Origin of the sequence: Streptomyces sp. NPDC052109, from assembly GCF_040680195.1 — a bacterium.
Taxonomy (GTDB): domain Bacteria; phylum Actinomycetota; class Actinomycetes; order Streptomycetales; family Streptomycetaceae; genus Streptomyces.
Genome location: NZ_JBFAWF010000001.1, coordinates 900,640 through 957,695, shown reverse-complemented (window position 1 = coordinate 957,695; position 57,056 = coordinate 900,640). Strand labels below are relative to the sequence as shown.

Here is a 57,056-nt window from a genome sequence, read left to right as displayed (position 1 = left end):
AGGCTCAGCAGGGTGAAGGCGAGCGGGAAGGCACTGCCGGTCGCGAGTCCGAGGAAGGCGATCCAGAGCCATCCGGCCCGCGGGGCGAGGAGGATGCCGAACAGGGCCACCGCCTTCGTGACGGCGATGCCGGTGATCAGCGGCCGTTGGGTGGGCAGCCGCGTCGCGAGCACGGGGACGGCGAAGCCCAGCGGAATGCTGATGATCTGTATGACCGAGACCATCATTCCGGCCTCCGTCGGGGCGAACCCGTCGTCGTGCATGATCTCCGGCAGCCACGCCATGAGCGCGTAGAACAGCAGCGACACCATGCCGAGGAAGCCCGCGACCGCCCAGGCGAGCGGCGAGCGCAGCAGCGAGTCGCCACGGGCCGCGGCGGTGTGGGAGACGTGGGGGTGTGCTCGGCGCCCGCGTGCCGCGAGCGGTCCCCACGTCAGCGCGGCGATGAGGGAGGGGACCGCCCACACGGCGAGGGCGCTGCGCCATCCGGCGGCGTCGTGGAGCGGGATGGCGAGCCCGGCGGCCAGGGCTCCGCTGCCCGCCATCAGCATCATCGCCAGCCCGGTGAGGGACCCCACCCGGGCCGCGAAGTGGCGTTTGACGACCACGGGCAGGAGTACGTTGCCCACGGCGATGCCCGCGCCGGCCAGCACGGTGCCGGTGAAGAGCAGCACGGTGGAGGGGAAGGCCCGCAGCAGGATGCCCGTCGTGAGCAGGGTGAGCGCGCCCACGATGGTGGTTTCGGTGCCGACGCGGTGGGCCATCGGCGCGGCGAGCGAGGCGAAGCCGCCGAGGCACAGCACGGGCAGGGTGGCCAGGCAGCTGACTTCGACGCCGCTGAGCTGGAACGTCGCCTGCAGGTCGCCCATCATGGGCGAGATACCGGTGATCGCCGCGCGTAGGTTGAGTGCGAGGAGCATGAGGCCGGTCAGCGCCCACAGTCTGCCCGCACGGTTGATGACGGATGAAGGTTTCACGTTCCCCCCGGAGAAATGCCGAAGGCTTCCCCGCCGTGGGGAAGCCTTCGCTTGCACGAGACGTCCGGCGCACCGGACCGGCGGCACTCAGACGACTGACGCAGTGGCCGCCGACCTGTTGTGGAACGGGCAGACGATCTGGTTGACCTGGCCCTTGGTGAGGGCGCCGGCGGCATGGGCGCCGGTGCCGCCGTCGCCGAGAAGCCGGAGGATCTCGGTGGAGAGCAGATCCTGCCGGCCCTTGAGGGCGTCGGCGGTGGTCTGGTCCGTGGCGAACACCATTTCGGCGGCGATGTTGTCCTGCACGATGCGGGCGAGGTTGTCCAGCGCGACGTGGACGGGGTCGCCCGGGGTCTGGGCGGTCATCAGGTCGATCAGATGGGTGCCGGCCTTGCCCTGGTTCAGGAAGTTCTTGATGATGATGCTGTTCTGGTTCAGCTCGTACGTGGTCCACAGGGACAGCACCACCACGTAGAGGTTGCTCCAGGCGTCGTCCCCGACCTGCTTCTTCCAGCGCGTCAGGAGGTTGCTGACGCCCTGGATCTGCACCTTGGACGACCAGTACATGTTGGTGCGGATGCTCGGGTAGACCGCGCCGGAGAAGTCCTCGAAGGACCTCATGTCGAACTCCCGGGTGCGGAGGGTGTCCGCGATGTACTCGTGCGCGTGGTCGAGGATGAACGCGCAGGAGTCGTGCAGGTCCGCGGGGAGCCTGGCCTCCTCCAGCTGCCGGCGGGCGGTGTCCAGGGTGGTGGAGAAGGCCTGCAGCGGGGTGGTCCAGCTGGTGTCCTTGGGCCCGGTGAACGCGACCGTCGCGAGGTCGTGCGGGTCGATGTACGCGGCCTGCGAGGGCGGGATGTCCCTGGGGTCCAGGTAGGGCGCGCAGATGGAGTAGATGCCCAGCGGGGTGTGCGCGACGGACTTGGCCAGTTCGAAGATCTCGTCGACGGGCTGGATCTGTTCCACGACCTTGCCGTCGTCGACGAGGTAGTAGGTGCCGCCCTGCATGTCGTTGTTGACGACGACGACGGGGCCGAGGTGGTTGATCAGGTTGGCGCGGAGGGTGTCGTAGTTGGTGCGCATGCCGGTGTCGACGGCTCGGATGCTGTCACGGGCGGCCTTCTGCCGGTCGGCGTCGGTGTCGGCGTGGGCGGTGCCGGTGGTGGTGAGGTTGGTCAGGGCAGCGGTGGCGCCGACGGCAGCGGCGGCACCCAGAACGGTTCTTCGAGTAGGCACTTTCTCAATTCCCCCCTGGGAAGAACGCGCAGCCCCCAGCTGCGCGCACGGAATTCGGAATTGTCAGTTCCGGAGTTTTCCGGTCCGTCGGTCAGCTGAGAGACGAGACGGACGGGACGACGACGCCGTACAGATCGGCGATCGTCGCCAGCGCACTGTGGTGAAGCTGCTCGGCCGACACCTCCGCCACGTCGGTCTTCAGGGAGCGGGTGGCGGTGGCGTCGGCCACCACCGTGGGCCGGTTGCCGCGCAGGAACGCGCCCTGGGCGGTGAAGGTGACACACATGTGGGTCATGAAGCCGGCCAGCACGAGGTCGTCGTTTCCGGCCTCGTCCACCAGCTCGCCCAGGTTCGTGCCGTGGAAGGCGTCGGGCGCCTGCTTGGTGACCACCGGTTCCCCGTCCACCGGGGTCACCTTCTCGTGGATCCGGCCGACTTCGGCGTTCAGGTCGTACGGGCTGCCCGCGCCGGCGTCGTGCTGAACATGGATGATCTTCGCGCCCGCCGTACGGGCCTCGGCCAGCAGTTCGGCCGCGCGGTCGAGGGCGGTCTCCCAGCCCTCCAGCTCCATGACGCCCCGGGTGTAGGTGTTCTGGACGTCGATCAGGATCAGCGTCGCCCGCGCGAGCGATGCCGGGGTCGGGTCCAGGGAGCTGAGGTCACGCAGGGTATTCGAAGGCACTGCCGTCCCTTTCCGGGCTGTTCATCGGGAATTCCGGGCCATTCGCGGTGGCCGGAAATCACGCTACGATCCGCCCCATATCGCGGCAATGACGCGAAGTTTGCAGATACGGACATGCCGCGCGGGGGGAATGAGAATGAGCAGCATCGAGCGTTTTGTCGTCATCATGCTTTTCGACGGCGTGGACCTGGTCGACGTCACCGGACCACCGGAGGTGTTCACTCTCCTGGAGCGGGAGATGGACGGCGAGACGGGCTATCGCGTCGTGCTGGCGGCCGAGACGACGGACCCCGTCACCACCTCCGCCAGGGTCCGCGTCCTGCCCGACACGACGTTCGAGGAGGTCGCGCGACGACGCATCGACACCCTGATCGTGCCCGGCTCCGTCGACGTCGACGCCGAGCGCCGTGTGCACGCCCGCGTCGATCCCGCTGTGGTCGCCTGGGTGAAGACGCTCGCCGCCCGGACCCGGCGGCTCGCCTCCGTCTGCGTCGGCGCGCACCTCCTCGCGGCGGCCGGCCTGCTGGACGGGAAGCGTGCCACCACCCACTGGTCGACCGCGCAGCAGCTCGCCGCGGACCATCCGTCGGTCGAGGTCGACGCGGATCCGATCTTCGTCCGGGACGGCGGGGTGTGGACCGGTGCGGGTATCACCGCCTGCCTGGATCTGTCCCTCGCTCTCGTGGCCGAGGACTTCGGCGAACCCGCCGCCATGAGCGTCGCCCGTCAGCTGGTGATGTACCTGAAGCGCCCCGGCGGCCAGAGCCAGTTCAGCGTTCCGACCCAGGTCGCCTCGACCACCCGGCGCATGGACGACGTACGCCACTTCATCACGCAGAACATCGCGGGGCGCCTCACCCTCGCCGATGTCGCCGCCCGCGCCCACGTCAGCGAGCGCCACCTCACCAGGATGTTCAGGGAACAGCTCGGCACCACCCCGGCGTCCTACATCGAGTCCACGCGCGTCGAAGTGGCACGGAACCGGCTCGAGACCACGGACGACACCCTGGAGCGCGTGGCCACCGTCTCCGGCTTCAACACCGTCGACACCCTCATTCGCGCGTTCCGGCGGAAGCTCAACACGACGCCCACGGAGTACCGCAACCGGTTCCGGCACCGCGCCGGCTGAGAGCACCCGGATGTCCGGATCTGCAAGTTGCCTGACATTGCCGCCACGCCGGCGCCGCTCCTAGCGTGATGACCATGGCTACGACGACTCTGCGTGACCTCAACGGCTTCGATCAGACCCCGGCCTCGCTCGCCGGCTCGACGCTGATCCTCATCGACTACCAGAACACCTACACCCGGGGCGTCATGGAACTGGCGGGCTGGCAGGCCGCGCTCGACGCCGGCGCCGAGCTGCTGGCCCGGGCGCGGAGCGCGGGGGCGCCGGTCGTCCACGTCGTCAACGACGGCGGCGTGGGCACGCCCTACGACATCCGCGAGGAGATCGGGCGGATCCACCCGAGGGTCGCGCCGGCCGAGGGCGAGGCGGTGGTCGTCAAGCAGGTGCCCAACGCCTTCCACGACACCGATCTGGCCACGCACGTGGACGCCACCGGGCACAAGGACCTGATCATCGCGGGTTTCATGACCCACATGTGCGTGGCCTTCACCGCGCAGGGCGCCTTCCTGCGCGGCAACCGGCCCACCGTCGTGGCCGACGCCTGCGCGACCCGCCCGCTGCGCACCGCCGTGGCCGAGGTGGCCGCCGAGCAGCTTCACCACGGCGCACTCGCGACGATCGCGGACCTGTACGGCGTCGTCGTCCCGTCGGCCGCGTCGCTCGGCTGAATCCGCCGCCCCCGCGTCGCAGGGCAACCATTCCGGCTTCCCAGGCTTCCTACTTTCAGGGGATCGCCCCTCCTGACCCTGACGGACGAGAGAGGTTGCACGGGGATGCCGGAACAGGACGACTGGGAGCGGGAGTTCGACCATCGGTGGGCCAGTTCCGCCGAGCACAAGGAGCCCTCGGCCCGGGCCCGGATGCTCGCCGCGCGCTGGAGGGAGAGCCCGCCGGATCCGGCGCCGTTCCGCGCCGACCCGGAGCCGGCGCCGCGCCGGACCTCGTGGGCGTCGACGGCCATGGTCTTCGGCTGTGTGATGGCCGTCGTGGTGCTGATCGGGCTGGTGCAGTTCGGCTCGTCGTACTAGGGCGGGTCGTACTCGGCGCGCGGGAGGCGCCCGGCGACGGCCGGCCGACCCACAGGTACGTTTTGCCGCACCTAGGGGCGTTCGGAACCACTTCATGGGATTCTGCAGGTGCACACTGGACATCGGGACGAGTGCCTGACTGCGGGGTGATGCAAGATGCAGAGCCGCTTCCGGAGCGACCGACGGCTGACCGTGCGCATGGGGCTGACGATGTTCCTGCTCGGTCTGCTGTACGTGGGCTTCGTCGCCGCGCTGATCGCGCTGCTGAAGTCCTGGGTGCTGGTCGTCGTGGTGGTCGGAGCGATGTTCGTGGCGCAATTCTGGTTCTCCGACCGGATCGCCATGTTCGCGATGCACGGCCGGGTCGTGGAGCGCGAGGAGTATCCCGAGCTGCACACGGTGATCGACCGGCTGTGCGCGATCGCGGACATGCCCAAACCGGTGGTCGCCGTGTCCGACATGGACATGCCGAATGCGTTCGCGACCGGCCGCAATCCCGATCACGCCGTGGTCTGCGTGACCACGGGCCTGCTGCGCCGGCTCGAGCCGGCCGAGCTGGAGGGCGTGCTGGCGCACGAGCTCTCGCACGTGGCGCACAAGGACGTCGCCGTGATCACCATCGCGTCCTTCCTCGGCGTGCTGGCGGGCCTGATCGTACGGTTCGCCTTCTACTCGCAGGTCTTCGGCGGGGGCCGCAGGGACCAGAACACGGCCGCCGTGTTCGCCGCCATCATGGGCGTCTCCGCGGCGGTGTACGCGATCAGCTTCCTGCTGATCCGGGCGCTGTCCCGGTACCGCGAGCTGGCGGCGGACCGCGCGGCAGCGCATCTCACCGGCCGCCCGTCGGCCCTCGCCTCGGCGCTCACGAAGGTCTCCGGGGACATCGCCCGGATCCCGACCAAGGACCTGCGCACCGCCCAGGCGTTCAACGCCTTCTACTTCACCCCGGCCACCGGCAAGGAGCCCGGCATCGAGCGGTTCTTCTCCACGCACCCCTCCCTGGAACAGCGGCTGGAGCAGCTGGGACGGATCTCGGCGGAGCTCGGTGAGGCCGCCACCCCGGGGAAGGCGGGCTGAGCATTGGGGCTGCTGGACATCCTGCTGGGCCGTACGAAACCGGTGGCGCCCGATCTCGACCAGCTCTTCGCGCTGCCCTCGGCGGCCGTGACCCTGCAGGCCGCGGTCGGCTTCACGCCGACCGGGACCGGCGCGGTGTGCTTCGCCACGGTGGAGGGCGCGGCCTTCGAGCAGACCCACCGGGAGGTACAGGCGCTGCTGGACGCGGACTCCGACCGGTGGAGGTCACCCCGCTCGAGCGAAGGCGAGAGTGGGGCGGGTCGGCCGGTGGAGCTGCGCCGGGACGACTACGGCTATTCCTGGCTGGTCTCCCCGCGCAGCCCCGAGCAGCTGCCGGAGCTGGTCAACGATCTGCACGCGGTGAACAGCGCAATGGAGATCAACGGCTTCGGCCCGCAGCTGCTGTGCTCGCTGGCCGCCTTCGCGGACGAGGGCGGCCGCAGGCTGGCGCTGGTGTATCTCTACAAGCGGGGCACCTTCTACCCGTTCGCGCCCCTGCCCGGCGCCGCCGAGCGGCGGGACAACGCGCTGGAGCTCCAGGTGAAGGCGGCACTCGCGAACGATCTGCGGATCGAGCAGGATCTGAGCCGCTGGTTCCCGGTGTGGGGCGCCCCCGGGCTGTGACCGGGGACGCCGTCGCTCACCTGCTCTTCTCCCGCTCCTGCCGGCGGGCCTCGAAGGGCCGCTCACGGCGGTAGCGGCGCTCCCACCGGGCCTGCCGGTCCCGGCGTTCACGGTAGGCGCGGTAGCTCTCCGGCGGGGGCGGGGTGCCCGCGCCGGCCGGTGGCGTGCCGGGGGAACCACGGCGTTGCGTCGCGTACACATACAGCAGCGCGACGGCGGCGAGCCACCACAGATGGTTTCCGGTTCCGAGGATCACCAGGACGACGGTCCCGGACGCGACGATGCCACGCATGACGGACCTCCGCGGGGTGAGTGTGGCGGGGAGTGGGGTGTGTCGGCTTCGTGCCGTTTGTTCAGAGTAGGGACGGCGCCGCCGCAGCCGCATCCCGTTTTCCGCCCGCCGGGCACCCGCCGTGAGTGAATGACCCCATGAGCGAACTCTCCGGTTTCACCCATGACTTCGACGGCGAACGCCTCAGCGGCCTGACCGCCGGCCCACCGGGGCGGGCTACCGCGGTGCTGCTGCACGGCGCGGGCAACGGCAGCAAGCAGCGCCTCCTGCCGCTGGTCACCGAGTTCGCCGGGCGCGGCTGTCACGCCCTGGCGTTCGACTTCTCGGGGCACGGCGAGAGCACGGGATCGCTCGCGGAGCTGAGCCTGCGCCGCCGGTTCGAGCAGGCGGTGGCCGTGCTCGACGCGCATGCTCCGGCGGACGATCCGCTGGTCCTGGTGGGCTTCAGCATGAGCGGCCAGACGGTCGCCGATCTCGTACCGCACTACGGTCCCCGGGTGGCGGCCGTCGGGCTGTGCTCCCCCGCCGTCTACGCCCCCGAGGCCTGGGAGGTGCCGTTCGGGAACCGCCGGGGCCGGTTCAGCGAGATCATCCGCACCCCGGACAGCTGGCGGTCCTCGCCGGCACTGGAGGCGTTGCGGGCCTACACGGGCCGGGCGGTGCTGGCGGTTCCGGGCACCGACGCGGTCATCCCGCCGGCCGTGACCGAGGCCGTAGAGGGCGCGCTGTCGGCGCGCGCCGAGTACACCCGCTTCGAACTCCCCGAGGCGGAGCACCGGTTGGGACTCTGGTTCCATGACCACGCGGAGGACCGGCGGGCCTTCGCGACCCGGCTGCTGGCGGGGTCGGCGGAGCGCAGGGCGGTGGCGGCCGTGTCGACCTAGGGGTGCTGTTCCGACAGGTTGGTGACGCGGGGCAGGCGGGAGTTCGACAGGGCCCAGGGGCGGCGCGCGCCGGGTGCTCCGGGAACGCGGGGCACCCGGCGCAGTGGACAGGTGTCAGCGGCTGTAGCGCATGAACGCCCGGACCATGTGGCACGTGGTGTCGGACGGCGGGCGCATGCCGATCTCCTCCGCCGTGCTGCGGATCTTCTCGTCGCGGGCCTGGGCCGGCTGGTGGACGCCCGAGTCGAGCAGGGCTATGGCCAGGCGCATGGCCTTCAGGCGGCGGTTGTGCGTTACGTACCACTCGCGCGGCCGTCCGGCGGGCAACGGCCGTTTCGCCACGGGCTCGTAGGGCGAGTCGAACAGCACGGGGTGCTGGGCGGTGGACTGGGTGGGCAACGGCTTCGGCTTCAGGGCGGCAGCGGGCACGGGCATCCTCCTGTCGCGGTCAGGGTGTCGGCCGGACAGTCCGGCGACACCCTCGAACACTGCTTCCATTCTACTGCGGGGCACTGACAATCGGCGGCCTGCACGGGCGCGCAAATCTCCAGGTGGAAGCGGGAATTGGCGTCGCGTCACACCAGATCCTGACGAGGTGGGTGAGGCGGCTGGAATTCGAACAACGCCGTACGGGCCGACCACCCAGTACCGTGTGCCGCATGGAAATCTGGATCAACCCGGCCTGCTCCAAGTGCCGTAGCGCGATCAGCCTGCTCGACGCCGAGGGGGCCGACTACACCGTCCGCCGCTATCTGGAGGACGTGCCGAGCGCGGACGAGATCAGGACCGTGCTGGCGCGGCTGAACCTGGAGCCCTGGGACATCACCCGCACCCAGGAGGCGGACGCCAAGGAGCTGGGGCTCAAGGACTGGGCACGGGACGAGGAGTCCCGGGAGCGGTGGATCGCGGCCCTGGCCGAGCACCCCCGGCTCATCCAGCGGCCGATCATCACCGCCGACGACGGTACGGCCCTGGTCGCCCGCTCCGAGGAGGCGGTACGGGAGGCCCTGTCGCACAGCAGGAGCTGAGTGCCGCTCAACTCCGCTGTGACAGAGGCCACTTCACCGACTCCTGCGACCGCTGAGCAACCCCGTTCGGTATCTCGTACATAGCGGCGTACGCTCCCCCTACCTCTTCAGGAGGCGCGCATGTCGCGCAGGAGAACTCTCGGCACGAAGAAGAAGATCGCGCTGCTCGTCAGTGCCGCGGCGGTGGCGGGCGGCGGAGCCTTCGCGCTGGCGACCACGTCCAACGCGGCCCAGCCGGCCACGAACGCGAAGACGCTCTCGGCCGCGGACTCGACCGTCTGCCAGGGGCTCGCCACCGCCCACGGCAACAACGACAAGTTCATCGCGGACCAGAAAGCGCACCCGGACGCGCAGTCGGCGGCCCGGATCGCCAACCGCGAGGCGGTCATCAAGCAGATCGAGGTCCAGCAGAAGGCGGCCGGTTGCACGGTTGGGGAGTCGGCTCAGGGCTCCCAGACCGGACAGCAGGCGCAGACCGGCCAGCAGGGCGGCGGCCGGCAGAGCGCGCAGCCCTCGCAGTCCGCCGCCACGGGGAACAACGGCGGTGGCGCGGCCGCGGCCTCCGGACAGCAGGTGTGCCAGGGCTCCACCGTCACCCTCTCCGGCGAGGGCGGCGCCCCGGCCGCGTCCAGCAACCAGTTCCCGGCGGGCACGACCCTCAAGGTCACGAACCTGGACAACAACAAGTCCACGACGGTGAAGGTGACCTCGGTCTCCGGCAGCTGTGTGCTGCTCAACAACGCGGCGTTCGAACAGGTCAGGGAGCCCGGCAAGTTCCTCATCCGCCACGCCCGGATCGAGAAGGTGGGGTGAGGCTCAGGGACCGGTCAGGAAGGCGGTGAGGTGGCGGGCCAGGCCCGCGGGTGCCGCCTGCGGCAGCGCGTGGTGCGAGACGCCGGGCAGTACGGCGGTCTCCACGTGCGGCAGCAGCGCACCGGCCCTGCTCGTCACCTCATGGGGGTCATGGGTCCTGCTGTTCGCGGCCACGAGCAGCAGGACCCGCGCGTCCAGGGCCCGCAGCGCGCCGGGCGCCGGGCGGGGACGCGTCACCGGCTTCGCGGCCGGGAAGCCCGCGGCCGCCTCCTGCAGGGCGAGCCAGTCCGGTTCCAGGGGCAGGCCCCCCGTCTCCCACTCCAGGAAGGCGCGGACCCGGCGGGGCGTGGGCCGCAGCAGCATCGGCAGGGCGCGGAGCAGGTAGGCCGCCTTGTACCCGGCGAAGCACTGGGTCGGGTCCAGGAGGAACAGGCGGCGTACCCGGGCGGGGTCGCGCAGGGCGTGGTGCAGGGCGAGCCAGCCGCCGTACGAGTGCCCGCCCACGTCGGCCGACGCGGCGCCCAGACCGTCCAGCAGCGCGTTCAGCCAACAGACCAGGTCGGCGACCGTACGGGGGTGACGGTCGCCGACCCTGGCGCTCAGACCTGCGGCGCCGATCAGGTCGGCCGCGTAGACCCGGCGGACCCGGGCCAGTTCGGGAATCTGGGCGTACCAGGAGGCGGAGGTCGCTCCGCCGCCGCCCGGCAGCAGGAGCAGCGGGGGCGCGTCGCGCGGACCGCAGGCGTTGACGCGGGTGTCGCCGAAGGGCGTGCGGACACGCACCGCCTCGCGGTCCGCGGGCCACTTCGCCAGGACCTTGCCGTACGCAACCCGGAAGGCCTCGCTGTCGTATCCGGCGTACTCGGTCACGGAACCGCCCCCTATTATCTCGTTCAGCGAGATATTCGCTCAACGAGATAATAACTTGGAGGCCCCACGTGCAGCCCGAGATGGAGATCGTCCACCTGCTGCGTGCCGTCGCCGTCGAACTCGGGCTGCACAGCGCCCGGTTCGCGCACGCCAACGGCATGCACCCCACGGACGTACGCGCCCTGATCGCGCTGATGGACGCGCGGCGGGCCGGCGAGGAGCTGAGCGCCGGGCGGCTCGGGACCGCGCTCGGGCTCAACCCGGCGGGCACGACGGCACTGCTCGACCGGCTCGAGCGGGCCGGCCAGGTGCGGCGCGTGCGCGGGGCGGGCGATCGGCGGAAGGTCGTCGTAGAGGTGACGGAAGGCGCCGTGGAGTTCGGCCGGTCCTTCTTCGGGCCGCTGATCGAGCGGTCGGTGGAGCTGCTGCACGGCTACGACGACCACCAGCGGGGCGCCATCCGGGACTTCCTCGAGGGGGTGCGGCAGGCCGCGGCGGAGCCCGCCCATACCTCGCCGGACGACACCTCACAAGGTGAGCCGTGACACAGAACCGCCAGGTAACACGGGGTTCACACAAGAGCAACGGACGGGAAATCGCCCGTTGACAGGCTGCCCGGCAGATCGAGCGGCGCCTCGGTGCCGCAGCGCCGCAGCACCCGCACCGAGTGCGCCCGACCACCCCGAAGGATGTGGCCCCCGTGACCTTCAAGGCCGAGTACATCTGGATCGACGGCACCGCGCCGACGGCCAAGCTCCGTTCCAAGACGAAGGTCATCGCGGGTTCCCCGGCCGGCCTCGACGCGCTGCCGATCTGGGGCTTCGACGGCTCCTCCACCAACCAGGCCGAGGGCCACTCCTCGGACCGCGTGCTCAGGCCGGTCTTCACCTGCCCGGACCCGATCCGCGGCGGCGACGACATCCTGGTGCTGTGCGAGGTCCTCGACATCGACATGACGCCGCACCGGTCCAACACGCGGGCCGCGCTGGCCGAGGTCGCCGAGCGGTTCGGCGCCCAGGAGCCGATCTTCGGCATCGAGCAGGAGTACACCTTCTTCGAGGGTTCCCGCCCGCTGGGCTTCCCCGAGAACGGCTTCCCGGCCCCGCAGGGCGGCTACTACTGCGGAGTCGGCGCCGACGAGATCTTCGGCCGCGAGATCGTCGAGGCCCACCTGGACAACTGCCTGAAGGCGGGTCTCGCCATCTCGGGCATCAACGCCGAGGTCATGCCCGGCCAGTGGGAGTTCCAGGTCGGCCCGGTCTCCCCGCTGGAGGTCTCCGACCAGCTGTGGGTGGCCCGCTGGCTGCTGTACCGCACCGCCGAGGACTTCGGCATCTCCGCGACCCTGGACCCCAAGCCGGTCAAGGGCGACTGGAACGGCGCGGGCGCGCACACCAACTTCTCCACCAAGGCCATGCGCGAGGGCTACGACGCCGTCATCACCGCGTGCGAGTCGCTCGGCGAGGGCTCCAAGCCGCTGGACCACGTCAAGAACTACGGCGCCGGCATCGACGAGCGCCTGACCGGCCTGCACGAGACCGCCCCGTGGGACCAGTACTCCTACGGCGTCTCCGACCGCGGTGCCTCCGTCCGTATCCCGTGGCAGGTCGAGAAGGACGGCAAGGGCTACATCGAGGACCGCCGCCCGAACGCGAACGTCGACCCGTACGTGGTGACCCGCCTGCTGGTGGACACCTGCTGCTCCGCGCTGGAGAAGGCCGGCCAGGTCTGATCCGTCCCGCCTCCCGCAGGGGCGCCCACCGTCACGGTGGGCGCCCCTGCTGCGTACCCGGAGGCGGCCCTGCGGACCCTCGCCCAGGGCGTGCCGCTCGCCGACGACATCACGAGACGCGGCGGGACCGCGAGGCGGACGTGCTGCCGTGGCTGCCGGCGGAACCGGTCGGCGCGGCCCGGGAGTGCGCCCCGCCGGTGGACTTGCCACGTCAACTTCACCCCAAGGAGGCGTCCACGCAGTGAGAGAAGGGTCCTCTCCGGCGCCGGTGTCTGCTTCAATGGGCACATGGCCAGCTTCCAGAAGCACACCGCGACGGGTCGCCATGACCTCGAGCCCTTCTGGCCTTCCCGTCAGCACCACGACTTCGACCGGGTGTGTTGCCGCGCGGTGAACGCGCGGGCCCTCTAAAGCCGTACCCCGGCCTTCGGCCAGCGCGGAACGACGTACGTCCCCTGGCGCGCCCGACCACGAGTCGCGGCCGTCGCACCCACCGACGAACCTCTCGCGCGAAAGAGCTGACCTCTCATGGCGACCACTCGTTCCCTTTCCTCCGCCTCCACTCTGACCTCCCCCGCCCGGCACCGGCTGCGTGCCGTCGACCGGGACGAGGTGGTCGACGTCGCGGACTTCCTGCCGCCGGGCGCCACCTGGCTGCCCGCGCCGCAGCACACCCTGCCCACCCTGCCCGGCCGGCCACCGATGGTCGGCTACCTGGTGCTGGTCCCCGCCGACCAGCGGCCGCCGTTCCTGCCGGCCGCGGTCCCGGACCAGCCGGAGGCGGCCCCCGGCACGGGCACCGACCCGCTGGTGCGGATCGACCCCGTCCAGCGCACCGCCAGCGTCGACGGCCGTGAACTCGACCTCACCTACCTGGAGTTCGAGCTGCTCACGCATCTGGTGGCGCACCCGCACCGGGTGCACACCCGCGACCAGCTGGTCACCACCGTGTGGGGGTACGGCCACGTCGGGGACGGCCGCACCGTCGACGTGCACATCGCCCGGCTGCGCCGCAAGCTGGGTGCCGAGCACCGCCGGACGATCCAGACCGTGCGCCGGGTCGGCTACAAGTACACCCCGCCGACCGGCCGCTGACCCTCCCCCGCCCCGGCTTCACTCGAGCCTGGGGGACGGGACTGCCGGCTCTGCCCTCGGCAGAGTCCCGTTCCACCGTCCGTGCCGAGCGGGCACGATCACCGGTATGAGACTTCTGGTGCTGGGCGGTACGGAGTTCGTGGGGCGGGCCGTCGTCACGTCCGCGCTGGGGCGGGGCTGGGAGGTGACCGTCTTCCACCGCGGACGGCACCAACCCCCGCCCGGGGTGCGGTCCTTGCACGGCGGACGCACCGCCCCGGACGGCCTCGCCGCGCTCGCCGCCGCCCCCGGCACCTGGGACGCCGTGATCGACACCTGGTCGGGCGAGTCCCGGGCCGTGCACGCGGCGGCACGGCTGCTGCGGGGCCGTGCCGCGCGATACGTGTACGTCTCCAGCCGGTCCGTGTACGCCTGGCCCTGGCCCTCGCTGGACGGGCCCGCCGCGGCGGGGGCGCTGGTCGAGGGCGCCGCCGCCGACGCCGGTCCGGCCGGCTACGCACGCGACAAGCGGGGCGGCGAGCTGGCCGCCGTAGAGGCCTTCGGCGCCGAGGCCTCGCTGCTGGTGCGGGCCGGGCTGATCCTCGGCCCGCACGAGAACGTGGGCCGGCTGCCCTGGTGGCTGACCCGGATCGCCCGCGGCGGCCCGGTGGCGGCCCCCGGGCCGCGGGGGCTCCCGGTGCAGTTCGTCGACGCCCGCGACCTGGCAGGCTGGCTCCTCGGAGCCGTCGAGCAGTCGCTGAGCGGGCCGTACGACCTGATCGGCCCGCCGGGCCACAGCACCATGGGCGAACTGCTCGACCTGTGTGTCCGGGTCACCGGCGCCGACGCCGAACTGCGCTGGATCGAGCCGGAGGTGATCCTGGCCGCCGGGATCGAGCCGTGGACCGAGCTGCCGGTGTGGGTGCCGCCGGGCAGCGAGCTGTACTCCTGCGTCCACCGCACCGACGTCTCACGCGCCCTGGCCACCGGGCTGGCGTGCCGGCCGGCCGCGGAGACCGTCGCGGACACCTGGCACTGGCTGACGGAGATCGGCGGCGAGGCGCCACTGCGGCCGGACCGGACGGCTCCGGGTGTCGCCCCGGAGGTGGAGGCGAAGCTGCTGGCACAGGGCGGGGGTGTACCTGGCACCACCCCGGCGAACGGGGCCTCGGACGACTGACCGGCGCGAAGTCGTCCGCGAGACTGGCGGCATGAAGACCGACACGAAGACGGACGGTTTCCGCGCCAAGGCCCGGGAGGTGCTGCTCGCGGCCGTGCAGGGACTGGTGCTGGCCATCGTGGTGCTCCCCTGCGGGGTGGCCTTCCTCCTCCTGACCCTGATCTCCGTCGCGCTCGTCCCGCTCGGGGTCGGGCTCGTCACGACCCCGGCGGTACTCACCGGCGTACGGGCGCTGGCGGACGCCCGCAGAGGACTCGCGGCGCAGTGGTGCGGGATCCGGATCCCGGCGGTGTACCAGCCGCTCCCCCGGGGCGCCAACCCCTGGACGCGCACCTTCGCGCTGCTGCGGGACCCGCAGGTACGGCGGGACGTGCTCTGGTTGCCGGTGGACATCACCGCGGGCTTCGTCACCGCGCTCCTGTCGGCCGTGGTGCTGTTCTACCCCGTCCAGGGAATCCTGCTGGCGGCCGGGCTGTGGCGGGCGTACGTACCGGCCACGGGCGGCCCCTACTGGTACCTCTTCGTTCCGGTCTCCGGCCAGGCGACCGCCTTCGGCGCGGCCGCGCTGGGCGCCGTGCTCCTCGCCGTCGCCTGGCGCCTCTCCCCGCGCCTGCTGACCGCGCACTTCCGGCTCACCCGCGCCGTACTCGGCGGTGACGCGGAACTCGCCGAACGCGTCCGGGTGCTGACCGAGACCCGGCGCGACGCCGTGGACACCTCGGCCGCCGAACTGCGCCGCATCGAGCGGGACCTGCACGACGGGGCACAGGCCCGGCTGGTCGCCATGGGCATGGACCTCGGCACCATCGAGATGCTGGTGGAGCACGATCCGGCGCAGGCGAAGAGGCTGATCGCCGAGGCCCGCCGGAACTCCGCCGAGGCCCTGGAGGAGCTGCGCGACCTGGTCCGCGGCATCCACCCGCCGGTCCTCGCCGAACGCGGACTCGGCGACGCCGTACGGGCGCTGGCGCTGCGGCTGCCGCTGCCCACGGAGGTGACCGTGGAGCTGCCGGGCCGGGCGGACGCGCCGGTCGAGTCGGCGGCCTACTTCGCGGTCAGCGAGGTGCTCACCAACGCCGTCAAGCACGCGGGTGCCGACCGGGTGTGGGTCGACGTGCACCACGCCGCCGGCCGGCTGCGGATCACGGTCACGGACAACGGCAAGGGCGGCGCGGCGGTCGGCGCCGGGTCGGGCCTGGCCGGGGTCGAGCGCCGGCTCGGTACATTCGACGGCGTCCTGGCCCTCAGCAGCCCCGCCGGCGGCCCCACCCTGGTGACCATGGAGATCCCGTGCGCGTTGTCCTAGCCGAAGACCTCTTCCTGCTGCGCGACGGGCTGGTCCGGATGCTCCAGGCCTTCGGCTTCGAGATCGCCGCCGCCGTCGAGTCGGGGCCCGAACTCGCCCGTGCGCTGGCCGAGTCGGAGCCTGACGTGGCCGTGGTCGACGTACGGCTGCCGCCCACGCACACCGACGAGGGCCTGCAGTGCGCGCTCGCGGCCCGCAAGGCGCGGCCCGGGCTGCCCGTGCTGGTGCTCTCCCAGCACGTGGAGCGGCTGTATGCGCGCGAGCTGCTCGCCGACGGAACCGGCGGGGTCGGCTACCTACTGAAGGACCGGGTGTTCGACGCCGAGCAGTTCATCGACGCCGTACGGCGGGTGGCGGCCGGCGGTACGGCGATGGACCCGCAGGTGATCCAGCAGCTGCTGTCCCGGCGGGCCGTCGACGACCGGCCGCTCGCAGGCCTGACCCCGCGCGAGCTGGAGGTGCTGGAGCTGATGGCGCAGGGCCGGTCGAACGCGGGGATCGCGGCCCAGCTGGTGGTGACGGAACGGGCCATCGCCAAGCACACCTCGAACATCTTCGCCAAGCTGGGCCTGGAGGTGTCGGACGACGACAACCGGCGGGTGCTGGCGGTCCTCGCCTATCTGGACCGTGACCGCTGACCTGCCAACTCCCGTGTTCATGCGAGGAATTTGTGAGACCGGTGAACACCTCTGGGACGACGTCCGTATGGAAGGGCGCCGCTTCACTCCTGTCGGGCGCCTCGATGCTGCCCCGCAAGGAAGTCAGAGGAGTTCCATGGGACGCAACACACGAAAACGCCGTACGCCGCTGGCCACCAAGGCCATAGCCGCATCGGCGGCCCTAGCGCTCGGTGGGGGCGGGCTGATATGGGCGAACTTCTACGCCTCGGCGCACGAGTCGAACAACCAGACGTGGGGAGGCAACCAGACGAAGGCCGCCACGGCGCAGGTCGCGACGATCTCCTGTCCGGACGTCCAGCAGAAGCTGACGAACGTGCCCTGGCGGGCCCGTCAGGGCGTGGCGACGGAGCTGGCCAACCTGGACAAGCAGATCACCGAGGCCTACACCCGGCTCGCCTCCACCCGGGACGCGCAGGCCAAGGACCCGAGCTTCGTGCAGAACGCGATCGTCGGCCCCCTCAAGGAGAAGCGGGCGGCGACGATCGACCGGATCCGGATCGACATCCAGCGCGTCGGTGGCCGGTTCGACAGCTCGCTGGCCCAGCTCGCCGCCTGCACCACGCAGAACGCCAACCAGACCACCGCTGGGGGGAACAACGGTGGCCAGCAGCAGAACAACGGCGGTCAGCAGCAGAACAGCGGTGGCCAGCAGCAGAACAACAACGGCGGCCAGCAGCAGGGCAACGGCGGTCAGCAGCAGGGCAACAACGGTGGCCAGGCCGGTGACGGCCCTGCAGCGGCGGACTTCGTGGACATCACCAAGGTCGCCCCGAACGTCCAGGGCAAGCCGAACAAACTGCAGAACGCCTCGACGGGCACGTTCACCACGCGCTGCGGCGTGAACGCGAACCAGAACCACAACAGCGACAACGTGATCGTCGCGCCCGGTGTGACCAACGGTGCCCACCACGTGCACGACTACGTCGGCAACCAGAAGGTCAACGCCTTCTCCAGCAACCAGACGTTCCTGCAGGGCGGCACCAGCTGCCAGAACCGCAACGACCTGTCGGCGTACTACTGGCCGGTCATCCGCGAGCAGGACGGCACCCAGGAGAAGGACGCGAACGCGGACGGCGGGGGCAAGGACCTCAACGTCGGCAAGGTCCTGGTCGCCCAGCAGGCGCAGATCAAGTACGTCGGCAGCCCGGCCGGCAAGGTCGTCGCGATGCCGCAGTTCCTGCGGATCATCACCGGTGACGCCAAGGCCTTCGTCAACGGCCCGGCCAACGCCAACGCGCACTGGAGCTGCACCGGCTTCGAGAACAAGGTGCAGCTGACGGACAAGTACCCGATCTGTCCGCAGGGCAGCCAGGTGGTGCGCTCGTTCGCCTTCCAGAGCTGCTGGGACGGCGTGAACATCGACAGCGCCAACCACCGTACCCACGTGGCCTTCGCGGACCCGGCGAGCGGGGTCTGCCCGAACGGCTTCAAGGCCATCCCGCAGCTGACGATGCGCCTGGTGTACAACGTGCCGCAGCCGGTCATCCAGGCGGACGGCACGGTGAAGAACGCCTACGCGGTGGACGGCTTCCCGGAGGAGCTGCACAAGCCGATCACCGACCACGACGACTTCATCAGCGTCACGACCGGCGGTCTGGCCAACAGGATCGCCAACTGCATCAACAGCGGCCGCAACTGCGCCTGATCAGCTGACGCGGGCCACGAGACGAGGCCGGTGACGGAACCCCCTCCCGTCACCGGCCTTTCCCGTGTGCGCGCCCGGTGTCATCCACCGTGCGCGGAGTGCTCGGCATGGTTCGTGCCGATCTCCACGTCCCCGCCGAGCGTGCCGCGCAGCGCCTTGACGACCCCGTCGTCGCCGACGGCGACCCACTTGCGGCCGACGAGGTAGTAACCGCCGTAGTCCTTCGCGTCGTTGATCCACTCGCGCTGCCCGCGATCGGTGGCGAACGTGGCGAGGATGAACCTGCCGTCGCCGTTCTTGCAGATGGCCTGGCGAAGCTCGTCGGCGTCGGTCTGCATGTTGGGCGTGCACTTCACCTGGGCGGCCAGGCTCTCCAGGCTGCCGGTCGCGGTGGGCGGGACCGCCTTGGTGTCACCGCTCGAGCCGCAGCCCGCCAGCGCCAGTACGGCCGCGGCGGCCGGCAGCAGTCGTGTCACCCTCATCTGTTCCTCCGGTCCTGTGGGCCAAGCATGCCTCAGCTCCTTCGGATACGTCCCTCGACCGCCGTCTGCTCAAATCCGCTGACCGGCCGCGCACGGGTGTGCGAAAGTGCCCCGGTGAACCAGAACTGGGAAGACCGTGTGGCCGCCGCGTGGGCCACCTTCGACGACTATCCGGAAGAGCGCGCGCACGAGTTCCGCGCGATGATCGACGCGCTGGTCGCCGAGCTGCCGCACGACAGCCCGCTGGGCGCCTTCGAGCAGGCCTGCGCCTGGGACTCGACCGGACACTCGGACAAGGCGGTGCCGCTGTACCGGGAGGCGCTGGCGCGCGGGCTGAGCGAGGCGAGCCAGTACAAGGGCCGCCGGGCCAAGATCCAGCTGTCCAGCTCGCTTCGGAACATCGGCGAGGCGGAGGAGGGCGTCAAGCTCCTCACGCCCGAACTGGACTCGCCCTCGGACGAGTTGGACGACGCGGTACGGGCCTGTCTCGCCCTGTGCCTGTCCAGCCTCGGCCGTGACCGCGAGGGCCTGTCCCTCGTCCTCGGCGCCCTCGCCCCGCATCTGCCGCGCTACCAGCGGTCGATGGCCAACTATGCCCGCGCGCTGGTCGAACCGGAGGAATGAGGCCGGGCGGCATCACCCATCCGGGGGTGACCAACCCACGACTCGCTCGTTCTCCATGACGTGCAGTCACAGGATGTAGCCCAGCGTCACGCACCCGCCTCCGCCGGCGCCTCCGGACCGGTCGACGTCGAGCAGGCCGAGGCCGTGCTCGTCGAGCACTATCCACGGCTGGTGCGGATCGCCTATCTGGTGCTGCCGCCGGGCCTCGGCCGCAGCCGCCGGGTGTTGACCGCACACGCCCTCGCCCAGCGCGCCCTGCCCCGGGGCCGGGGGCAGCGGCCGGCGATCCCGGCCCAGACCGCGGGCCGCGAGGGCGACCCCGGGTACGCCTTCCTGCGCGAGCGCGTCCTGTGCGCGGCCCTGGAGGCGGCCCGGCCCCGCAAGGGCCTGCCCCGGCTGTCCCAGCTGCCTCCGCTGCTGCCCCAGGTGTGGGGCCTCAGGCTCTTCCCGCGCTCGGGCGGCGCCGACGAACTCACCCTCGACCAGCGGCTGTCGGCCCTGTCCGGCCCCGCCCGCGCCGCCTATGTGCTGCACGGCCTGGAGAAGCTGTCCGACACCGAGATCCGGGGGCTGCTCACGACCGCCGGGGTCGACGACCCGGGCGGCGCGCTGGCCGCGGCCAACGGCGTGCCCACCCAGCCCGCGCTGCTCTCCTCCCCCGAGTTCGACCCCTGCCTGCTCCAGGCCCGGCCCACCGACCTGATGCGCCGCCGCCAGCACACCAAGGCCGCCCTCGCCGCCGCCGCGGCGCTCGCGGTGTGCGGGGCGCTGGTCGCCCTGCCCTCGGGCGGCTGGGGCCCGGACGGCGCCGCCGCTCCCGCCTACGCCGGGAACCCCGCCGCCGAGGCCGCCCTCGACCCCGCCCGGCTGGTCCGGGTCTCCCCCGCCGACTGGAAGTCCGCCGCGCGCACCGACTTCTCGGTGTGGCCCGCCCGCGGCCCGCTCACCGGCGACACGGGCCTGCTGCGCCGTGCCCTCGCCGTCTGGGCCCGCCCCGGTGCCACGGTCCGGGTCTCGGCGACCCCGGGCACCCAGACCGGCGGCCCGGCCGGGCCGCCCCAGCTGCTGTACGCGGGCCAGGTCGACAACGCCCGTGTGGTGATGTTCTACGACGGCCTGCGCATCGCCCGGTACGCCGAGCCGGTCGACGGCACCCAGGGCGCGGCCCTGGACCTCGCCCGGGTCGACGGCGCGTCCGGCGCCGAGGCGAGCGCGCTGGTGCTGGGCCGCGCCGACGGCAACGTCCGCTACCTGACGGCCCCTTGGGTGCGGAAGGCGGCTTCGCGGGACCTGATGAAGCCGGACTCGGCCGCGACCCCGCTGAGGCTCACCGACGGCATCACCGCGCCGCTGGCCAGCCCCGCGCTGCAGCCCGGCAGCTGCACCTCCTGGACCGTGCTCCAGCTGACCGACGCCTCCGGCACCCGGCTCGCCACCGACCTGGGCGAGTTGGTCCCGGCCCACCTCACCGCCGGCCGGCCCGGCTCGGACGGCGAGGCGTCCGGCGCGGACGGCCTCAGGGCCTGGGCGCCGTTCGCCTGCTCGCTTCAGGTGGAGCGCTCGGCGGGGGTGAGCAGTGTCAACGCCTGGACCTTCGCGGGCCAGCCGCTGCCCGACGGCACCGGGGCGGCCGAGTGGGTGTGCACCAGGGCCGAGACCTGGCGCGGCGACGGCACGGGCGCGCTGGCCCAGTTCCGGACTCCGGGCGGGCCGGTGGGGGCGGTGGTCGCCAAGGGCACGGACGCGCGGGCCTGTGGACCACGCGACCCCCATGTGCTCGCCGGGGTGCTGTGGAAGTCCGCGGCCGGGCACTGGTATCTGCTGGCCGCGGGCGACAAGGACACGGCGTCCATCCAGGCGGGGGGCGGGGTCACCGCCGCCGGGCAGGGGCAGTTCCTGGTGGCCCGTGCCAAGCAGGGGGCTCGGGCCTCCCTGAAGGGCGCGCTGGTGGACGGGACGGAGATCAGCGGGTTGCGGTAGCGCCCTTTATTGACAGTGGCGTAAACAAGCCCGGCCGCAGGGGGTTCCCAGCCCGCCTACCCGTCAGTACATTGACGCCATGTCTAACACGCATGCCCGGGTGCCCCTCACGGCGCGCAAGGTGTCCTTCTCCTGGGACGGCACACCGTTGCACTGGGTGCCGGGGGATCCGTTCACCACGCACACCATCAACGTGCTGCACCTGCTGCTGCCCGCCGGCGAGCGGTGGTTCGTGCACGTCTACAAGCAGGTGCTGCCGTACGTTCGCGACGAGCGGCTCCGCGAGGACGTCATCGGGTTCATCGGCCAGGAGGCGATGCACTCCCAGGCCCACGACGAGGTGCTGCCGCACCTGCGCGAGCAGGGGCTCGACCCGACGCCGTACACCGCGCAGGTCGACTGGTTCTTCGAGAAGCTGCTCGGCGACCGGACGCTGCCGCCGGGCAGGCCGCGCCGGTGGTGGCTGATGGAGCGGGTCGCGCTCATCGCGGCCATCGAGCACTACACCGCGTTCCTCGGCAACTGGGTGCTCAACGCCGCGGAGCTCGACCGGCGCGGCGCCGACCCGACCATGCTGGACCTGCTGCGCTGGCACGGCGCGGAGGAGGTCGAGCACCGCTCCGTCGCCTTCGAGCTGTTCATGCACGTCGACGGCAGCTATCGCCGGCGTGTACGGACCTGGGCCACGGCCTTCTCGGCGCTGGTGTTCCTGTGGCAGCGCGGGGCGCGGTTCTTCATGGAGAACGACCCGACACTCATCGACGGCAGGGCCTCCTTCAAGGACTTCTACGTCCGCGGCAGGCGGGGCCTGCTCCCCGGGACCGGGGACATGCTCAGGTCCATCCCCCGCTATCTGAGCCGCGGCTACCACCCCTCGCTGGAGGGCGACACCGAGCAGGCCGTCGCCTACCTGGCCTCCTCCCCCGCGGCCACGGCGGCGGAGAAGAGGGCCGCCTGATGCCGAAGCCGCGCAACCTCGCGCTCGTCGCGGGCGCCGCCCTGCTGGCCCGGCGGGCCCTGCGCCGCCGTATCAAGGTCTCACCGCTGTGGCCGATGCCCGCGCTGGAGGAGCCCACCTCGGGCCGACCGCGCTCACGGGCCCTGCGGCTGTCGGTGACCTCGCACGAGACCGTGGCCGAGGGTGTTGTCCGGCTCCGCCTGGAGGGGCGCGACTTGCCGCGCTGGGAGCCCGGTGCGCATCTCGACCTCGTCCTGCCGTCAGGACTCGTGCGGCAGTACTCGCTGTGCGGCGACCCCGAGGACACCTCCTCGTACACCATCGCGGCCCGGCTGGCCGAGAACGGACGGGGCGGCTCGCGCGAGGTGCACGAGCGGGTGACGGAGGGCATGCAACTTCAGGCGCGGGGACCTCGGAACCGCTTCCCGCTGATCGAGGCGCCGTCGTACGTCTTCGTCGCCGGAGGGATCGGGATCACCCCGCTGCTGGCGATGGTGCGGGCCCTTCCGGAGAACGCCGAGTGGCGGTTGCTGTACGCGGGGCGCGACAGGGCTTCGATGCCGTTCCTGGAGGAGGTCGAGGAGCTGGGCCGCATGGGGGTCCCCCCGGGCGAGCGAGGCCGGGCCCCGGGGAGGGTGACCGTCGTGGAAGGAAGGCCGGACCTCGACGCTCTCGAGGTGAGCGAGGGGACTGCCGTCTACTGCTGCGGGCCCGAGGGACTCATGACGGCCGTCGCGGCACGCTTCCCTGACGTCCGCCTCGAACGGTTCGCCCCGCGCACCGACGCCGTCGGCAACACGGAGTTCGAGGTCGAACTGAGGCGCAGCGGCCGAACGTTGACCGTGCCGGCCGACTCCACCGTGCTGGCGGCCGTACGCCGGGAACTGCCGGACACCGCGTACTCCTGTGAGCAGGGGTTCTGCGGGACCTGTCAACAGCGGGTACTGGAGGGGGAGATCGACCACCGGGACGAGCTGCTGACGGACGACGAGCGCGCCGACTCGATGCTGATCTGCGTCTCGCGCGCCCGGAGCGATCGTTTGGTGCTCGACATGTGACCGCCTGCGGCCGGATCCGATCGGTAAGGTGGGCGCATGAGTACCGGGGTTCGCCGCAGGATGGGCGTCGAGGAGCGGCGGCAGCAGCTGATCGGCGTCGCCCTCGACCTGTTCAGCCGACGCTCGCCGGACGACGTCTCCATCGACGAGATAGCGACGGCGGCGGGCATCTCACGGCCCCTCGTGTACCACTACTTCCCCGGCAAACTCAGCCTCTACGAGGCCGCGTTGAAGCGCGCCTCGGAGGATCTCGCGAGCCGCTTCGCCGAGCCGCACGAGGGCCCGCTCGGCGCCCGGCTGCTGCGGGTGATGGGCCGCTTCTTCGACTTCGTGGACGAACACGGGCCGGGCTTCTCGGCACTGATGCGGGGCGGCCCGGCCGTAGGCTCTTCGGCCACCAACGCACTCATCGACTCCGTGCGCCAGGCCGCGTACGAACAGATCGTGTCCCACCTCGGCGTCACGGACACGCCCCCGCGCCTGGAGCTGGTCGTCCGCTCCTGGATCTCCCTCGCCGAGTCCACGGCGCTGATCTGGCTGGACGGCCGGCGCATCCCGCGCGCCGAGCTGGAGGTCCAGCTGGTGCACGACTTCGCCGCCCTGGCCGCCGTCAGCGCCGCCTACGACGAGGACATGGCGACGCTGCTGAAGAGCATGGTCAAGGACGAGCCGGCCGACGGCCCCTTCGCGGAGCTCGTCGGCCGGCTGATCGCCCTGGGTTCCTAGGCCTGGACCGTCACCGGTCGAACTTCCGGTACGACGCATCGAGGTCGCGGACCTCGGCGGAGGCGTGCAGCAGCGGGAACGCCACGTCCGCCACATGCCCGCGCAGGAGCTCCAGCGCCCTGTCCGCCAGCCTCGCCTTGGTCTCGTCGCTGCGGCCGGCGAGGAGCCCGATGGTCACGTGCACGATGGCGTGCCCACGCACCCCCGGGTCCTCGTACCCGTACGCCGTGTGCGTGCTCGACCGGAACTGCGTCTTGCATGCCTCCGGCTTCGCCGCCGCGATCTCCACGGTCGCCTCGTGCAGTGCCCGCGCGAAGCCCTCGCGGTCGAAGGCGTTCTCCATGGTGTCGGAGTAGTCGACGGTGATCTGCGGCATGGCGCACTCCTGTTCTACGGCAACGGCCCCGACCCTACTTCGCCGCCCGGCTGAACACCGCCACCGTCCGTCCCGGGACGCCGAACGTGCCCGAGTCGGCCGCATAGGAGGAGGTCTTCACCACCGGGTCGGCGCCCTTCGCCTGCACCGGGTGCAGCCGGTACGGCGTCCCCGCCAGGGCGGCGACCTTCTGCTCCTGCCGCTCCGGCGTGGCGTTGAAGACGACGACCAGGTCGCCGAGCCTCATCGTGATCACACCCGGGGTCTCGTCCACGCCGGACAGCGGGAAGGACAGCTCGTCCTGCACCTGCGCGGCCGTGCCGAGGGAGAACGCCTTCTCGGTCGTACGGATCCTCAGCAGGTCCTGGTAGGCGGCGGAGGCACCGGTGATCTGCGGGCACCCGACCTTCACGCTCGTGAGCAGCGGCCGGGCGTAGTCCCACTTGGACTGGTTGTCGGCCGCCATGGGCAGTCCGCGTCCGAAGCCGTTGCCGTCGGCGCAGTTCCAGTGGATGGCGTTGAACCAGTCCCCGCTGTCGAAGGAGTTGCGGTCCAGCGACTTCGAGCGCAGCAGGTCGGTGCCCGCCTGGGACAGGGCCGGCCCCTGGGAGAGGCCGGCCATGGCCATCGCCAGCACCTGCATCCGGGCCCGGTCGGACGCGGAGGTGTCCTTCGGGAGCTTGTAGGTCAGGGCGTCGAACAGCGACTCGTTGTCGTGCGCGTCCACATAGGCGAGGGCGTCGCCGGGTGCGGCCGCGTAGCCGGCGGGCGAGCCGTTGTAGTCGACCTCGGCTCCCGTGACGTCCTTGCCGTCGGTGTCCGTGAAGCGGTACTTCGCGAGGTTTCCGGTCAGGCCCACCTTGATCAGGTCCTGGTAGTGCAGGAGGCGGGCCTTCTGCACTTCCTTCGAGCCGTTGGCGGCGGACCCGTTGGGGTCGGTGTACAGCCCGGACGCGAAGCCCTGGATGCCGGGGTCGGAGTCGAAGGGGCTGCCGCCGCGCACCGCGTCCCGGGCGCGGTCGGAGAAGGTGGCGATGCCGGTGCCCGCCATGTTCGCCTGCGTCGCCTGGACGAAGCGGGCGTCGTTCGCGACCTCGCCGAAGTTCCAGCCCTCTCCGTACAGGATGATCTTCTTGCCGTCGACGCCGTCCTTCTCGGGGGTCAGCGCGTCGAGGGCCTTCCTGACCGCGAGGATGTTGGCCTTCGGGTGGTGGCCCATGAGGTCGAAGCGGAACCCGTCGACCTTGTACTCCTTCGCCCAGGTGACGATCGAGTCCACGACCAGCTTGCCCATCATCGCGTTCTCGGGTGCGGTGTTGGAGCAGCAGGTGCTGTTGGCCACCGAACCGTCCGCGAGCAGCCGCTGGTAGTAGCCGGGCACGATCTTGTCCAGCACGCTGGTGTCGGCCTGGCCGCTCGCCGCCGTGTGGTTGTAGACGACGTCCATGACGACCCTGAGGCCGTCCTGGTTCAGTGCCTGGACCATCTTGCGGAACTGGACCGTACGGGCCGTGCCGTCCGGGTCGGTGGCGTACGAGCCCTCGGGAACCGTGAAGTGGTACGGGTCGTAGCCCCAGTTGTAGGCGTCCATCGCGGCGATCTTCGCCACGCACTCCTGCTGCCGGTCGGAGTCGGCCGCGTACGAGGCCAGGTCGCAGTCGGTGCTCGCCTGGTCGGCCTTCTTCTCGGGGACGGTGGCGAAGTCGAAAGCGGGCAGCAGGTGCACGTACGAGGTCCCGGACTTCGCCAGCGCGCGCAGGTGCCGGGAGCCGTCGCTGTTCTTGTCGGTGAAGGCCAGGTAGGTGCCCTGGTCCTTCGCCGGGACGGTCGGGTCGGCGACCGAGAAGTCCCGGATGTGAAGTTCCTGGATCTGCGCGTCCCTCAGCGGTACGGCCTTGGGCTTGTGCAGGGCCGACCAGCCGCTCGGGGCCAGGGCCCTGTCGTTCAGGTCGACGACGAGGCTGCGCTCGGAGTTCGCCGTGAGGGCGACCGAGTAGGGGTCGGTGACCTCGTTGGTGACCAACTTGCGGACGCTGGGCGCCCACACCTTCACCACGTACCGGTAGGGCTTGCCCTTCCAGGACGCCGGGCCGGTGACGGACCAGACGCCGGTGGTGTCGTCGCGGTGCATGGCCCTCGTCGAGCCGTCCAGGTCCAGCGAGACGTCCTGGGCGGTCGGCGCCCAGACGGACAGGGTGGGCCTTCCGCCGTGGAACACCGGCCCGAGCTGCGCCCTGGTCGCACCCGGGTACAGGTCGTCCAGCACGCCCGCGATCTGCACACCGGTCGCGGCCTGCACGGCCCCGTTGGCGGCGCGCTGCGAGGCGACCAGCTGGCCCTTGAGGGCCTCGCGCACCCGGCCCCGGTCGCGCGGGTCCACCGACCAGGCGGCGTAGTCCCTCAGGTACGGGAACTTCGCCTTCTGGGCGTCGGTCAGCGCGGTCTTCTCGAGCCGGATCCAGCGCTCGTCGTCGCTGGTCAGCGTCCCGTCCTTGACGGCGATCGAGCCGTCCGAGGAGTACACCAGCTGAGTGGAGGCGGCGCCGTCGACGCCGTTCCAGGCGACGGTGTCCCGGTCGATCCAGATCGCCTTGGACGTGGTCAGGTCGAGGGCGGCCGCGCTGCCCGCCGGCTGCGGCAGCAGGTACTTCTCCTGGCCGTTCAACAGCCACACCTCGTAGCCGGCCGCCTTGAGGTCCAGCGACTGGTCGGCGGCCAGGTCCTTCTCGTCGCCCTTGTGGATGATGTAGCTGAGGCTGGTGGCACCCTCGGTGAGCGGCACCTCGAAGACCGCGCCATAGGCGTCAGTCTTCACCGGCTTGAGCGGGTTCGACCAGTCGGTGGGGTTCGCGGCACCCGTCCAGACGTGCAGGCCCCAGCCGTCGTAGTTCCCGTCGGTGCGGTGGTAGTGGATGACCGCCTTGGTCCGGTCCTGCGCCGGGTAGTCGGGCTTCTGGGTCAGTACGTCGGCCTTGCCCTGCTCGACCCAGACCTCACCCGTCCTGGTGACGTCGATGCTCCGGTCGGCGGAGACGTCCTTGTTCCCGTTCTTGTCGATGACCAGGAAGCCGACGTTCGAGGCGCCCGGCTTGAGCTTGACGTAGGCGAAGGCGCCCCAGGCGTCCCGGCCGGCGAAGGGGTGGCTGGCGGGCCAGTTCGTGGCCTCGCCGTCGGCAATGTCGCCCCAGGCGTACAGGCCCCAGTTGTCGTAGTCGCCGTCGGTGCGCTTGTAGTGGACGATCGCGTAGTCGCGGGAGGAGGCGGTGGGGGCCTCGGGCGCGGGCGGGGTGCCGGAGGCGCTGCTCGCCGTGGCGCTCGCGGTGTGCCGGGCGGAGTCGATCACGACGGCCTTGTAGCGCAGCGCGGTGCCGGCCGGTACGTCCTTGCCGAGGGTCTGGGTGACCTCGTACGGGGCGTGGTCGGCGGAGCCGAGCACCTGCCACTTGGCGTTTCCGACCTGGGCGGCGAAGACGACCCGGTTGAGCTGACCGCCGTCGACATCGGCGGTGACGTCCACGGTCCCGGTGGCTCCGGCGGCCGGTGCCTTCAGGGTGATCGTCGGTTCGGCGGCGGGCTCGGCAAGGGTGCCGGCCGCCTTGTAGACGACGGCGGACTCGGCCGGGACGGTGACGGTGACCTTGCGGTCGCCGTCGCTCTTCACGGAGTCGGTGGCTCCGTAGATGCCCCGGTACGACCTTCCCGCCGAGCCGGTCGCGAAGGTGGCCGTCCTGGCCTCGCCCGCGTTGTTCAGGGCGACGACGTATTCCTGCCCGGTCTTCGCGTCCGTGCGGGTGAAGGCGTAGACGCCGGCACCGTCGGCCGCGTAGCGCTCGGTCTGGACCCCGTCGGTGAGGGCCGGGTTGGCCTTGCGGAGCTCGGACAGCGCGGCGATCCGGCGGTAGAGCGGGGCGCTCGTGTCGTAGGAGTCGCTCGCGTGGGTGCGGTCGGTGCCGATCTCGTCGTCGTCGAGGTAGTCGGCGACCTTGGAGGCGAACATGGTCTGGCGGGCGTCCTTGTCGCCGCCGGAGCCGGTGAAGCCCTGCTCGTCGCCGTAGTAGACGACCGGGTTGCCGCGGCTGAGGAACATCACCTCGTTGGCGAGCTCGTCCTTCTTCAGGATCTCGGCGTCGCCGGCCTTCGGGTTGTCCTGCTTCAGGAAGTACCCGATGCGGCCCATGTCGTGGTTGCCGAGGAAGGTGACCTGCTCGTACGCGTTGGCCTTGTCGGTCGTGTACTTGTAGTCGTCACCGAAGACGCTCGCGAGCTTCTGCGCGCTCGCGCCCTGGGAGGCGTACGAACGGGCCGCGTCCTGGAACGGGAAGTCGAGGGTGGCGTCGAGGCGGCCCTGGGTGACGTACGGCGAGGTGACGGAGGTGTCGGCGGAGTAGGTCTCGCCGAACATGAAGAAGTTCTTCCGCCCGTGCGCGGCCGCGTACGCGTCGAGCGCGGTCGCCCACTGGGTCCAGAACTCCATGTTCACGTTCTTGACGGTGTCGATCCGGAAGCCGTCGACGGCGAAGTCCTTCACCCACCGCTCGTAGATCTTCTCCATGCCGTGCACGACCTCGGGCCGCTCGGTCCACAGGTCGTCCAGACCGGAGAAGTCGCCGTAGGTCGCGGACTCGCCGGCGAACGTCGAGTCGCCCCGGTTGTGGTACATCGTCGGGTCGTTGAGCCAGGCCGGCACCTTGCTCCGGCTCGTGACCTGCGGGGTGTACGGGAAGGAGGCGCCGGAGACGGACGGGAACCCCTTCGTGCCGGCCGCGTAGTCGGCGTCGTCGAAGGGACGGCCGTCCTTGGTCAGGTAGGGGAAGGCGCCCTTGGAGAGGTAGTCGGAGGACTTCTCCTTGTAGTCCACGACGTCGGCGGTGTGGTTGGTGATGACGTCGAAGAAGACCTTCATGCCTTTGGCGTGCGCCTTGGAGATGAGGGTCTTGAGGTCCTGGTTGGTGCCGAAGTGCGGGTCGACCTGGGTGAAGTCGGTGATCCAGTAGCCGTGGTAGCCGGCGGAGGCGTTGCTCCCCGTCCCCTGCACGGGCCTGTTCTTGAAGATCGGGGCCATCCAGATGGCGGTGGTGCCCAGGCCCTTGATGTAGTCCAGCTTCTTCGTCAGGCCCTTGAGGTCACCGCCCTGGTAGAAACCCTTGTCGGTGGGGTCGTAGCCGGTGCTGAGGCGGGAGCCGGTCAGGCCGCCCTTGTCGTTGGACGTGTCGCCGTTGGCGAAACGGTCCGGCATGACGAAGTAGAACTGCTCGCGCGTGTCGTCGTGCCGGGCGGGCTCGGCGGCGAGGGCCGCGTCCGAGGGGGGCGCGGGCGGGGTGGCGGCGTGGGCCGCCAGTGGCTGGATCAGTGCGGCGGCGAGGGCTGCGGCGGTGATGGCCGCGGCCCGTCTCGCTCTCGGTATCACAGGCGGTAACTCCTAGCGAATGCGGCTCGATTGGGTCCGACCCCGCGCGACCGTATCGCCGACGAAAGGCTTACAGCAAGAGTCTTGAAACTCGTGGCAAGAAGTTTCAGCGCCAATCCGGACGTGCCCGCCGGGAGTCCGGGACGAACCGCTCCTACACTGCGGGCAGTTCGTCCCGGCTGCACGACGAGCGACACCTGGAAGCAGCTCAGCAGGTGCTCTTGCCCGCGTAGATCGCCAGTGCCGTGTCGGCGCCCAGGGTCGCGGTGAACTGCCCGCCGGAGTTCACCGCCACCGTCGTGTTGTTCTGCACGTTGCAGTACGTGCCGGCCGGCAGGGAGGTCTGGTAGGTCCGGGTCTGCGACGAGGACTCGTGGTTGATCGCCACGTACCCCTTGCTGCCCCGGCCGAAGGCGATCCAGTTGTTGCCGTCGTCCCACCAGTTCGAGACCGCCTGGCCGCGGGTCGCGTTGCGGAAGGCGACCATGCGGATGATCTCCGGCCAGGCGTGCTGGCACTTCCAGCCGTCCTGCCAGCAGGCGTTGACCTGGCCGTTGTTGGGCGGGCCCGCGTCCGCGTCGGACCATTCGTATCCGGAGTTGATGTCCGGGGCGCCGTAGGGCCAGGCGAGCATGAAGACGTTGGCCAGGGTGTAGTTGGCGCCGTCCTTGTAGTTGAGCGTGCTGCCGTTGCGCTCGGTGTCGTGGTTGTCGACGAAGACGCCGGCGACCGAGCTGCTCAGATAGCCCCAGCCCTCGCCGAAGTTGTTCAGGTAGGCGAGCTTCTCGTTGTTGAAGACGCGCTTGAGGTCGTAGGCGTAGCGGAACTCCTGGACGTCTCCGTTGCCCGTGTACTCGGAGGGCTGGACGGCCTCGTTGGCTCCGTAGATGACCTCCTGCTTCCAGTAGACGGAAGGGTTGGTCAGGCGGCTCTTGATGTTGGCCAGGTCCTCGGCCGGGATGTGCTTGGCCGCGTCGATGCGGAAGCCGTCGGCCCCCAGGGAGAGCAGGTCGTTCATGTAGCCGGCGATGGTCTTGCGGACGTACTCCTCGCCGGTGTCCAGGTCCGCCAGGCCGACGAGTTCGCAGTGCTGGACGTTCCAGCGGTCCTGGTAGTCGGTGACCTGCGAGGTGCAGTCGTCGAAGTCGGGATACGAGTACAGGCCCGGATAGTCGTACTTGCTGTACGTCGAGCCGCCGGTGCCGGTGCCGCTGCCCGCCGACATGTGGTTGATGACCGTGTCGACGACGACCTTCAGGCCGGCCGCGTGACAGGTGTCGATCATGTTCTTGAAGGCGGTGCGGTCGCCGAGGCGGCCCGCGATCTTGTACGACACCGGCTGGTACGAGGTCCACCACTGCGAGCCCTGTATGTGCTCGGCGGGCGGGGAGACCTGGACGTAGCCGTAACCGGCGGGGCCCAGGGTGGTGGTGCACTCCCGGGCCACCGAGGCGTAGTTCCACTCGAAGAGGACGGCGGTGACGTCCTTGGTGCCGGGCGGGGAGGCGTCTGCGGTGGATGGGGTCATGACAAGGATGGCGGCCGCGAGGGCGACCGCCCCCGAGAGGGTTCTGCGTGCCATGTGGGGGTTCCTTCGACGTTGAAGGCTCGGGGAGTCCGCTGAGGACGCTTGCTGCAAGGTTTCAGCAAACTTGCGGTGACGCAGATGTTAAAGGCCCGCTGCCGGAAAGGCAGCGGGCCGTTGTGAAGTTGATGCAAGAACTTCTCGACGGGCCGTCAGGCCGTCGTGAACCACACCGTGGTGTCGGCGGGTACCTTCGTTCCGGCGGGCGCCTCGGTGACGTCCTCGCTGGCGAGCAGGACGCGGCCGTACGCCGGGGTCGTCACGGGCTCCTCCGTGGTGTTCGCGACGCAGACGAACTCGCCGCGCCGGAGGACCAGCACGCCCTCGGGCGCCCGCAGCCACTCCACCGCCTCGCCCGCGCCGAGATCGGGGTGCGAGCGGCGGATCCGCAGGGCGGTTCGGTACAGCTCCAGGGTGGAGCCGGGGACCCCGGTCTGCGCCTCGACGCTCAGCTCGCCCCAGCTCGCCGGCTGCGGGAGCCAGCTGCCGCCGCTGCCGAAGCCGTACGAGGAGCCCTCGCGGGTCCACGGGATCGGGACGCGGCAGCCGTCCCGGAAGCCGTCCTGGCCCGCGCCGCGGAAGTACGCCGGGTCCTGGCGCACCTCGTCGGGCAGGTCGACGACGTCCGGCAGACCCAGTTCCTCGCCCTGGTAGATGTACGCCGAGCCGGGCAGCGCCAGCATCAGGAGCGTGGCCGCCCTCGCCCTGCGCAGGCCGAGGGCGCGGTCGCCGGCCGTGCGGATCTGGGTGCCGAGGCCGGGCGGGTTGGCGAAGCGGGTGGCGTGCCGGGTGACGTCGTGGTTGGACAGCACCCAGGTGGCGGGGGCGCCGACGGGGCGCATGGCCTCCAGGGTGCGGTCGATGACCGCACGGAGTTCCCCGGCGTCCCAGTCGGTCGCCAGGTACTGGAAGTTGAAGGCCTGGTGGAGCTCGTCCGGACGGACGTAGTTCGCGGTGCGCTCGACGGTGGGGGTCCAGGCCTCGGCGACGAAGATCCGCTCACCGGCGTATTCGTCGAGGATCCGGCGCCACTGCCGGTAGATCTCGTGCACGCCGTCCTGGTCGAAGAACGGCATGACATCGTTGCCCAGCAGCTTGAGCTGGTCGTGCGAGCCGAGGTCGGGCAGGCCGTCGGCCTTCACCAGGCCGTGGGCCACGTCGATGCGGAAGCCGTCCACGCCCATGTCCAGCCAGAAGCGCAGGATGGAGCGGAACTCGTCGCCGACGGCCGGGTGTTCCCAGTTGAAGTCGGGCTGCTCGGGGGCGAAGAGGTGCAGGTACCACTCGCCGGGCGTGCCGTCGGGCTCGGTGACACGGGTCCACGCCGGGCCGCCGAAGATGGACTCCCAGTCGTTGGGCGGGAGTTCGCCGTTCTTTCCCTTGCCGGGGCGGAAGTGGTAGCGCTCCCGGAGCGGGGAGCCGGGGCCCTCGGCGAGGGCGCGCTTGAACCACTCGTGCTGGTCGGAGGAGTGGTTGGGCACCAGGTCCACGATGATGCGCAGGCCGTGGGCGTGCGCGTCGCGGATCAGCGCGTCGGCGTCCAGCAGGTTGCCGAACATCGGGTCGACGGCGCGGTAGTCGGCGACGTCGTAGCCGGCGTCGGCCTGCGGGGAGGCGTAGAAGGGGCTGAGCCACACGGCGTCGACGCCGAGGTCGCGCAGATGCGGCAGGCGGGAGCGTACGCCCTCCAGGTCGCCCATGCCGTCGCCGTTGCTGTCGGCGAAGCTGCGCGGATAGACCTGGTAGATGACCGCGTCCCGCCACCAGTCGCGGCGGCGGTCGGCGACGGTGGCCACGGCGGAGTGGGGGGCCGGTGCGGCAGAGTGCTGCTGGCTCATGGCGTCCTTGATTGCTAAGGGAGTTCGGGTCATGGGCGCGTGGGTACGGCGGCGGAGCCGGGCCGGGGTCGGGTGGGGTGCGGGGCGGCCGCGGTGACAGCGGGGTCTGGGGTTCCCCCCGGCTCGGGCGAAGCCGAGAGCCGGGGAGGGCACCGCGGCCGCCTACCCGCGCGACAGGCGCGCGGGAGTCCCGGTGCGGGCGTCAGCCCTTCGTGCCGCCGGCGGTCAGGCCGGTCACGAGGTTCTTCTGCACGAGGTAGAAGAACACCGACACGGGTATCGCGATCAGCACGGCTGTGGCGGCCATGTAGTTCCACTGGGCGTCGTGCTCGCTGACGAAGGTCTGCAGACCGACGGCGAAGGTGTACTTCGAGTCGTCCAGCATGAACGTGGTGGCGAAGGCGACCTCGCCGACCGCGGTGATGAAGTTGTAGAAGGCCGCCACGGCCAGCCCCGGCCGGGCCAGCGGCAGGATCAGCCGGAAGAAGGTGCCGAACGGGGTGAGCCCGTCGACGCGTCCGGCCTCGTCGATCTCGAAGGGGATGGTGTCGAAGTACCCCTTGAGCAGCCAGGCGCTGTACGGCACGGCGGTGGTGCAGTTGATGATGATCAGGGCCCAGTAGGTGTCGATGAGGTCGAGCCGGCTGAAGATCTCGTACATCGGCACGATCAGGATGGCGATCGGGAAGGCCTGGGTGAGCAGCAGGACCCACATCAGCTGCTTGTAGCCGGGGAAGCGCATCCGGGAGACCGCGTAGCCGGTGGTGGCGGCGACGAGGACACCGATCAGGGTGGTGCCGAGGGCCACAATCATCGTCGACTTGAACCAGTCGAAGAAGCCGGTGTGCTGGAGCACGAAACCGTAGTTGGAGAAGGACAGCTTGCCCAGGATCTTGCCCGGGTGCAGGTAGTCGTCCTTCTCGGGGCCGAGCGACAGGAAGATCAGCCAGGCCACCGGGGCGAGCGCGATCAGGCTGGCGACGGCGAGACCGCCGTGCAGCAGGGCGGCGCCGAGCGGGCCGCGTTCGCCGCGCCGGCGGACGCGGCGCGGGGGCTGCGCGGTGGGGGTCGGCCCGGCCTCGGTCTTGTCGAGGGTCGTGGTGCTCATGGCGGCGGCTCCTGCGGCGTCAGACGGCGAGCTGGTCATTGCGCTTCAGCCAGCGGAAGTAGAAGGACGTGAAGACGGCGACGATCGACAGCAGCAGTACGCCGTACGCGGCGGACTGGGCGAAGTCGCGCGGCTGCTGGCCGAAGCCCAGGAAGTAGGCCCAGGTGACGAGGATCTGGGCGTCCGGGGCGCTGGTCGGGCCGAACAGCAGGAAGATGATGGCGAACTGGTTGAAGGTCCAGATGATGCCGAGGAGGACGACGGTCGAGCTGACGGACCTCAGCCCCGGCAGGGTGACGTGCCGGAAGCGCTGCCAGGCGCTCGCGCCGTCCATCTCGGCGGCCTCGTAGAGGGAGGAGTCGATGGACTGCAGTCCGCCGAGCAGCGAGAGCATCATGAACGGCACACCGCACCAGGTGTTGACCATGATCGCGGCGAAGCGCTGCCAGAAGGTGTCCTCCAGCCACTGCGGCTCCGGCAGATGGACGGCGTGCAGGATCTGGTTGATCACTCCGGAGTCGGAGAGCATGATCCGCCAGGAGAAGACGGTGACGAAGGTCGGCACCGCCCAGGGCAGCACCAGGAGCACACGGTAGAAGGTGCGGCCGCGCAGCTTCTCGTTGAGCATCATGGCGAGGCCCAGGCCGATGGTGTAGTGCAGGGCCACACAGGCGGCCGTCCAGACCACGGTCCACAGGAAGTGCGACCAGAACCGGTCGTACGACAGCGGGCCGAACAGGATGTCCTTGTAGTTGCCGAACCCGATGAACTTGTACGTGGCCGGGATGTGGTTGACGCCGATCGTGCGCGCCGAGTTGAGGCTGTTGGCGTCGGTGAGGGTCAGGTAGACACCGCGGACCAGCGGGTAGCCCACGATCACGGCGAGCACGACGACCACCGGGGCGATCATCGCGTAGGCGTACCAGTACTTCTGGTAACCGTTCTTGACGCGCTGCCCCAGCCCGGGCCGAGGCGCGCGGTCACCGCGGCGCTTGCCGGTCGCGCGGTCGATGGCGACTGTCATGGTTCGACACCTTCGAAGAGATCGGGGGTTGGGCCGGGGCACAGGGCGGTGGCCGCCGGATCCTTCCCCTCCTTGCGAGAGGATCCGACGGCCACGCGGGCATCACTTGCTGAAGTCGGGCACCAGCTTGGCGATGGCGACCTGGGCGTTGCCCAGGCCCTTGTCCAGCGACTCCTTGCCGCCGGCGATCTTCGGCAGCTCGGTGTCGAGCGGACCCCACAGGGAGCTGTACTCGGGCAGCGCCGGGCGGGGCTGGGCGGCGGGCAGGACGGCCTGGAAACCGGCGATGCCCGGGTCGGCCTTGACCTGGTCGGTGTAGGCGTCCTCGCGCGTGGGCAGCGTGGAGTTCTTCAGGGCGATCGTCTCCTGGGAGGCGGCCGAGGTCATGAACTTCACGAACTTCAGCGCCGCGGCCTGGTGGGCCTTGTCGGAGCCGGCGTAGACGGAGAGGTTGTGGCCGCCCGTCGGGGCACCCGCCTTGCCGGTGGAGCCGGCCGGGACGGTGGCGATGCCGAGGTTGGACTTGTCCTTGAAGGCGCTGCCCTTGTAGAAGTTCGTGATCTCCCACGGGCCCTGGATGATCGCGGCGACCTTGCCGTTGACGAACGCGTCCTGGATGTGGGCGTAGGCGTCGGCGGTGGTGTCGGCCTTGTGCAGGCCCTGCCCGGAGAAGGTGCTCAGCCAGGTGCCGTAGGCCTTCTTGGCGGCGGCGGAGTCGACGGTGATCTTCTTCGCGGAGGCGTCGACGGTGTCGGTGCCCTCGCCGTAGAGGAAGGTCTGGGCGTAGTAGGCCTGGGTGGAGCCCCAGTAGCCGTACACCTTGTCCTTGGTGTCGATCTTGGCGGCGTCGGCCTTCAGCTCGTCCCAGGTCTTGGGGGCCTCGGTGATGCCGGCCTGCTTGAACAGGGCCTTGTTGTAGACGAGGGCGAGGGTGTCGGTGACCAGCGGCACGCCGTAGGTCTTGCCCTGGTACTGGGCCTGCTTGATCAGGCTGGGCTGGAACTTGGCCTGGTCGGCGAGGGCCTCGGTGCCGTCCAGCGGCAGGAAGTAGCCCTTCTTGGCGAAGGCCGGGGTCCAGCCGACCTCGGAGCGCAGCACGTCCGGGGCGCCGGTGGCGCCGGCCGCGGTGTCGAACTTGTTCTGCGCCTGGTCGAAGGGAACGTTGACGTACTTGACCTTGATGTTCTTGTTGGCGGCCTCGAACTGCTTGATCAGGGCCTGGTACGTCGGTGCCTCATTGGTGGCGTTGGACGTGTCCCACCAGGTGATGGTCACCGGGCCGTCCGCCTTACCGCTGCCGCTGTCGCTCCCGCCGCAGGCCGTCGCCGCGAGGGCGAGGGACGCCACCAGCGCGGAGGCCGCTATGCCACGCCGCATGAGTTCTCCTTGAGGGTTCAGAGCCCGAGTGAGGCAGGGGCGGTCCCGTCCGCCGTCCCTGCGGTCTTGCCGACAGCGCCGTTGCGGCGGCCGGGCGACCAGGAACGTAACAGCGATGTAAGCGTTGCGAAAGACCTTGCAGAAAAAAAGTGCAAGGGAACACGATGGTTACCCTGTCGTTACCGCTCAGCGCGCGGGCGACACTTGTGCAAGACTCTGCAAGCTCTTGCCGCCACCAATTTCGAGGGAGCCCGATGAGGCAGCAACCCAGAGCTGGGCGTCCGGCCGCTCGCGCACGGCGTCCCGTCGGTGTGCAAGGCGGCATACGACCGGTACAGTCCGGTGGCGTGACCACACGGCTTGCCGACATCGCTGCGCAGGCGGGGGTGAGCGAAGCGACCGTCAGCAGGGTCCTCAACGGGAAGCCGGGCGTCGCAGCCACCACTCGCCAGTCCGTGCTCGCCGCGCTGGACGTGCTGGGCTACGAACGCCCGGTACGGCTGCGGCAGCGCAGCGAGGGCCTGGTCGGTCTGATCACTCCGGAGCTGGAGAACCCGATATTCCCGGCCCTGGCCCAGGTCATCGGCCAGGCACTGACCCGCCAGGGCTACACGCCGGTGCTCGCCACCCAGACCCCGGGCGGGTCGACCGAGGACGAGCTGACCGAGATGCTGGTGGACCGGGGGGTCGCGGGGATCATCTATGTCTCCGGGCTGCACGCGGACACCACCGCCGACATGCAGCGCTATGAGCGGCTGCGGGCGCAGGGCGTGCCCTTCGTACTGGTGGACGGGTTCTCGCCGAAGGTGCAGGCGCCGTTCATCTCCCCCGACGACCGGGCCGCGATGACGCTCGCGGTGACCCATCTGGTGTCGCTCGGACACACCCGGATCGGGCTCGCGCTCGGGCCGAAGCGGTTCGTGCCGGTGCAGCGCAAGATCGAGGGCTTCGTACGGGCCATGCAGGACCAGTTGGGGCTCGCCGCCGAGGTGATCGAGTCGGAGCTGGTCCAGCACTCCCTGTACACACTGGAGGGCGGTCAGGCCGCGGCGACGGCACTGATCGACCGGGACTGCACGGCCGTGGTGTGCGCCAGCGACATGATGGCGCTCGGTGCGATAAGGGCGGCCCGGCAGCGGGGCCTGGAGGTACCGCGGGACGTGTCGGTGGTCGGCTTCGACGACTCCCCGCTGATCGCCTTCACCGATCCGCCGCTGACCACGGTCCGCAAGCCGGTGCCGGCCATGGGGCAGGCGGCGGTGCGCACGTTGCTGGAGGAGATCGGCGGTACGCCCGCGCCGCACAGCGAATTCGTGTTCATGCCGGAGCTGGTGGTGCGCGGTTCGACCGCCTCGGCGCCGAACGTCGTCCGTGCCCCGTAGAAGGTGCGTCGCGGACCCGGCCTTGGGATGATCGGTCGAGGAGCCCCTGTCTGGCAGACTTGATGCCTATGAGTGACTCGACCGTGACGCAGTCGGAAGGTCGCGAGGAGGTGGCCGTTCCGCGGATCGTCACGGGCGAGGTCGGACGCGGCGGCCCCCTCGGCCGGCTGCGGCGGCCGCGCCGGCCCCGGCTCTGGTTCGAGATCCTTCTGATCGCGGTGAGTTACTGGACGTACTCACTGATCCGCAACGCCGTCCCGGAGCAGAAGGCCAAGGCGCTGCGCAACGCCGACTGGATCTGGGACGCCGAGCACCATCTGGGCATCGCCGTCGAGCGGTCCGTCAATCACGCCGCCGACTCGGTGTCTTGGCTGATCATCGGCATAAACTACTACTACGCCACCCTGCACTTCGTCATCACGCTCGGCGTCCTGGTGTGGCTGTACCGGTGGCATCCCGGCCGGTACGCGGCCGCCCGTCTCACACTGTTCGCGACCACGGGTGTGGCGCTGCTCGGTTACTATCTGTTTCCGCTCGCCCCGCCCCGGTTGATGCGCGGCGGGCACTTCGTGGACACCGTGATGGTGCACCACACCTGGGGCTCGATGGCCTCCGGCGATCTGAAGCACATGTCGAACCAGTACGCGGCGATGCCGTCCATGCACATCGGCTGGTCGCTGTGGTGCGGGCTGACCGTCTTCGCGCTGGCGTCCGTGCCGTGGGTACGGGTACTGGGCTTGCTCTACCCGGCGGCCACCCTGCTGGTCATCGTGTCCACGGCCAACCATTTCTGGCTGGACGCGGTGGGCGGTGTGCTCTGCCTGTCCTTCGGTTTCTCGGTGTCACGGGTGTGGTTCGGCGCGCTGCCGTACGCCCTGCCCCGGGTGGTGCCGGTGCGGACGGCCGGGCCCGAACCGGCGACGGCTCACGTTCCGTCACCGTAGAACAGCTCCTCCACCACCGTGCGTGCCCTGCGGGTGGTACGGCGGTAGGCGTCCAGCATGTCCCCGGCGTGTCCGGCGCCGTAGCCCAGGTAGCGGCCCACGGCGGCCAGCTCGCGGGGCTCGGTGGGGAAGGTGTCCCCGGCCCGGCCGCGCACCAGCATCACCGCGTTGCGCACCCGGGTGGCCAGCACCCAGGCCTCGTCCAGGATCTCCGCCTCCTCGGCGGACAGCAGCCCGGCCTCGCGGGCGGCGGCCAGCGCCTCACGGGTGCGGCTGGTGCGCAGGCCGGGTGTGTCCCAGCCGTGCCGGAGCTGGAACAGCTGGACGGTCCACTCGACGTCGGACAGGCCGCCGGGGCCGAGCTTGGTGTGCAGCTTGGGGTCGGCGCCGCGCGGCAGGCGCTCGGACTCCATACGGGCCTTCAGCCGGCGGATCTCACGGACGGCGTCCTCCGCCAGGCCGTGGGCCGGGTAGCGCAGCGGGTCGATCAGCCCGGTGAAGCGGCGGCCCAGGTCCTCGTCCCCGGCGACCTGCTCGGCCCGCAGCAGCGCCTGCGACTCCCAGACCAGGGACCAGCGGCGGTAGTACGCCTCGTACGACTTCAGGGTGCGCACCAGCGGGCCCGACTTGCCCTCCGGGCGCAGATCGGCGTCGATGAGCAGCGGCGGGTCGGCGCTGGGCAGCTGGAGCAGGCGGCGCATCTCGGCGACGACCTTGTTGGCGGCGGCCGCCGCCTCGTGCTCGTCCACGCCCTCCTGCGGTTCGTGCACGAACAGGACGTCCGCGTCGGAGCCGTAGCCCAGCTCGTGCCCGCCGAAGCGGCCCATCCCTATGACCGCGAAACGGGTGGGCAGCATGTCGCCCCAGCCGTCGCGGACCACCGCGCGCAGAGCGCCGGCGAGGGTGGCGGCGGTGAGGTCGGAGACGGCCGCGCCGACCCGGTCCACCAGGGCACCCTGGTCGGCCTCGGCGGGGCTGGTCTCGGTGCCGTACGAGCCGACGATGTCGGCGGCCGCGGTGCGGAACAGCTCCCGGCGGCGCACGCCACGGGCCGCGGTGACGCCCTGCTCGGCGTTCTCCGCGCGGCCCACGGCGGCCAGGATCTCCTGCTCCAGGGGGCCGCGCTCGCGTGCCGCGAGGCCCCCGCCGGTGCCGTCGCCGTCGCCCAGCAGGGCCACCGCCTCGGGGGCGCGCATGAGCAGGTCGGGGGCGAGGCGGCCCGCCGACAGGACACGGGCGAGATTCTCGGCCGCTGCCCCCTCGTCGCGCAGGAGGCGCAGGTACCAGGGGGTCTTGCCGAGCGCGTCGGAGACCTTGCGGAAGTTCAGCAGGCCCGCGTCCGGGTCCGCCGAGTCGGCGAACCAGCCGAGGAGGACGGGGAGCAGGGTGCGCTGGATCGCCGCCTTGCGGGTCACGCCGGAGGCCAGGGCCTCCAGGTGGCGCAGGGCGGCTGCCGGGTCGGCGTAGCCGAGGGCGACCAGGCGTTCGCGGGCCGCCTCGGGGCGCAGGCGGGCCTCGCCGGGGGCGAGTTGGGCGACGGCGTCCAGGAGCGGGCGGTAGAACAGCTTCTCGTGCAGGCGTCGTACGACACCGGTGTGCCGCTTCCACTCGCGGACCAGCTCGGCCACCGGGTCCGTGCGCAGGCCGAGGGAGCGGCCGAGGCGCCGCTGGTCCTCCTCGGCCACCGGGACGAGGTGGGTGCGGCGCAGGCGGTGGAGCTGGATGCGGTGCTCCATCGAGCGCAGGAAGCGGTACGCCTCGTCCAGGCGGGCGGCGTCCTCGCGGCCCACGTAGCCTCCGGCGGCCAGGGCCTGGAGGGCGTTCAGGGTGGTACCGCTGCGCAGGGCGGGGTCGGTGCGACCGTGGACCAGCTGAAGGAGCTGCACGGCGAATTCGACGTCTCGCAGGCCCCCGGGGCCGAGTTTGAGTTCGCGCTCGATCTCGGACGCGGGGATGTTCTCCACGACGCGCCGGCGCATCTTCTGGACGTCCGCCACGAAGTTCTCGCGCTCGGCCACCTTCCAGACCATGGGTTCGAGGGCGTCGATGTACGCCCGGCCGAGGTCTGCGTCGCCCGCTACCGGGCGGGCCTTGAGCAGGGCCTGGAACTCCCAGGTCTTCGCCCAGCGTTGGTAGTAGACGAGGTGGGAGGAGAGGGTGCGGACCAGGGGGCCGTTGCGCCCCTCGGGGCGGAGGTTGGCATCCACCGGCCAGATCGAGCCCTCCACGGTGGTCTCGGAGCAGATCCGCATCAGGTGCGAGGCGAGGCGGCTGGCCGCGGTGAGCGCCTTGGCCTCGGTGGTGGCCTCGGTCGCCTCCGCCACGAAGATGACGTCCACGTCGGAGACGTAGTTCAGTTCATGGCCGCCGCACTTGCCCATCGCGATCACCGCGAGGCGGCAGGCCGCGGTGTCCTCGGGGGCGTTCGCCTGTGCGATGGCCAGCGCAGCGCGGAGGGTGGCGGTGGCGAGGTCGGCGAGTTCGGCGGCCGTCTCGGCGACGTCGGTCGTGCCGCAGACGTCACGGGCGGCGATGGAGAGCAGGCAGCGGCGGTAGGCGACGCGGAGGGAGACGGGGTCGGCGGCGCCGGCCAGGCCGCGCTCGAACTCCTCGATGCCCGGGTGCAGGTCCCGGGGCTCGTAGGTGACCAGGACCTGCCAGTCGCTCGGGTGGCGGGCCAGGTGGTCGGCGAGGGCGGCGGAGGCACCGAGGACCCCCAGGAGGCGGTCGCGCAGCGGCTTGGCCGCGATGAGGGTGTCCAGCAGTTCGCGGTGGGCGGTGGGGCCGTCCTGGGCCTCCAGGAGACGGACCAGGCCGTGCAGGGCGAGGTCCGGGTCGGCGGTGGCGCCCAGGGCCTCCAGGAGAACGGGGTCGTCCCGGACGGGGGCGAGCTCCGGGCCGTCGAGGAGACGCTCCGCGGCGGAGGGGTCCGTGAAGCCGTGTCGGAGCAGGCGGGTGAAGGTGCTGCTTCTGCGCCCCGGCGTCATCTCCGTGGCCTCCCCTTGCTTGCGTCTCGGATCGGGATCGTCCTGGCCAGAGCCTAGCCGGAGGGGCGGGGCGGGGGCTTTGGTGCGGTGTGTGCGGGCGGCGGGGCGGGGGGTGCGACACGGGGCCGGGTACGGGACCGCGGCTCGGGGTGGCTTCCGGGGCCTGCCGAAATGCAGAGGCGTGCCTCCGGGGCCTCGCTTGTCTGTCGGGGGCGGGGCCACGGCGTCGGGCGTCTTCGCTTGTCTGTCGGGTGCGGGGCGGTGGCCTCGGGAGCGACTTCGCTTGCCTGTCGGGTGCGGGGCCCCGGCGTCGGCGGGTGGCTTCGCTTGTCTGTCGGGGGCGGGGCGGTGGCCTCGGGAGCGGCTTCGTTTGCCTGTCGGGGGCGGGGCCACGGCCTCGGGGGTGGCTTCTGGGGCCTGCCGGAGATCAAGGGCGTGCCTCCGGGGCGTCGCCTGCATGTCGGGGGCGGATGCGGTGCCGGGTGCCGGGGAGCGTTGGATGCGGTGCGGGCCGGTGCGGTGCGGTGCGGTGACGCGATGCCTGCCGGAGCCCGTGCGGGTGTGTCGTGGCTGGTGTCGCGCCTGTGGCGGGCCGTGAGTCGGGCCGCGCCGGGTAGTGTCCGTCCTCGGTACGGCGGGCCGTTCGTCGCGTCGTGCGGGGAGTTTTCGCCGGCCGCTGCGGGCGGGCACCCGGCACGTCCCCTTCCCGCCGTGCGCGACCGCGGGTCGCGACGAGTTCCGCCAGGGCCGGGGGTCTGCATTCGGGGGGCCACTTCGAGCTAGGAGGCATCATGGCGGAAACGCAGGGTCGGCTGGACCCCCGCTACAGCAGCGAAGGCACCTCGGCGCACCCGTGGTCCGATGCGGAGACGGTGCTGGAGAAGGCCGAGCTGTTCTGGGTCTCCACCGTGCGACCGGACGGGCGGCCGCATGTGACGCCGTTGCTGGCGGTGTGGCGGGACGGGGCGCTGCACTTCAGCACCGGGCCCGGTGAGCGCAAGGCGCTCAATCTCGAGCGGAATCCGCACGTCGTGCTGACCACCGGCGTCAACCGGTGGACCGAGGGCTACGACGTGGTAGTGGAAGGCGAGGCCGTGCGGGTGACCGAGGACGGGCGGTTGCGGGAGCTCGCCGCTGCCTGGGAGGAGAAGTACGGGGACTTCTGGCGCTACGAGGTACGGGACGGGTGCTTCTGGCACGGACCGGGACCCGCTTGTGTGTTCTCGGTGGCGCCGCGTGTGGTGTTCGGCTTCGGCAAGGGCGAGCCGTTCAGCCAGACCCGGTGGCGGTTCGCCTGACGAAGGCGCCGTTCCATGGACATGGCCCTGGAAGTGGTCGTGCTGCCGGTGTCCGGCGTCGGCTTTCATGTCGGCCTCGACGGCGAGGTGCTGGAGGGCGTGCGGGGGTTGCAGATACCCACGGGCACGCCGCGACCGGGGACGTACCACGGACCGCGGCTGTGTGGCCGCCTTCATGTACGCGGAACCCGAGGGGACGGGTGGGCCGTTCAGGAGTACCGGCGGCCGGCCACCGAGCCGCTGCACCGGGTACTGGCCGAACTCGCGCGGCAGAAGCAGTAGTTCATCTGGTTTTCACCGTCCCGGTTGGGCGCCGTGAGACGCGGGAATGTTGGCGTGTGCATGCTCTGTCCGCACCGCCAGCCCCGTCTCTCCCCCACCCGGAGGTTGATGTGTCCGGCAGTTCCGTGTACCGCCGTGCCCGCACCGTCGTGGCGTCCGCAGCGGCCCTCGCCGCGGCGGCGGCCGGGCTGTGGGCCGGGCTCGGCGAAGAGTCCGCGCACGCCGCGGGCGCCGTGCCGAGTCCGGACCACGTGGTCGTCGTGGTCTTCGAGAACCACGCGTACAGCCAGGTCATCGGCTCCTCCAGCGCCCCGTACATCAACTCGCTCAAGTCGCAGGGCGCCAACCTCACGCAGTCCTACGCCGAGACCCACCCGAGCCAGCCCAACTACTACGCCATGTTCTCCGGTTCGACGCAGGGCGTCACCGACGACAGCTGTGTCACTCCCGGGTTCTCGTCGGCCGCGAACCTGGCGTCCGAGGTGATCGCCGCCGGCCGCACCTGGGCCAGCTACAACGAGTCGCTGCCCAGCCAGGGTTCGACGACCTGCAGCAGCGGCAACTACGCGCAGAAGCACAACCCGTGGTTCGGGTTCAGCAACGTGCCGACGTCGACCGCGAAGACGTTCGCACAGTTCCCGACGGACTACTCGACGCTGCCGCAGGTCTCGTACGTGGTCCCGAACCTGTGCAGCGACATGCACGACTGCTCGGTGTCCACCGGTGACACCTGGCTGAAGAACAACCTGGGCGCCTACGCGACCTGGGCCAAGACGCACAACAGCCTGCTCGTCGTCACGTTCGACGAGGACAACCGGCTGAGCGGCAACCGGATTCCGACCGTGCTGTACGGGCAGCCCGTGACCGCCGGGTCGTCCAGCTCCACCACGTACAACCACTACGACCTGCTGCGCACCCTCGAGGACAGCCAGGGGCTGACCTCGCACGCGGGCAACGCGGCCTCCGCCAAGGACATCACCGGCATCTGGGCGTCCTGACGTGTACGTAGCGGACAGCCGCGCGAGTTCCCCCGGGCGCGACGACGCTCGCGCGGAGGGAGACCCCTCGGCGTCCGCGGACGGTGCCGTCCGGCCACTGGCCGGGCGGCGCCGCGCCGCGATCGCCCCGACCGTGCTCGCGCTCGGCACGGTCAGTCTGGTGACGGACGTGTCGTCCGAGATGGTCACGGCCGTGCTGCCCCTGTACCTGGTCACCGGGCTCGGCCTGTCCCCGCTCGGTTTCGGGCTGCTCGACGGCATCTACAACGGGTTCTCGGCGCTCGTACGACTCGTCGGCGGGCATCTCGCGGACCGGGGTGGCGGGCGGCACAAGTGGGTCGCCGGCTTCGGGTACGGCCTGTCCGCCGCGTGCAAGCCGTTGCTGCTGGTCGTGCACTCGCTGACGCCGATCGGTCTGGTGCTGGCCACCGACCGCACCGGGAAGGGGCTGCGGACCGCTCCGCGCGACGCGCTCATCTCCTTGTCCAGCACGCCTCAGACGCGGGGGCGGTCCTTCGGGGTGCACCGGGCCATGGACACGGCCGGGGCGCTGCTCGGACCGCTGGTGGCCTTCCTGATCCTGCGGGCCACCGTGGACGGCTACGACGCGGTGTTCACCGTCAGCTTCTGCGTCGCGGTGCTGGGCGTCCTGGTGCTGGTGCTGTTCGTGCCGGGCGGGCGTGGTGGCACCGTCGCGGACGAGCGGCCCACCCTGCGCGGTGCGGTGGGGCTGCTGCGGCGGCGCGGACTGCGGCGGATCACCGTCTGCGCGCTGCTGCTGGGCCTCGCCACGGTCAGCGACTCGTTCGTGTACCTGCTGCTGCAGCGGCGTCTCGGCGTACCGGACCGGTGGTTCGCCCTGCTGCCGCTCGGTACGGCCGCCGCGTTCCTGCTGCTGGCGGTGCCGCTCGGGCGGCTCGCTGACCGGGTGGGCAGGTGGGCGGTCTTCGTGGCCGGGCACGGGGCTCTGCTCGTCGCGTACGCGCTGCTGCTCACGGCGTGGCGGGGCACGGCTCTGCCGTACGCCGTCCTCGCCCTGCACGGCGCCTTCTACGCGGCCACCGACGGCGTGCTGATGGCGGCGGCCTCGGACGGAGTGCCCGAGGCGCTGCGCTCGTCCGGGCTGGCCCTCGTGCAGACCGGGCAGGCGCTCGCCCGGTTCGCCTGCTCGCTGCTGTTCGGCGCGGCCTGGACGGTGTGGGGCGACCGGGCGGCGCTCGCGGGGGCGGCGGTGGCGCTGGCCGTGTGTGCCGTGTCCTCGCTGACCCTGCGCCCGAAGGGGGTGTTGCCCGCATGACCGTACGCAACCGCGTCCTGATCCTGGTCGCGGCCGTCGCCGTGCTGACAGCGGTCGGGCTGGCGTCCGTCCTGCACGCCTCGGCCCGCGCCGACCGCCGCGACCAGGCGCAGGCGGGCGGGCCCCGCGTGACGCCGGGAACGGTGACGCTGACCGGGCACGGACGGATGGAGTTCCGGAACATGGCCTGGGGGCCGCACCGCGACGAGATCGTCAGCGTCCCGGCGTCCGACCCGTCGGGGCCGCGTACCGCCTCCGGCGTCAAGTGCCTGCGTTTCTACAGCGCTTCGGGCACCGGGGTGTGTCTGCAGTCCGTGCACGGGCCGGTCTCGGACACCTACCGCGCCCTGATCCTGGACGCGCGGCTGCACACCCGCGCCCGCTACGACGTCCCGGGCATCCCCTCCCGCGCACGGGTGTCCCCGACCGGCCACTACGCGGCATGGACGGCGTTCGTGGGCGGCGACTCGTACGCCGGCACGAACTTCTCGACGCGCACGGCGATCGTGGACACCCGCACAGGCAGGCTGATCCCGACCCTGGAGGCGTTCCGCATCCTCGAGGACGGACATGTCTATCACTCGGCGGACGTCAACTTCTGGGGCGTGACGTTCGCTTCGGACGACAACACCTTCTACGCGACGCTGGCGACGAAGGGCGGCACGTACCTCGTCCGCGGCGACCTGCGCACCCGCACGCTCACCACGCTCCACCCGAACGTCGAGTGCCCGTCCCTCTCCCCCGACGGCACCCGCATCGCGTACAAGAAGCGGGTCAAGGGCCTCCCGAAGGACGCCCCCTGGCGTCTGTACGTCCTGAACCTCAAGACGATGCGCGAGACGCCGCTGGCGGAGACCCGCAGCGTGGACGACCAGGCCGTGTGGAAGGACGTGCACACGATCGTGTACGCCCTGCCGGGCGACTACGGAGCGGACCTGTACGAGGTCCCGGCGGACGGCACGGGGAAGGGACGGCGCATCAGCAGCGCGGCGGTGTCTCCGGCCTACCTCGGCTGAGGGCGCGGCCGCGCGGTGCCTGAGCCGGCCACCGGGACCGCGTCGCGATGAGGCGGTGGGCAGCCGCGTCCGTACGGGCGAGGTCATGCGTCACCAAGCGGTCCTGGCACGGCCCGCGCAGGCCGGAGGCGAGCAGCGTGGCCCCGGCCCCCGCCTCAGTGTCCTGGCTTCCTGCCCGCACGAGACCCGGTGGCCCACCAGAAGCTGCCGCGGTCCGGTGTGGCCGGCCGTCACCGCCCTGCGATCGAGAACGGGACCGCGGCCTCACACCACCAGGTGCGTTGCGTGAGGCCGCGGTCCCGTCCGCACACCCTGGGCGCCTTACAGCACCGGCAGGTTCTTCCGCAGCTCGAACGCCGTGACCTCGGACCGGTACTCCTCCCACTCCTGCCGCTTGTTGCGCAGGAAGAAGTCGAAGACGTGTTCGCCGAGGGTGTCGGCGACCAGGTCGCTGCGTTCCATCAGGGTGAGCGACTCGCCCAGGTTCTGCGGGAGCGGTTCGATGCCCATCGCGCGGCGTTCGGCGTCGGAGAGGGCCCAGACGTCGTCCTCGGCGCCCGGCGGGAGCTCGTAGCCCTCCTCGATGCCCTTCAGGCCGGCGGCCAGCAGGACGGCGTAGGCCAGGTACGGGTTGGCGCCGGAGTCCAGGGAGCGCACCTCCACACGGGCCGAGCCGGTCTTGCCGGGCTTGTACATCGGGACACGGACCAGCGCGCTGCGGTTGTTGTGGCCCCAGCAGATGTACGACGGGGCCTCGCCGCCGGCGCCGGCCGTGCGCTCGGAGCCGCCCCAGATGCGCTTGTAGGAGTTCACCCACTGGTTGGTGACCGCGGAGATCTCCGCCGCGTGCCTGAGCAGGCCCGCGATGAAGGAGCGGCCGACCTTGGAGAGCTGGTACTCGGCGCCCGATTCGTAGAACGCGTTCCGGTCACCCTCGAACAGGGACAGATGGGTGTGCATGCCGCTGCCCGGATGCTCGGAGAAAGGCTTCGGCATGAAGGTCGCGTGCACCCCCTGCTCCAGCGCCACCTGCTTCATGACCAGCCGGAACGTCATGATGTTGTCCGCCGTGGACAGCGCGTCGGCGTAGCGCAGGTCGATCTCCTGCTGGCCCGGTGCGCCCTCGTGGTGGGAGAACTCCACCGAGATGCCCATCGACTCCAGCATGGTGATCGCCTGGCGGCGGAAGTCCATGCCGACGTTGGTCGGGGTGTGGTCGAAGTATCCCGAGTTGTCGGCCGGGGTGGGGCGGGTGCCGTCGAGCGGGCGGTCCTTCAGCAGGAAGAACTCGATCTCGGGGTGGGTGTAGAAGGTGAAGCCCAGGTCGGAGGTGCGGGCCAGGGCGCGCTTGAGCACGTACCTCGGGTCCGCGAAGGACGGCGAGCCGTCCGGCATGAGGATGTCGCAGAACATGCGGGCCGTGCCGGGGGTCTCCGCGCGCCACGGCAGGACCTGGAAGGTGGACGGGTCCGGCTTGGCGATCATGTCGGACTCGTAGACCCGGGCGAAGCCCTCGATGGCCGAGCCGTCGAAGCCGATGCCCTCGTCGAAGGCCTGCTCCAGCTCGGCGGGTGCCACGGCGACGGACTTCAGGAAGCCCAGCACGTCCGTGAACCACAGGCGTACGAACCGGATGTCGCGCTCCTCCAACGTCCGGAGCACGAACTCCTGCTGCTTGTCCATCTTCCGCTACCCCATCCTTGCTGGTCAGGCCGCCTGTCTCCGGTCACGCGGGAGGCGGTCGCGCACCTGAGCATCCCACCACAACACCATTTCATGCGCGTTGCGGACCTTGATCGCGGATGCGTCCCCGGTCTGAACGCCTCTCGTACGGCAGCTGTACTGCCATGTCGCCCATCTTGCCTGCTCGGACCGACATCCGTAATGGCCGGTTCGCCGACGGCGTGAGCGATGACACGCCCGTTTAATCTGCATCTCAGATGCAACTTTTCTCACGGTCGGATCAGTCGAGACGTGAGGAGTTCCGATGCTGTCCGAGCGGTCCGCGGCCACCGTCCGCGCCACCCTTCCCGCCGTCGGTGCGGCCATCGGCGAGATCACCGGGCGCTTCTACGCCCGGCTCTTCACCGCCCACCCCGAACTGCTGCAAGACCTGTTCAACCGCGGAAACCAGGCCTCCGGCGCCCAGAAACAGGCCTTCGCCGGCTCCGTCGCCGCCTTCGCCACGCATCTGCTGGAGCACCCGGACCAGCGGCCGGACGCCATGCCGAGCCGGATCGCCCACAAGCACGCCTCGCTGGACGTGGCCCCCGAGCACTACCCGGTGGTCCACGAGCACCTCTTCGCCGCCATCGCCGAGATCCTCGGCGAGGCCGTCACGCGGGGGGTCGCCGCCGCCTGGGACGAGGTCTACTGGTTGATGGCGAACGCGCTCGTCGCGATCGAGAAGCGGCAGTACGAGGAGAGCGGCGGCACCGAACGGCGGCCGTGGGAGGTCGTCGAGCGCATCGAGGAGACCGCGGACGTCGTCACCTTCCGGCTGCGGCCCGCCGACGGCGGCCCGGTGCGCGACTTCCGCGCCGGCCAGTACGTCTCCGTACAGGTCGAGCTGCCCGACGGCGCCCGGCAGATACGGCAGTACAGCCTGTCCGGGGCGCCCGGCGAGTCCCTCCGCCGGTTCAGCGTCAAGCGCGTGCGGGGCGACGGCGCGACGCCCGACGGCGCGGTCTCGAACCACCTCCACGCGCGCATGCGGGTCGGTGACGTCCTCGACCTCTCCGAGCCGTACGGCGACCTCGTCCTGGACGCCGACGCCGAGGCCCCCTGCTGCTCGTGCTGCTCGCCTCGGCCGGCATCGGTGTGACCCCGATGGCCGCGATGCCGGCCGACCTCGCGGTGGGCGGTCACCGCCGCCCCGTCACCGTCGGGCACGGCGACCGCTCCCCCGCCGACCACGCCCTGCGCACCGATCACGAGACCTACGCCGGCAAGCTCGCGGACGGGTCCGTGCACTTCTTCTACGAGCGGGACGCCGAGCCGGGCACGCGTACCGGCCTGGTCGATCTGGCCGGCCTCCCCGTGCGGCCCGGCACGCGCGCGTACCTGTGCGGTCCGCTGCCCTTCATGCGCGCCGTGCGCGCCCAGCTGGTCGAGCAGGGCGTGGCCCCGGCCGACATCCCCTACGAGGTGTTCGGCCCGGACCTCTGGCTCGCGCGGCAGGGCGGCTGACCGCTCCGGTCAGCCCTGGTCGCGCGCGCCCGCCCCCTTGCTCACCCGATCCATGAGCGGCTGCAGCTTGGGGGCCAGGTCCTGGAAGTCGGCGGTACGGCCGTCCGACCACTGGGCCATGCCGACCACCATCAGCCTGGAGCGGCCGGCGAAGGACTGCACCAGCCCGCTGTCCGCCAAAAGCGCCTTCAGACCGGATCCGGCGGGCGGCGTCAGGACCGGCACCTCGTAGTCGGTGGGGTGCGAGGCGAGGAACGTGACCAGGTGGATGGCGTCGAGCTGGTCCTTCATGCCGAAGGCGACGATCGTGTACCGGTCGTCCGACGCGTCCTTGTACAGGGCCCCGATCACGCCCCGGCAGCCCTTGCTCTTGTCGATCTCCGCGGCCAGGTTCGAGCCGATTCCCCCGGTGCAGTTCGGTCCGCCGGTCTGCATCACCTTGGTGTAGCCGGCGACCTGTGCCGGGAACGCCTGATGGGCGGTGACCATCGACGTAGCCGCCGTGGAGGGCTCCACAGAACTCTTCGGCTCCGCCGGCTCCGTCGGCCGCTGCGAGGGCGCGGTCGACGCGTGCCCCGGCGCCTCGCCCGCCGCCTGCTCGTGCCGCGTCCCGTGCCCCGCGCCCAGCCAGAAGCCCGCCCCCGCCACCGCGGCCACGGCGACGACGGTCACCGCCGCGAACGTCCGCCGTCGCGGCCGCCGCGCGGCGGCCTCGGGCTCAGCCGCGCTCGGCCGGGGCAGCCCCCTGCCCTTCTCGAACTCGCCGACGAACGCGTTCCACTGTTCGTCGTCCATCCCCTGATTCCCCTCCGTCACGCGGGCACCTTGAGGCCCACCGGTGAACGCGGGGGGTGCGAGCCGTCAACCGGTTTGCGGCCCCCGGGAGATGCCCAGCAGAAGGGGTCCCGTCGGGTCGGCGACGATCTCGGCGACCGTGACCGGGTCCAGCGCGGCGAAGAAGGCCTCGTGCGCCCGGCGCAGGGCACCGCGCAGCCGGCAGCCGGAGTTCAGCGGGCAGGGGCCCGTACCACCCGCCGTACCCTCGCAGTCGACCACGTCTCCGTCGCCCTCGAAGGTGCGCACCACCGCGCCCACCGATGCCGTACGGCCCTTGGCGGTGAGGGTGAGGCCGCCGCCCCGCCCGCGCCGGGCGTCGACCAGGCCCAGGTGCTGGAGTTCGGCGACGACCTTGGCGGCATGCGTGTACGGCACGTCCATGTCCGCCGCGACCTGACGCGTGGTGGGCGTGGCGTCGGCGGCCACCGCCAGTCGCATCAGGACGCGCAGGGCCAGATCGGTGGAGCGCAGAAGCCGCATATCGCGAGCGTAGGTAATGCGCATCGACGGTTCAAATTTTTCCGATGCCGCGCCTTTGCCGTGCCCTCCCTACGGAAGTCGCCCCGTTCCCCACTACGATCAGCGGGCCCCACCCTTCCCTATTCCGGCCCTTTCCCCCAGAAGGACACCTCATGGGTTCCGCCAAGAACAGCAGCGCGGCGCGCAAGGCGCGCATTGAGGAGATGCGTCGCGCGGAGCGTACGCGCGAGCGCCGCAACCGCGTGCTCACCATCGCCGCGAGCGTGGTGGTCGTCGCCGGCCTCGTGGTCGGCGGTGTGGTCCTCGTGAACTCACAGTCCGGCGGCAAGAAGGACACCGCGAGCGACTCCAAGAACTCCGGCGACTCCGGGCACTGGATCACCGGCAAGGACGGCGTGAGGACCTGGTCCGGCAAGTTGTCGCGGACGCACGTGCAGACCAAGGTGTCGTACCCGATGCACCCGCCGGTCGGCGGCAACCACAATCCGGTCTGGGCGACCTGCGACGGCACCGTCTACACCAAGCCGCTGCAGGACGAGAACGCGGTGCACTCGCTGGAGCACGGCGCGGTCTGGGTGACGTACACCGGCAAGGCCAAGAAGGCGGACGTCGACGCGCTCGCGGCGAAGGTGAAGAAGACGCCTTACTCGCTGATGAGCCCGTACGAGAACCAGGCGGCGCCGCTGGTCCTGTCGGCGTGGGGCCACCAGGTGACCGTCAAGAGCGCGGACGACCCCGAGGTGAACAAGTTCTTCGCCGCCTACGTCCAGGGCCCGCAGACCCCGGAGCCGGGCGCCGCCTGCACCAGCGGGGCGATGTAGTGAGGCGGCGGCACATCGGCTGGATCGCGGGAGCCGCGGCGGCGGTGCTCGTCGCGGCCGGCGCGGTCACGTACGCGGTCGCCGAGGACTCCGGCGGGGCGGGCACGAAGACGCCGGGCGCGGAGTCGGCGGACGCGGGGTTCGCGCGGGACATGGCCGTGCACCACCAGCAGGCCGTCGAGATGTCGTACATCGTCCGGGACCGCACGAAGAACGCGGAAGTGCGGCGGCTCGCCTACGACATCGCGCAGACGCAGGCCAACCAGCGTGGCATGCTGCTGGGTTGGCTCGATCTGTGGGGCCTGCCCAAGGTGTCGGCGAAGCCGCCCATGACCTGGATGGGCATGGGCGACATGCCCGAGCGCGGGGACGGCTCGCTGATGCCGGGCATGGCGACGAACACCGAGCTGAAGAAGCTCCAGACGCTGAACGGCAAGCAGGCCGAGATCCTCTACCTCCAGCTGATGACGGACCATCACAAGGGCGGGATCCACATGGCCGAGGGCTGTGTCGCCAAGTGCACCGTCGGGGTGGAGAAGCGGCTCGCGCAGGGGATGGTCGACGCGCAGCAGTCGGAGCTTCAGGTGATGTCCCAGATGCTCAAGGAGCGGGGCGCGAAGCCGCGTTCGTGAAAGTCTCCGGGGAGTTCCGTTACGGAACCGTGAGAGACGAAAGGGGCAATTCGCCCCACATGACGGGCACTTGAGCTTCTCTTGACCTTTTCGTTCCCCTGGCATGAACGGTTCATCGAAAGAGTGGCCCCCATCGTGTGATCCATTCGTCGGCCGAACCGCCGCGGGCCGGCGCGCGGACCGCATGACGTACCAGCCACTACATGCATGCGAACCGCATCGCAGGGGGTTCTATGAGATCCAACCGCGCCAAGCTGCGCGCCGTGAGCATGGCAGCAACTCTGCCCATGGTCGCCGGCGCGCTGGCGCTGGGCATACCCGCGGCACACGCCGCGGACAGCCCCGCCCGTGAGGCACTGAAGGGCACCAAGCCGCTGTGGGCCACGGCCAAGGCGGACAAGGGCGCGACCGCGAACAGCGCCCAGGTGAACGCCCGGGTCTACTTCGCCGGCAAGGACGCGGCGGGCCTCGCCGCCTACGCCAAGGCCGTGTCCGACCCGAGCTCGCCGCTGTACGGCAAGTACCTGAGCGCCAAGAAGGCGCAGGCCGCCTTCGGGGCCACCAAGGCCCAGGTGGCCGCCGTCAAGTCCTGGCTGACGTCGGCCGGTCTGAAGGTCACCGAGGTCACCCAGCACTACGTCGCCGTCTCCGGTGACGTCGCCGCCGCCGAGAAGGCGTTCGGCACCCAGCTGCACAACTTCGCCAAGGGCTCCAAGACCTACCGCGCACCCGCGCAGACCGCGTCGGTGCCGGAGAGCCTCAAGGGCACCGTCCTGACCGTCACCGGCCTGGACAGCGCCCCGCACAAGGCGAACCACGACGACCAGCTGCCGCCGCCGGACGCCGTGTTCAAGAACGCCGGGCCGTTCTCCTCGTACTACGGCTCGAACACCGCGAGCACGCTGCCGGACGCGTACGGCCAGAAGATCCCGTACGCGATCAAGGGCTACACCGGCAAGCAGCTGCGCGCCGCCTACGGTGCCGGCACCTACACCGGCAAGGGTGTCCGGGTCGCCATCACCGACGCCTACGCCTCGCCGACCATCGCCTTCGACGCGGGCAAGTACGCGGTGAAGAACGGTGACGCGGCCTGGAAGACCGGCCAGCTGCACCAGGTGCTGCCGAAGAACTACACCAAGACCCAGGAGTGCGGCGCGGCCGGCTGGTACGGCGAGGAGACCCTCGACGTCGAGGCCGTGCACGCGGTGGCTCCGAACGCCGACGTCACGTACGTCGGTGCGGCCTCCTGCTACGACGACGACCTGCTCGACTCGCTCAGCAAGGTCGTCGACAACCACCTGGCCGACATCGTCTCCAACTCGTGGGGCGACATCGAGGCCAACCAGACCCCGGACCTCGCGGCCGCCTACGACCAGGTCTTCCAGCTGGGCGCGGTGCAGGGCATCGGCTTCTACTTCTCCTCCGGTGACAACGGCGACGAGGTCGCCCACACCGGCACGAAGCAGGTCGACACCCCGGCCAACTCCGCCTGGGTGACCGCGGTCGGCGGTACGTCGCTGGCGGTCGGCAAGGGCGACAAGTACGCGTGGGAGACCGGCTGGGGCACCGAGAAGGCCTCGCTGTCGGCCGACGGCAAGAGCTGGACCAACTTCCCCGGCGCGTTCACCTCGGGCGCGGGCGGCGGCACCAGCAGCACGGTCGCCGAGCCATACTACCAGAAGGGCGTCGTCCCGGACTCGCTCGCCAAGGCCAACAACGCCGCCGGCAACCGCGTCGTCCCGGACATCGCGGCCATCGCCGACCCGAACACCGGCTTCCTGGTCGGCCAGACCCAGTCCTTCCCGGACGGCTCGCAGCAGTACAGCGAGTACCGCATCGGCGGCACCTCGCTCGCCGCTCCGGTGATCGCGGCGGTCCAGGCGCTGGCCCAGGAGGCGCGCGGCGGCAAGGCGATCGGCTTCGCCAACCCGACGATCTACGCCAAGTACGGCAAGCAGGGCGTCTTCCACGACGTCACGGACAACCCGACGGGCTCCGGCCTGGCGGTCGCCCGCGTGGACTTCGCCAACGGCTTCGACGCGGCGGGTGGTCTGCTCTACTCGGTCCGCAGCCTCGGCAAGGACAGCTCCCTGTCCGCGGTCAAGGGCTACGACGACGTGACCGGCGTGGGCTCGCCCGCGGGCGGGTACGTCGCGTCGTACGCGAAGAAGCACTGACGCTCCGCTGAGCGGTGGGGGCGTGGGGTCCTGGTGACCTCACGCCCCCTTCGGCGGTCCAGGCGGTGGGAGCGAGGAGAAGGGCGGGCCCCCGGGGACCTGTGAGTCGATCCGGTTGCTCGGCATCTCCGTAACCGGCGGGCGCGGGCGGGTCGGGCGGTCACCTTCTCCTCGGCCCACTCGTCGAAGGCCGCGGGATGGGCCGACCGGACCAGCGTCCGAGCGTACGAGGCGGTCTGGAGCAGCCCGGGGAAGACGCCAGGCGACCACGGCGCGCTGGACTCCGCGCGCTTCTGCGCCTCCGGGGCCTTCTCGAAGTGCGCGGCATGCGGCCCCCTCCGAGCCTTCCGCACATCCTCGCGGTTCCGCTGGAAGAACCCTCACAGACGACGCAGGAGGCGGGAATCGGCAGATTCGGGCCACGCCCAGCCGCCTCCCCGGGCCTCTTGAGTGGCGCGCCCTCAGTAGCCGGGGCGACGGCCCAACCGTCACTCCCCGGGCTCGGCCCGCAGCAGCCGGCCCCTCACCCCCGCCTCTCGGCCGACCGCGTCGGATGGGCGGGTGGGCGTCGGGTCCAGGAGGCGCAGCACCGTGGGTCAGTGGTGCAGTGCGCCCGACTCCTCCGGCAAGTGCAGGGCCACCAGCCTCTCCCGCCCCGTCGACAAAGTCGCCCGGCGCCGGTCCACCGCGTACGCCACGCTCGCCACGCCCAGCCCCAGCACCGCCAGCATCGCCCCGGCCAGCGCCGGGGACGTCGCGCCGAAGCCCGCCGCGAGGGCCAGCCCGCCGATCCACGCGCCGCCGGCGTTCGCCAGATTGAACGCCGCCTGGTTGGCGGAGGAGGCCAGGGAGGGGGCCGCCGCGGCCTTCTCCATGACCATCAGCTGCAGCGGGGAGCCGGTGATGAACGCCGCCATGCCCAGCAGGGCCACCGCGAGCGCCGCGCTCCACTGCGCGCGCATCAGCAGCGGGAACAGCACCAGGACGAGCCCGAGCGAGGCCAGGCCGCCGAACAGGGTTCGGCGCAGGGAGTGGTCCGCCAGGCGGCCGCCCAGCAGGTTGCCCGCCGTCGCACCCACGCCGAAGAGGGCCAGGAGCAGCGTCACGTTCGACTCGGCGTAGCCCGCCGCGTCCGTCAGCATCGGGGTGACGTAGCTGTAGGCCGCGAAGAGCGCGCCGAAGCCCGCCACCGTCGTACCGAGGGCCAGCCAGACCGGCAGGGAGCGCAGGGCGGCCAGTTCGCCACGCAGGCCGACCGCGGAGGCGGCGTGCGCCCGGTCGTGGGGGATCAGGAGGGCCAGCGAGGCGATCGCCGCCAGGCCGATCACGCTCACCCCCAGGAACGTCGCTCGCCAGCCGAGGTGCTGGCCCATGAGCGTGGCCACGGGGACGCCCGCGACGTTGGCGACGGTCAGGCCGAGGAACATCAGCGACACCGAGCGGGCCTTGCGCTCCGGCGGGACCATCGCCGTCGCCACGACGGCGCCCACGCCGAAGAACGCGCCGTGCGGAAGGCCGCTGAGGAAGCGGGCCGCCAGCAGGGAGTCGTTGCCGGGGGCGAACGCGGAGAGCGCGTTGCCGGCCACGAACAGCGCCATCAGCGCGATCAGGACCGTACGGCGGGACATGCGGGCCGTGAGCGCGGCCAGCAGCGGGGCGCCGATGACGACGCCCAGCGCGTACGCCGAGACCAGGTGCCCGGCGGCGGGGATCGAGATGTGCAGGTCGTCCGCGACGTCGGGCAGCAGGCCCATCATCACGAACTCGGTCGTACCTATTCCGAAAGCGCCGACGGCCAGAGCGAGCAGGGCCAGGGGCATGAAGGGCCTGTGCCTTTCCATGGGAGAGAGCGGAGTTCCGTGGCAAGCCTATGTTCAGCTACGGAACAAAGCCTCTCAGGCCCGGTATTCCAAGGGGTT

51 protein-coding genes and 1 pseudogene (2 of these 52 only partly in view) are annotated in these 57,056 nt (G+C 71.0%); 31 read left to right on the top strand and 21 right to left on the bottom strand.

What is annotated here, in order from left to right; genetic code table 11:
- From AB0L59_RS04365 to AB0L59_RS04355, 3 genes are all read right to left on the bottom strand, one after another.
- Positions 1–977, bottom strand: partial view of an MFS transporter gene (locus AB0L59_RS04365; protein WP_365579026.1) — the 5' portion only. The gene continues 232 nt to the left of window position 1, outside the view; only the first 977 of its 1,209 coding nucleotides appear in the window; its start codon is at positions 975–977; its stop codon lies off the left edge, out of view.
- Positions 978–1,064: 87 nt separating this feature from the next.
- On the bottom strand, positions 1,065–2,213 hold the full coding sequence (locus tag AB0L59_RS04360) for a hypothetical protein (protein ID WP_365579024.1): 1,149 nt from the start codon (positions 2,211–2,213) through the stop codon (positions 1,065–1,067).
- Between the two features lie 91 nt (positions 2,214–2,304).
- Positions 2,305–2,895, bottom strand: a complete 591-nt coding sequence (locus tag AB0L59_RS04355) for a cysteine hydrolase family protein (protein WP_365579022.1) — start codon at positions 2,893–2,895, stop codon at positions 2,305–2,307.
- Positions 2,896–3,031: 136 nt separating this feature from the next.
- Here AB0L59_RS04355 and AB0L59_RS04350 point away from each other — a divergent pair, with 136 nt between their 5' ends.
- From AB0L59_RS04350 to AB0L59_RS04330, 5 genes are all read left to right on the top strand, one after another.
- Positions 3,032–4,024 (top strand): DJ-1/PfpI family protein, encoded by a 993-nt coding sequence (locus AB0L59_RS04350; RefSeq protein ID WP_365579020.1) that lies wholly within the window; start codon positions 3,032–3,034, stop codon positions 4,022–4,024.
- Between the two features lie 74 nt (positions 4,025–4,098).
- The gene (locus AB0L59_RS04345; RefSeq protein ID WP_365579018.1) at positions 4,099–4,689 is read left to right on the top strand and encodes a cysteine hydrolase family protein; all 591 of its coding nucleotides are present in this window, start codon (positions 4,099–4,101) and stop codon (positions 4,687–4,689) included.
- Positions 4,690–4,794: 105 nt separating this feature from the next.
- Positions 4,795–5,049, top strand: coding sequence for a hypothetical protein (locus AB0L59_RS04340; RefSeq protein WP_365579016.1), 255 nt, complete (start codon positions 4,795–4,797; stop codon positions 5,047–5,049).
- Positions 5,050–5,205: 156 nt separating this feature from the next.
- On the top strand, positions 5,206–6,126 hold the full coding sequence (gene htpX, locus AB0L59_RS04335) for a zinc metalloprotease HtpX (protein WP_365579014.1): 921 nt from the start codon (positions 5,206–5,208) through the stop codon (positions 6,124–6,126).
- Positions 6,127–6,129: 3 nt separating this feature from the next.
- Positions 6,130–6,750 carry a hypothetical protein gene (locus AB0L59_RS04330; RefSeq protein ID WP_365579012.1) on the top strand — a complete coding sequence of 207 codons (621 nt, stop codon included), beginning with the start codon at positions 6,130–6,132 and terminating at the stop codon, positions 6,748–6,750.
- Between the two features lie 16 nt (positions 6,751–6,766).
- Here AB0L59_RS04330 and AB0L59_RS04325 read toward each other — a convergent pair whose 3' ends face one another.
- Positions 6,767–7,042 (bottom strand): hypothetical protein, encoded by a 276-nt coding sequence (locus AB0L59_RS04325; protein WP_365579010.1) that lies wholly within the window; start codon positions 7,040–7,042, stop codon positions 6,767–6,769.
- Between the two features lie 137 nt (positions 7,043–7,179).
- Between AB0L59_RS04325 and AB0L59_RS04320 the strand changes: the two genes are divergently transcribed.
- Positions 7,180–7,926: an alpha/beta fold hydrolase gene (locus AB0L59_RS04320; RefSeq protein WP_365579008.1), complete on the top strand. Its 747-nt coding sequence runs from the start codon at positions 7,180–7,182 to the stop codon at positions 7,924–7,926.
- A gap of 114 nt (positions 7,927–8,040) precedes the next feature.
- Here the strand turns inward: AB0L59_RS04320 and AB0L59_RS04315 are convergent, their stop codons facing one another.
- A complete protein-coding gene (locus tag AB0L59_RS04315; RefSeq protein WP_365579006.1) occupies positions 8,041–8,355 on the bottom strand; it encodes a hypothetical protein in 315 nt (104 codons plus the stop codon).
- Between the two features lie 230 nt (positions 8,356–8,585).
- On the opposite strand from AB0L59_RS04315, the gene AB0L59_RS04310 reads away from it, so the two are divergent.
- Positions 8,586–8,954 carry an arsenate reductase family protein gene (locus tag AB0L59_RS04310; protein WP_365579004.1) on the top strand — a complete coding sequence of 123 codons (369 nt, stop codon included), beginning with the start codon at positions 8,586–8,588 and terminating at the stop codon, positions 8,952–8,954.
- 120 nt (positions 8,955–9,074) lie between these two features.
- On the top strand, positions 9,075–9,767 hold the full coding sequence (locus AB0L59_RS04305) for a hypothetical protein (protein ID WP_365579002.1): 693 nt from the start codon (positions 9,075–9,077) through the stop codon (positions 9,765–9,767).
- A 3-nt stretch (positions 9,768–9,770) separates the two neighbouring features.
- Here the strand turns inward: AB0L59_RS04305 and AB0L59_RS04300 are convergent, their stop codons facing one another.
- Entirely contained in the window at positions 9,771–10,637 is an 867-nt protein-coding gene (locus AB0L59_RS04300; RefSeq protein WP_365579000.1) for an alpha/beta fold hydrolase, read from the bottom strand.
- Positions 10,638–10,717: 80 nt separating this feature from the next.
- Here AB0L59_RS04300 and AB0L59_RS04295 point away from each other — a divergent pair, with 80 nt between their 5' ends.
- From AB0L59_RS04295 to AB0L59_RS04265, 7 genes are all read left to right on the top strand, one after another.
- Positions 10,718–11,182 (top strand): MarR family transcriptional regulator, encoded by a 465-nt coding sequence (locus tag AB0L59_RS04295; RefSeq protein ID WP_365579515.1) that lies wholly within the window; start codon positions 10,718–10,720, stop codon positions 11,180–11,182.
- 155 nt (positions 11,183–11,337) lie between these two features.
- The gene (gene glnII, locus AB0L59_RS04290; protein WP_365578998.1) at positions 11,338–12,369 is read left to right on the top strand and encodes a glutamine synthetase; all 1,032 of its coding nucleotides are present in this window, start codon (positions 11,338–11,340) and stop codon (positions 12,367–12,369) included.
- 528 nt (positions 12,370–12,897) lie between these two features.
- Positions 12,898–13,464, top strand: coding sequence for a winged helix-turn-helix domain-containing protein (locus AB0L59_RS04285; RefSeq protein ID WP_365578996.1), 567 nt, complete (start codon positions 12,898–12,900; stop codon positions 13,462–13,464).
- A 106-nt stretch (positions 13,465–13,570) separates the two neighbouring features.
- A complete protein-coding gene (locus tag AB0L59_RS04280) occupies positions 13,571–14,623 on the top strand; it encodes an NAD-dependent epimerase/dehydratase family protein (RefSeq protein WP_365578994.1) in 1,053 nt (350 codons plus the stop codon).
- Positions 14,624–14,654: 31 nt separating this feature from the next.
- Positions 14,655–15,929, top strand: a complete 1,275-nt coding sequence (locus tag AB0L59_RS04275; protein ID WP_365578992.1) for a sensor domain-containing protein — start codon at positions 14,655–14,657, stop codon at positions 15,927–15,929.
- The gene (locus tag AB0L59_RS04270; protein ID WP_365578990.1) at positions 15,914–16,567 is read left to right on the top strand and encodes a response regulator transcription factor; all 654 of its coding nucleotides are present in this window, start codon (positions 15,914–15,916) and stop codon (positions 16,565–16,567) included. Before AB0L59_RS04275 ends, AB0L59_RS04270 begins: the two co-directional genes overlap by 16 nt.
- A 136-nt stretch (positions 16,568–16,703) precedes the next feature.
- On the top strand, positions 16,704–18,254 hold the full coding sequence (locus AB0L59_RS04265) for a DUF1996 domain-containing protein (RefSeq protein WP_365578988.1): 1,551 nt from the start codon (positions 16,704–16,706) through the stop codon (positions 18,252–18,254).
- Positions 18,255–18,334: 80 nt separating this feature from the next.
- Here AB0L59_RS04265 and AB0L59_RS04260 read toward each other — a convergent pair whose 3' ends face one another.
- Positions 18,335–18,736 (bottom strand): hypothetical protein, encoded by a 402-nt coding sequence (locus AB0L59_RS04260; RefSeq protein ID WP_365578986.1) that lies wholly within the window; start codon positions 18,734–18,736, stop codon positions 18,335–18,337.
- Positions 18,737–18,832: 96 nt separating this feature from the next.
- Between AB0L59_RS04260 and AB0L59_RS04255 the strand changes: the two genes are divergently transcribed.
- From AB0L59_RS04255 to AB0L59_RS04235, 5 genes are all read left to right on the top strand, one after another.
- Positions 18,833–19,360 carry a tetratricopeptide repeat protein gene (locus AB0L59_RS04255; RefSeq protein WP_365579513.1) on the top strand — a complete coding sequence of 176 codons (528 nt, stop codon included), beginning with the start codon at positions 18,833–18,835 and terminating at the stop codon, positions 19,358–19,360.
- A gap of 60 nt (positions 19,361–19,420) precedes the next feature.
- Complete coding sequence (locus AB0L59_RS04250) at positions 19,421–21,340, top strand: hypothetical protein (protein WP_365578984.1); 1,920 nt, start codon at positions 19,421–19,423, stop codon at positions 21,338–21,340.
- Between the two features lie 79 nt (positions 21,341–21,419).
- Positions 21,420–22,298 (top strand): metal-dependent hydrolase, encoded by an 879-nt coding sequence (locus AB0L59_RS04245; protein WP_365578982.1) that lies wholly within the window; start codon positions 21,420–21,422, stop codon positions 22,296–22,298.
- Positions 22,298–23,356: a PDR/VanB family oxidoreductase gene (locus tag AB0L59_RS04240; protein ID WP_365578980.1), complete on the top strand. Its 1,059-nt coding sequence runs from the start codon at positions 22,298–22,300 to the stop codon at positions 23,354–23,356. Before AB0L59_RS04245 ends, AB0L59_RS04240 begins: the two co-directional genes overlap by 1 nt.
- A 36-nt stretch (positions 23,357–23,392) precedes the next feature.
- Positions 23,393–24,082 carry a TetR/AcrR family transcriptional regulator gene (locus AB0L59_RS04235; protein WP_365578978.1) on the top strand — a complete coding sequence of 230 codons (690 nt, stop codon included), beginning with the start codon at positions 23,393–23,395 and terminating at the stop codon, positions 24,080–24,082.
- A 10-nt stretch (positions 24,083–24,092) separates the two neighbouring features.
- Here the strand turns inward: AB0L59_RS04235 and AB0L59_RS04230 are convergent, their stop codons facing one another.
- From AB0L59_RS04230 to AB0L59_RS04200, 7 genes are all read right to left on the bottom strand, one after another.
- Positions 24,093–24,458 (bottom strand): isomerase, encoded by a 366-nt coding sequence (locus AB0L59_RS04230; RefSeq protein ID WP_365578976.1) that lies wholly within the window; start codon positions 24,456–24,458, stop codon positions 24,093–24,095.
- Between the two features lie 34 nt (positions 24,459–24,492).
- Complete coding sequence (pulA, locus tag AB0L59_RS04225) at positions 24,493–29,865, bottom strand: pullulanase-type alpha-1,6-glucosidase (protein WP_365578974.1); 5,373 nt, start codon at positions 29,863–29,865, stop codon at positions 24,493–24,495.
- Between the two features lie 208 nt (positions 29,866–30,073).
- On the bottom strand, positions 30,074–31,447 hold the full coding sequence (locus AB0L59_RS04220) for an alpha-amylase family protein (RefSeq protein ID WP_365578972.1): 1,374 nt from the start codon (positions 31,445–31,447) through the stop codon (positions 30,074–30,076).
- Positions 31,448–31,602: 155 nt separating this feature from the next.
- Positions 31,603–33,288, bottom strand: a complete 1,686-nt coding sequence (locus AB0L59_RS04215; protein WP_365578970.1) for a glycoside hydrolase family 13 protein — start codon at positions 33,286–33,288, stop codon at positions 31,603–31,605.
- A 202-nt stretch (positions 33,289–33,490) separates the two neighbouring features.
- The gene (locus AB0L59_RS04210) at positions 33,491–34,396 is read right to left on the bottom strand and encodes an ABC transporter permease subunit (protein ID WP_365578968.1); all 906 of its coding nucleotides are present in this window, start codon (positions 34,394–34,396) and stop codon (positions 33,491–33,493) included.
- Between the two features lie 19 nt (positions 34,397–34,415).
- Complete coding sequence (locus tag AB0L59_RS04205) at positions 34,416–35,420, bottom strand: sugar ABC transporter permease (RefSeq protein WP_365578966.1); 1,005 nt, start codon at positions 35,418–35,420, stop codon at positions 34,416–34,418.
- A 102-nt stretch (positions 35,421–35,522) separates the two neighbouring features.
- Positions 35,523–36,797, bottom strand: coding sequence for an extracellular solute-binding protein (locus tag AB0L59_RS04200; protein WP_365578964.1), 1,275 nt, complete (start codon positions 36,795–36,797; stop codon positions 35,523–35,525).
- 347 nt (positions 36,798–37,144) lie between these two features.
- On the opposite strand from AB0L59_RS04200, the gene AB0L59_RS04195 reads away from it, so the two are divergent.
- Complete coding sequence (locus AB0L59_RS04195; protein ID WP_365578962.1) at positions 37,145–38,179, top strand: LacI family DNA-binding transcriptional regulator; 1,035 nt, start codon at positions 37,145–37,147, stop codon at positions 38,177–38,179.
- Positions 38,180–38,247: 68 nt separating this feature from the next.
- A complete protein-coding gene (locus AB0L59_RS04190; protein WP_365578960.1) occupies positions 38,248–39,123 on the top strand; it encodes a phosphatase PAP2 family protein in 876 nt (291 codons plus the stop codon).
- On the opposite strand, the gene AB0L59_RS04185 is transcribed toward AB0L59_RS04190, so the two are convergent.
- Entirely contained in the window at positions 39,105–42,110 is a 3,006-nt protein-coding gene (locus AB0L59_RS04185) for a bifunctional [glutamine synthetase] adenylyltransferase/[glutamine synthetase]-adenylyl-L-tyrosine phosphorylase (RefSeq protein WP_365578958.1), read from the bottom strand. The two genes, AB0L59_RS04190 and AB0L59_RS04185, sit on opposite strands and share 19 nt — an antisense overlap.
- A 791-nt stretch (positions 42,111–42,901) precedes the next feature.
- Here AB0L59_RS04185 and AB0L59_RS04180 point away from each other — a divergent pair.
- The 5 genes from AB0L59_RS04180 (at position 42,902) to AB0L59_RS04160 (ending at position 47,001) form a co-directional block, all read left to right on the top strand.
- Positions 42,902–43,408: a pyridoxamine 5'-phosphate oxidase family protein gene (locus AB0L59_RS04180; RefSeq protein WP_365578956.1), complete on the top strand. Its 507-nt coding sequence runs from the start codon at positions 42,902–42,904 to the stop codon at positions 43,406–43,408.
- 15 nt (positions 43,409–43,423) lie between these two features.
- A complete protein-coding gene (locus AB0L59_RS04175; RefSeq protein ID WP_365578954.1) occupies positions 43,424–43,690 on the top strand; it encodes a hypothetical protein in 267 nt (88 codons plus the stop codon).
- A gap of 110 nt (positions 43,691–43,800) precedes the next feature.
- On the top strand, positions 43,801–44,688 hold the full coding sequence (locus AB0L59_RS04170) for an alkaline phosphatase family protein (RefSeq protein WP_365578952.1): 888 nt from the start codon (positions 43,801–43,803) through the stop codon (positions 44,686–44,688).
- A 1-nt stretch (position 44,689) separates the two neighbouring features.
- Complete coding sequence (locus AB0L59_RS04165) at positions 44,690–45,985, top strand: MFS transporter (protein WP_365578950.1); 1,296 nt, start codon at positions 44,690–44,692, stop codon at positions 45,983–45,985.
- Positions 45,982–47,001 (top strand): TolB-like translocation protein, encoded by a 1,020-nt coding sequence (locus tag AB0L59_RS04160; protein WP_365578948.1) that lies wholly within the window; start codon positions 45,982–45,984, stop codon positions 46,999–47,001. The genes AB0L59_RS04165 and AB0L59_RS04160 overlap by 4 nt, the downstream gene beginning before the upstream one ends.
- A gap of 321 nt (positions 47,002–47,322) precedes the next feature.
- Here the strand turns inward: AB0L59_RS04160 and AB0L59_RS04155 are convergent, their stop codons facing one another.
- A complete protein-coding gene (locus AB0L59_RS04155) occupies positions 47,323–48,684 on the bottom strand; it encodes a glutamine synthetase family protein (RefSeq protein WP_365578946.1) in 1,362 nt (453 codons plus the stop codon).
- A 304-nt stretch (positions 48,685–48,988) separates the two neighbouring features.
- On the opposite strand from AB0L59_RS04155, the pseudogene AB0L59_RS04150 reads away from it, so the two are divergent.
- Positions 48,989–50,190 (top strand): annotated as a pseudogene (locus tag AB0L59_RS04150) (globin domain-containing protein).
- Positions 50,191–50,199: 9 nt separating this feature from the next.
- Here AB0L59_RS04150 and AB0L59_RS04145 read toward each other — a convergent pair.
- On the bottom strand, positions 50,200–51,006 hold the full coding sequence (locus AB0L59_RS04145; RefSeq protein WP_365578944.1) for a hypothetical protein: 807 nt from the start codon (positions 51,004–51,006) through the stop codon (positions 50,200–50,202).
- A gap of 45 nt (positions 51,007–51,051) precedes the next feature.
- A complete protein-coding gene (locus AB0L59_RS04140; protein ID WP_365578942.1) occupies positions 51,052–51,507 on the bottom strand; it encodes an Rrf2 family transcriptional regulator in 456 nt (151 codons plus the stop codon).
- Positions 51,508–51,659: 152 nt separating this feature from the next.
- On the opposite strand from AB0L59_RS04140, the gene AB0L59_RS04135 reads away from it, so the two are divergent.
- The 3 genes from AB0L59_RS04135 (at position 51,660) to AB0L59_RS04125 (ending at position 55,137) form a co-directional block, all read left to right on the top strand.
- Complete coding sequence (locus AB0L59_RS04135; RefSeq protein WP_365578940.1) at positions 51,660–52,328, top strand: DUF3105 domain-containing protein; 669 nt, start codon at positions 51,660–51,662, stop codon at positions 52,326–52,328.
- Positions 52,328–52,960, top strand: coding sequence for a DUF305 domain-containing protein (locus AB0L59_RS04130; protein ID WP_365578938.1), 633 nt, complete (start codon positions 52,328–52,330; stop codon positions 52,958–52,960). Before AB0L59_RS04135 ends, AB0L59_RS04130 begins: the two co-directional genes overlap by 1 nt.
- A 233-nt stretch (positions 52,961–53,193) precedes the next feature.
- Positions 53,194–55,137, top strand: coding sequence for a S53 family peptidase (locus tag AB0L59_RS04125; protein ID WP_365578936.1), 1,944 nt, complete (start codon positions 53,194–53,196; stop codon positions 55,135–55,137).
- Here AB0L59_RS04125 and AB0L59_RS04120 read toward each other — a convergent pair.
- The 3 genes from AB0L59_RS04120 to AB0L59_RS04110 all read right to left on the bottom strand — a co-directional run.
- Positions 55,068–55,490, bottom strand: coding sequence for a Scr1 family TA system antitoxin-like transcriptional regulator (locus tag AB0L59_RS04120; protein ID WP_365578934.1), 423 nt, complete (start codon positions 55,488–55,490; stop codon positions 55,068–55,070). The two genes, AB0L59_RS04125 and AB0L59_RS04120, sit on opposite strands and share 70 nt — an antisense overlap.
- 243 nt (positions 55,491–55,733) lie before the next feature.
- A complete protein-coding gene (locus AB0L59_RS04115) occupies positions 55,734–56,957 on the bottom strand; it encodes an MFS transporter (RefSeq protein ID WP_365579511.1) in 1,224 nt (407 codons plus the stop codon).
- A 97-nt stretch (positions 56,958–57,054) separates the two neighbouring features.
- Positions 57,055–57,056, bottom strand: partial view of an endonuclease/exonuclease/phosphatase family protein gene (locus AB0L59_RS04110; RefSeq protein WP_365578932.1) — a 2-nt sliver only. Its footprint extends 1,048 nt past the window's final position; a 2-nt sliver of its 1,050-nt coding sequence is all that appears in the window; its start codon lies beyond the right edge, outside the window; only part of the stop codon is in view: it crosses the right edge, with 2 bases visible at positions 57,055–57,056.

Coding starts and splice junctions, on each gene's coding strand:
- AB0L59_RS04190 (WP_365578960.1), top strand. CDS start 38,248: ATGAGTGACTCGACCGTGACGCAGTCGGAAGGTCGCGAGGAGGTGGCC.
- AB0L59_RS04230 (WP_365578976.1), bottom strand. CDS start 24,458: ATGCCGCAGATCACCGTCGACTACTCCGACACCATGGAGAACGCCTTC.
- AB0L59_RS04305 (WP_365579002.1), top strand. CDS start 9,075: ATGTCGCGCAGGAGAACTCTCGGCACGAAGAAGAAGATCGCGCTGCTC.
- htpX (WP_365579014.1), top strand. CDS start 5,206: ATGCAGAGCCGCTTCCGGAGCGACCGACGGCTGACCGTGCGCATGGGG.
- AB0L59_RS04180 (WP_365578956.1), top strand. CDS start 42,902: ATGGCGGAAACGCAGGGTCGGCTGGACCCCCGCTACAGCAGCGAAGGC.
- AB0L59_RS04310 (WP_365579004.1), top strand. CDS start 8,586: ATGGAAATCTGGATCAACCCGGCCTGCTCCAAGTGCCGTAGCGCGATC.
- AB0L59_RS04135 (WP_365578940.1), top strand. CDS start 51,660: ATGGGTTCCGCCAAGAACAGCAGCGCGGCGCGCAAGGCGCGCATTGAG.
- AB0L59_RS04325 (WP_365579010.1), bottom strand. CDS start 7,042: ATGCGTGGCATCGTCGCGTCCGGGACCGTCGTCCTGGTGATCCTCGGA.
- AB0L59_RS04175 (WP_365578954.1), top strand. CDS start 43,424: ATGGACATGGCCCTGGAAGTGGTCGTGCTGCCGGTGTCCGGCGTCGGC.
- AB0L59_RS04115 (WP_365579511.1), bottom strand. CDS start 56,957: ATGCCCCTGGCCCTGCTCGCTCTGGCCGTCGGCGCTTTCGGAATAGGT.
- AB0L59_RS04275 (WP_365578992.1), top strand. CDS start 14,655: ATGAAGACCGACACGAAGACGGACGGTTTCCGCGCCAAGGCCCGGGAG.
- AB0L59_RS04260 (WP_365578986.1), bottom strand. CDS start 18,736: ATGAGGGTGACACGACTGCTGCCGGCCGCCGCGGCCGTACTGGCGCTG.
- AB0L59_RS04285 (WP_365578996.1), top strand. CDS start 12,898: ATGGCGACCACTCGTTCCCTTTCCTCCGCCTCCACTCTGACCTCCCCC.
- AB0L59_RS04295 (WP_365579515.1), top strand. CDS start 10,718: ATGGAGATCGTCCACCTGCTGCGTGCCGTCGCCGTCGAACTCGGGCTG.
- AB0L59_RS04125 (WP_365578936.1), top strand. CDS start 53,194: ATGAGATCCAACCGCGCCAAGCTGCGCGCCGTGAGCATGGCAGCAACT.
- AB0L59_RS04320 (WP_365579008.1), top strand. CDS start 7,180: ATGAGCGAACTCTCCGGTTTCACCCATGACTTCGACGGCGAACGCCTC.
- AB0L59_RS04245 (WP_365578982.1), top strand. CDS start 21,420: ATGTCTAACACGCATGCCCGGGTGCCCCTCACGGCGCGCAAGGTGTCC.
- AB0L59_RS04240 (WP_365578980.1), top strand. CDS start 22,298: ATGCCGAAGCCGCGCAACCTCGCGCTCGTCGCGGGCGCCGCCCTGCTG.
- AB0L59_RS04210 (WP_365578968.1), bottom strand. CDS start 34,396: ATGAGCACCACGACCCTCGACAAGACCGAGGCCGGGCCGACCCCCACC.
- AB0L59_RS04140 (WP_365578942.1), bottom strand. CDS start 51,507: ATGCGGCTTCTGCGCTCCACCGATCTGGCCCTGCGCGTCCTGATGCGA.
- AB0L59_RS04340 (WP_365579016.1), top strand. CDS start 4,795: ATGCCGGAACAGGACGACTGGGAGCGGGAGTTCGACCATCGGTGGGCC.
- AB0L59_RS04280 (WP_365578994.1), top strand. CDS start 13,571: ATGAGACTTCTGGTGCTGGGCGGTACGGAGTTCGTGGGGCGGGCCGTC.
- AB0L59_RS04200 (WP_365578964.1), bottom strand. CDS start 36,797: ATGCGGCGTGGCATAGCGGCCTCCGCGCTGGTGGCGTCCCTCGCCCTC.
- AB0L59_RS04215 (WP_365578970.1), bottom strand. CDS start 33,288: ATGAGCCAGCAGCACTCTGCCGCACCGGCCCCCCACTCCGCCGTGGCC.
- AB0L59_RS04185 (WP_365578958.1), bottom strand. CDS start 42,110: ATGACGCCGGGGCGCAGAAGCAGCACCTTCACCCGCCTGCTCCGACAC.
- AB0L59_RS04205 (WP_365578966.1), bottom strand. CDS start 35,420: ATGACAGTCGCCATCGACCGCGCGACCGGCAAGCGCCGCGGTGACCGC.
- AB0L59_RS04350 (WP_365579020.1), top strand. CDS start 3,032: ATGAGCAGCATCGAGCGTTTTGTCGTCATCATGCTTTTCGACGGCGTG.
- AB0L59_RS04345 (WP_365579018.1), top strand. CDS start 4,099: ATGGCTACGACGACTCTGCGTGACCTCAACGGCTTCGATCAGACCCCG.
- AB0L59_RS04220 (WP_365578972.1), bottom strand. CDS start 31,447: ATGGCACGCAGAACCCTCTCGGGGGCGGTCGCCCTCGCGGCCGCCATC.
- AB0L59_RS04155 (WP_365578946.1), bottom strand. CDS start 48,684: ATGGACAAGCAGCAGGAGTTCGTGCTCCGGACGTTGGAGGAGCGCGAC.
- AB0L59_RS04265 (WP_365578988.1), top strand. CDS start 16,704: ATGGGACGCAACACACGAAAACGCCGTACGCCGCTGGCCACCAAGGCC.
- AB0L59_RS04235 (WP_365578978.1), top strand. CDS start 23,393: ATGAGTACCGGGGTTCGCCGCAGGATGGGCGTCGAGGAGCGGCGGCAG.
- AB0L59_RS04160 (WP_365578948.1), top strand. CDS start 45,982: ATGACCGTACGCAACCGCGTCCTGATCCTGGTCGCGGCCGTCGCCGTG.